Here is a 55,592-nt window from a genome sequence, read left to right on the forward strand (position 1 = left end):
TCGACGTCCAGGCCCGCCGCATCAAGGACTACGGCAAGAAGGTCTTCCTCTCCTTCGACCTGGAGATGGACACCCGCACCCCGGCCAACGGCACCCCGGCCGAGTTCGTGAAGGCGTACCGGCACATCCACGACCGGTTCCGGGAGCTGGGCGTCGACAACGTGGTGTGGACGTGGATCACCACCGGGTACCTCGACCACGCCGACGAGATCAGGAAGATGTATCCCGGCGACGAGTACGTCGACTGGATCGGCTACAACCAGTACAACTACTACCGCTGCCACGACGCGGACTGGCTGACCTTCGCGCAGACCCAGAACGCCACGCACGACTGGATCCGGAAGAACATCTCCGACGACAAGCCGCTGATGCTCTCGGAGTTCGGCACCGCCGCGGACCCGGCCCGCCCGCGGCGGCAGGCCGAGTGGTACGCGCAGGTGCCGGGGGTGCTGAAGGGCCTGGAGGGCGTCAAGGCCGCCCTCCAGTGGAACTACCGCGACCCCGGACCCCACTGCGACCTGGCCCTGGCCAACGACGCGGCCTGGGACAGCCTGCGCGAGGCGGCCGCCGACCCGTATCTCAACCAGCCGCTGAACTAGTGCCCCCTCAGCCCGCGAACTCGGGCCCGTGCACCACCGCACGGGCCCGCCGGTACCACCGCCAGGCGACCGTCCTCGGCCCGTCCCGGTACGGCGCCACCCGCGCCCCCGTCCCCGCCAGCCAGCCCTCGACGTCGGCGACGGTGTGGGTGCGCCGGACGATGAGCCGTGCGATGCGGTACCGCTCGTCGCGGCCGGAGCTGAGCGCATGGCGGACGGCGGTCGCCGTCTCGTAACCCGCCCGGGCCGACATGGCCCGCACCCGGGGGCTGTTGTAGCCGTGCGGATAGGCCAGATGCCGGACCTCGTGCCCGAGGGCGTCCTCCAGCACGGCCTTGGAGGTGCGCAGTTCGTACGCCAGGTCCTTCGCGGACAGCGTGTCGAGCTGGGCGTGGGTGACGGTGTGGCTGCCGATCTCCATGCCGGAACGTTCCAGCTCCGCCGCCCGGTCCAGGGGCATCATCGGGGCCGGCGGCAGCAGGCTGCGGCCGCCGGGGGCGATGGCGCCGGTGGTGAGGTAGGCGGTGGCGGGCAGCGACCGTTCGGCCAGCGCCTCGGCGGTGGGGCCGGGCAGGTCGGCGAAACCGTCGTCGAAGGTGAGCAGCACGGGCCGGGGCGGCAGGGCCGCCCGCCCGGCCAGGTGATCGGCGATCGCACCGATCGTGACGGGCGTACGGCCGCTGCGGACCACGGCATCGAGATGCGCGGCGAACTGCTGCGGCGTGACCGTGAACTCGGCGATCCAGCCGGGCGGATCGTCCATCACGCAGTGGTACAGGAAGACCGGTATGGCCGGGGTGCCGACGGCAGCCGGCGGGGCTATCGGCCCCTCACCGTCCCGCGCCCCGCGCTCCGCCCGGCGGCCTCTGCCGCCCCCCTGCCTCTCGCCCCGCTGCCGCGCCGATGTCCTCATTCCGCCCCCCGAATGGCCGCGCGCAGCGCCCGCCGCGCCCGCAGATAGCCGACAGGCCCGTACACCATCCCCCTGCGCTGCAGCCGCGACAGCCGCCGCGGCCAGGGATGCGTCCGCACGTCGTGATCACCCGGCGTCCCCCCGCCCTCCGTCTCGCGCACGGCCGTCAGCGTGCGGGCACGGGCCAGGCCCCGCGGCAGCCGCGCGAGGAACGCCGGCAGCAGCGCGGGCCGGTTCACCAGCACCGCGGTGAGATACGCGGTGAGCCCGGCGCCGTAGCCGTACGCCTGGGTCTCCAGGTCCCGCCAGGTCTCCCGGTGGTGATGCCACACCAGGGCGTACGGCGTGTAGCGCAGCCGGTGGCCCTGGGCCAGGACGCGGACGAAGCCGTACAGGTCGTCGCCGCCCCGGGCGGCCGTCCCGGCACCCGTGGCCGGGTCAAAGCCGCCGACCTCACGCAGCACCGCCGTACGGAACGCCATGCTGGCGCCGGAGCCGAACCGCCCCGCAGTGAACGGGAACAGCGGTTCGTCGCATGGCGGGTCCGCCGGGTCGTACGTCCTTGGAGTGAAGCCTTTGGCGAAACCGCCGTGGCTCTCCAGCAGCACCTGGGCCGGGGTGGTCAGCCGCGCGGGCAGGATCAGCCCGGTGCTGCAGCCGAGTCCGGCGTCGGTGGCGAACGGCGCGGTCAGCTCGGTCAGCCAGCGCGGATCGGCCACCACGTCGTCGTCGGTGAAGGCCACCACCTCGCCCCGCACGGCCTCCAGTCCCGCGTTGTGCGCGCTTGCGAGCCCCGGAACCGGCTCGCACACGTACCGCACCCGCTCGGCGTACTTCCGCTCGATCAGCTCCCGCGTCTCGTCCGTCACGGGCGCGTTGTCGACCACGACGAGGTCGAACCGCGGATGATCCTGCGCCAGCAGCGAGTCCAGCGCACGGGCCAGCTGCCCGGCACGCTCCCGGGTGGCGACGACGACACTCGTGAACGGCGGCTCCCCGGGACCGCCGGCCACCGCGGGTGCGCACTCCGCCCGCGCCCGCGCCGCCAGCACGGCCTTCGCGTCCACTCCCTCCGGCACTCGCCCGAGCAGTGTGCCCACCGGTCGGCCACCCCATCTGACCAGCACGAACACCTCGCCGGACGTCACCGGTGGACTCCCCGGACCCGGTCTGAGCTTCGCCTCCTCACCGTCGAGGTCCAGCTCGGCGACCTGCACCGCCCCGATGTCCAGGAACCGCCGTATCTCCTCCCGCGCACGCGCCGAACGAGCCATGCGCCCCTCCCCCCACTCGTGTCAGGTACGGCGCAGCCGAGCCGCGCCCTTCAGGGTCCGCGCGGCCAGCGACGCGAGCCGCGGCCGGCCGCGGACGAAACCGTGTGCGCGGCGCGCCGGCTCGCGACTGAGCCAGTGCAGCGCCGCGCCCGGCCCCGGGCGCGTCACCGCGCCCTCGTACACGGGCAGTTCACCCGTCTTCAATGCGTCCTTGTACTCGGCCGCGCCCCGCCCCAGGTCGAGCATGCCGATGCCCTGGGCGGCCGCCGCCTCGGCCATGCGCAGGTGCAGCACCAGACCCGGCGAGAACCTCGCGAACTGCGGGTCGTAGGCCGGGAACCAGCACGCCAGCACCGAGGCCGAGCGCAGTCCGAAGTGTGCGGCGATCGGCCGCTGACCGGCGTACAGCACCGACAGCGTGCCGCCGCACTCCGGTGCCCGGGTCCGGGCCAGTTGCCCGACGAGCCGGGTGATCCACTCCTGGGCGAACCGGTCCCGGCGGCCGGTCCTGCGGTACTGGGCGGACTTCCACGCCATGAGCGTGCGCAGCGCGGCCGCGTCGCGTTCGTCGAACACGAACCGCAGCTCGCCGACCTGCCGGCCCAGCCTGCGCTCCTTGGCCAGCGTGGTCTTGAGGAACTTCGGCGACCGGGCGCGCAGCACCGACTCGTACGTCTCGTAGCCCTTCTCCACGTCGATGACGAACGTGGCGTGCTCCTCGGCCGCGTGGCGGACGAACAGCCGCTGCTCCGCCTCCAGGTTGTCGAAGGCGAACACCGACACCGAGCAGGCCCGCAGCAGTTCGCCGGTGTCGAGGCTCAGGCCGGGGCGCACGATCGCGCCCTGCGCGTCCGAGACGCCGAGCCCGATCGCCCGGCCCTGGCCCAACGGGCCCCGCTCGTAGGGCAGGAAGCCGACCGGCTCCAGCCCTTCGTAGACCACCGCGACCCGGGCCCGCGGCCTCACCCGGCCGACGGCTTCGGTGAACTCCGGCTCCATGAAAGGGTTGCGCGGTGCCCGCGAGGCGGCGCGCAGCGCGCGCCAGCGCTCCCTTTCCGCTTCGCCGAGCTCCCCGGGCCCAGCCACACGTATGCGCCCACTGCTCAACCTGACCCCCCGATCAAGTCCCCCCTGGACACTGGGAAGGTACCGCCCGAGACGCCCCCACGGGTAGGTAGCGGACCATCTTGTTGCCAACTGGTGCAGAGGCCTTCAACCGGGCAATCGGCGTCCACCGCGCGATGAAACGAGAGGGCGCGTTGTCCGTATTCTCTGATCATGGCCGCACCCATCGCATATTCACTCATCGCCACCGACCTGGACGGGACGCTGCTGCGCGGCGACGACACCCTGTCCGACCGGTCCCTCGCCGCGCTCCGGCGGGTGGCGGACGCCGGTGCCCAGCACCTCGTGGTGACGGGCCGGCCGGCACCCAGAGTGCGGCCGCTGCTGGACGACCTCCGGTGCACGGGGCTCGCGGTGTGCGGGCAGGGCGCGCAGGTGTACGACGCCGGTGCGGACCGCCTGCTGTGGTCGATCACCCTGGACCGGGAGCTGGCCGAGACCGCCCTCGGCAAGATCGAGGCCGAGGTGGGGCAGGTGTATGCGGCAGTCGACCAGGACGGCGTCGACGGGCTCACGCTGATCGAGCCGGGCTATCTCATGCCGCACCCGACCCTGCCCGCGGTACGGGTCGACCGGCGCGACGAGCTGTGGGGCGCGCCGATCAGCAAGGTGCTGCTGCGCCACTCCTACCTGACGGACGACGAACTGGCGGCGACGGCCCGCTCGGTGGTCGGCTCCCTGGCGACGGTGACGATGTCGGGGCCCGGCACGGTCGAACTCCAGCCGTGCGGTGTCACCAAGGCGACGGGCCTGGCGCTGGCCGCCGAGCACCTGGGGCTGCGGCCTGCGGACACGATCGCCTTCGGTGACATGCCCAACGACATCCCGATGTTCGACTGGGCCGCGCACGGCGTGGCGATGGCCAACGCCCATCCCGAACTCAAGGCCGTGGCCGACGAGGTCACCTCGTCGAACGAGGACGACGGCATCGCCGTCGTCCTCGAGCGACTGCTGGGCGGGACGGCTCAGTACGGGCCGTTGACGTTGTCGATCGAGCCGTAGCGGTCGGCCGCGTAGTTGCAGGCCGCCGTGATGTTGGCGACCGGGTCGTACGGGTCGTAGGGGGTGCCGGACACGTGGTAGGCGGCGAAGGTCGGGTCGATGACCTGGAGCAGCCCCTTGGACGGGGTGCCCTTGGCGGCGTTCGAGTCCCAGTTGTTGATCGCCAGGGGGTTGCCGGACGACTCGCGCATGATGTTGCGGTGGATGCCCTCGTACGAGCCCGGGATCCCCTTCTGCGCCATGATGTCCAGCGCCTCGCGGATCCAGCCGTCCAGGTTGTTCGCGTAGGTCTTCGCGGAGACCTGGGTGGCCTGGGCGCCGCCGGCGGGCTTCGCGGCCGGCTTGGCGGGGGCGGAGGACTGGGTCGCCTTCTTCTTCACGGCGCCCGCCTTGGCCGTCTTCACCTTCAGCTTCAGACCCGGGTGGATCAGCTTCGGGTCGTCTCCGACAGCGGCGCGGTTGTCCTTGTAGAGCTGCTTCCAGCCGCCCGACACGTCGTACTTGCCGGCGATGCGGTAGAGCGTGTCGCCCTTGGTCACGGTGTACGTGAGGGACTTGAGGGCCTTGGCGGGCTGGGCCGCCTGCGGCACGGACTGGGCGGCGGTGCTCTGGGGTTCGGCGGCGCTCGCCTGCGTGGCGCCGAGGAGCGGAAGGGTCAGTGCCGCTCCGCCGGTGCCGGCGGCCACGACACGACGGGTGATCGGGTTGGTTCTGGGTCGACGGTGCTTACCTCGTCCGGGCATGGCGATGTTCCTCTCCGGCGCCTGCGAGGTGAGCTGTCGGGTTCGGGCCGGGAGGTGCCCGGCCGCGTACGGCGCTGTGCCGTGCGCGGCTTCACCCCGAGCCGTTCCGTCGTGCGGACCGGCGACTTACCTGGGTCCCCCGCTCCTGCCCTGCGTGAGTGAGTCGGTGTCTGTGGGGAGTCCGGGCGGTGGCAGGATTCGGCGTCCGCCGGACTGGGCCGGAACGTATGCGACAGCACATGTCGGGAACAAGCAGTGGAGTCACATATGGCGCTAGTCGACCTTGGTCGGGGGTAATGGGCCACTTGATCCTTTGCGTAAGCCAACGCTCAACTCGCCTGAACGGGACGGACGTACGGGCGCATGCCGGGTGGGACGGTGGAAGCGTGGGCGTGATTCAACTCACTGATCACACGCGCGTGGCGCAATGTCCGCCAAAGGGGATTCGCTTCCTCACCGGGGCAAATAGTGCATAGTTCGCTACCTCTGGGTAAGTCGATAAATATCCCCTCTTATGGGCTGATCGAAAACATAACGGTCGTGATCGGATACCACCCGCCCTGTAACCATGGGCGCTGGCGGTGATCGAAACGTGACCGGATACGCTGACTCGAGTGAGGGCAGCGACCTATCGACAATCCGCGTAAGCACCGGCAGACACCAGCAGACAGGAGACCCCTCGTGACCGACGTCGGGCCGTTCGGGCTGAGCGTGCGGGACCAGGCTCTGGAAGCCGATGTCCAGGCCGGACTGGCGGCTGTCGAGGAAGGCTTGCTCGAGGCCACCAAGAGTGAGGTGCCCTTCATCACGGAGGCCGCCCAGCACCTGGTGCGGGCCGGCGGCAAGCGGTTCCGGCCGCTGCTCGTGATGCTCTCCGCCCAGTTCGGCGACCGGCACGCACCCGGGATCGTGCCCTCGGCCGTCGTCGTGGAGCTGACCCACCTCGCCACGCTGTACCACGACGACGTGATGGACGAGGCCGCCGTGCGCCGGGGCGTCGCGAGCGCGAATACCCGTTGGGGCAACTCCGTCGCGGTCCTCACCGGCGACTTCCTCTTCGCCCGCGCCTCGCACATCCTGGCCGATCTCGGCCCCGAGGCCGTGCGGGTGCAGGCCGAGGCCTTCGAGCGGCTCGTGACCGGGCAGATCCTGGAGACGGCCGGGCCGCAGGACGGCCGCGACCCCGTCGAGCACTACTTGGACGTGCTGGGCGGCAAGACCGGCTCACTGGTCGCGGTGTCGTGCCGCTTCGGCGCGATGATGTCCGGCGCCGACGACACGGTCGTGGACGTGCTGACCCAGTACGGCGAGCGGCTCGGCGTCGCCTTCCAGCTCGCGGACGACGTCCTGGACATCGCCTCCGACTCCCACGAGTCCGGCAAGACCCCCGGCACCGACCTGCGCGAGGGCATTCCCACGCTGCCGGTGCTCCGGCTGCGCGAGCGCGCCGCCCGGCTCGGGCTCGCGGACGACGTCGCCCTGTGCGAGCTGCTGGACTCCGACCTCACCGACGACGCCCGGCACGCCGAGGCCCTGCGTCTGCTGCGGGCCCACCCGGCGCTGGAGCAGGCCCGGCGGGACACCGTCCGCTACGCCCAGGACGCCGGCTCGGCGCTGGCGCCCCTGCCGGAATGTGCCGCGAAGGCAGCGCTGGTGGAACTGAGCGACGCGGTGGTGCACCGGGCCGGCTAGGGCCTCCTGCCCGCCCGACCCCTACGGGTCGGAGGAGAAGCCGCCCTTCCGTGTCATACCCCAGCAGTACGCGGAGTTGAGTCCGGGGTCTGACGTATCTCCCTGGCCGATTTGGTCAGATGGAAACCAGGGAAAACACCACCCCTCACCTGTTCGGGTGAGAATGGCGGCTCTGGGACGAGTGCGTGGACGACACGGACAGCCGCCGCCGACCATGGAGGTAGGGCACACATGGCACCGTACGCATCCGACGACAGCACGACCGGCGGGGAGGTCGACGAGCAGCGCTCCGGGCGGCGCAAAGCCGCGCGATACGTCGTCCCGGTCACGGTGATGGGGGTGGCGGCCGCGACGATCGGGCTGGTCCCCGCACTCGCCGACTCCGGTGACCCCGACCTCCCGAAGATCACCGCCCAGCAACTCATCGAGAAGGTCGCCCAGTCCGACGTCGAGCAGCTGTCCGGCACGGTGAAGATCAGCACCGACCTGGGCCTGCCCAACCTCGGCGGCCTGGAGTCCGCCCTGATGTCCGGTGCCGCGGGCCAGGGCGAGGGCGGCTCCTCCGCCGACCCGAAGGCCAGACTCACCGAACTGGCCTCCGGCACCCACACCTTGCGCGTCGCCGCCGACGGCCCGGACCGGCAGAAGCTGTCGCTGCTGGAGAACGCGGCCGAGTACAGCATCGTCCACAACGGCAAGGACGTCTGGGGCTACGACAGCAAGTCCAACGAGGTCTACCACGGCACCGTCTCGGAGAGCCCGGAGCACCACAAGGGCCACCACAAGGACCACCACAAGGGGCAGCAGCCGCCGGCCACGCCGAAGGACTTCGCCGAGGAGGCCCTCAAGGCCGTCGACGGCACGACCTCCGTGACCGTGGACGGTACCGCCCAGGTCGCCGGCCGCGACGCCTACAAGCTGCTCATCAAGCCGAAGCAGTCCGGCTCGACGGTCGGCGCGGTCACCGTGGCCGTCGACGCGGAGACCGGCATGCCGCTCAAGTTCACCCTGACCCCGGCGAGCGGCGGCGCGGCCGTCGTCGACGCGGGCTTCACCAAGGTGAGCTTCGCCAAGCCGGCCGCCTCGACCTTCGACTTCACCCCGCCCAAGGGGGCGAAGGTCACCGAGGAGAAGGCCTCCCACGAGGCCCCCGGAATGGCCCCCGGCAAGGCAACCGACAAGGCCTTCGGCAAGGGCGAGGCACCCGGGCACGCCCCGAAGGGCGAGGAGGAGCCCGGCAAGGGCCCCGACGGCATGAAGACCATCGGCGAGGGCTGGAACGCCATAGCCACCTTCGACACCGGCGGCGAGGGTGTGCCCTCCGGCAAGGCCGGCGGCGACCTCGGCGGCTTCATGGACTCGCTCGGTGACAAGGTCACCGGCAAGTTCGGCTCGGGCACGGTCTTCTCGACCCGCCTGATCAACGCCCTCGTCACGGACGACGGCAAGGTCTACGTGGGCGCGGTCACCAAGGACGCGCTCGTGAAGGCGGCCGACGCCGGGAACTGACGTGCTCCCTGGCCCGAGGGCCAGGGATTCCGGTCCGGTTCGGCTGGCCCTTCCGGCGGCACGCCGCCCTCTGGTCGCCGATGCATACGTACGGTGCCGCCCGAAGGGCGTCCGGGTCTGTCCTCACACAGACCCGGACGCCCTTCGTCATGGTCGCGACCCGTGCACATCGGACTCGTTCATCTCTGGTCCGTCTCTAGTCCCGCTCGTACGGGTACCGGGCCGGCGGGGCCTCCCGCGCGAAGAAGGTCTTCGCGCGGGTCAGTGCCCCGGTGTCGTTCAGCACGTCACCGGGCTTGCTGCCGTTGCCGAGCAGCACCCCGCCGAAGCGCATCCCCAGGTACGCGGCGGAGTTGTTGAGCGTCCCGATCAGCGGGTCGGCGACGACGTCCTCCGGGTGCGCGAGGGCGGTGACGCCCCACAGTGTGCGCCCGGCCAGGGTCGCCTGGAAGTCGAGGCCCGGGGTGCGCAGCCAGCCCGACCAGTGGTCCAGGTAGCGCTTGGTGTGCGCGGAGACCGAGTACCAGTACAGGGGCGAGACGATCACGATGTCGGTCGCCGCGAGCGTGGCGTCGAGCAACAGGGCCGCGTTGCCCTCGGTCGGGCGGACGTGGTCACTGTCGTGCCGCAGGTCCTCGAAGTCCGGCACGGGATGCGCGGTGAGGTCGATCCACCGCTGTTCGGCGTCCGCCGGCAGTTGCTCGGCGGCCCGGCGGGCCAGCAGCTCGGAGTTGCCCTCGGCGCGGGCACTGCCCAGGACGAAAAGGAAACGGCGGGTCATGGCTTCCCCCTGAAAGTCGGCGCACGTCAATTACGCGCGCTTGCATCATATGCGCGCGCAAGTATATCCGCCAGGGTGTTCCCTCAGCACCCGAGGCGCGCCTCCGCCTCGCGCGCCACGGCCAGCAGCAACGCCTCCCTCCCGTGCGGCGCCACCAGGTGCAGCCCGGCCGGGCAGCCGTCGCCGCCGAAGCCCGCGGTCAGGCTCAGCGCCGGATGCCCGCTGAGGTTGAACGCCCAGGTGAGCGAGGTGGAGTAGCGGTCGCCCGGGCCCTCGTGGCCGTGTGGCGCGGTGGGCGCCGTGGGGGTGAGCAGCAACGCGGCATCGGCGAACAGTTCGGCTAGCCGCCGGTCGTTCTCCGCCCGGACCCGGTGCGCCCCGGCCAGGCCGGCCCCGGGTGCCGAACCGGCTCCTGCCCGGCCGCCACCGTTCGCGCGCAGCGCGACCCAGGCGGGCTCGGGGTCCACGAGCCGCAACGGCACCCGGGGCCGTACGAGCCGTACGGCCCCCGCCGCCACAAGCCGCTCCACCGCCGCCCGGGCCAGTGCGACGGGCTCCGGGTCGGGCCCGGCGAAACCGAGGTCGGGGGACCAGACGGCGGTGACGGGGAGGGGTGTTGCGGCCGGTACCGGTTCCTCGGAGACCACGCGCCACCACAGGGCCGCGTCGGACGCCGAGCGGGCGAGCACGCCGGGGACGGCAAGACCCGTACGGTCGCCGGAGGGAAGCCGTCCGCCCGTGGTCTTCAGCCCGGCCACCCCGCACCAGGCCGCCGGGATCCGCACCGACCCGGCCCCGTCACTGCCCGTGGCCAACGGCACGAGACCGGCCGCCACCGCCACCGCCGCCCCGGCCGAGGAGCCGCCCGGCGTACGGTCGGCCCGCCACGGGTTGACGGTCCGCCCCCGGGCCCCGAGCCCCCAGGTCTGCCAGGGCGTTCCGGGACCGGGCACGGAGGTCGCCCCCACGGCGACACAGCCGGCCGCGAGCAACGGACCCGCGGCGCGCAGCCCGTGCCGCCCCTTCACCGCGATCGGCACACCGGCCAGCGGCAGCGACCCGTCCCCGGCGCGCCGGTCGAGCAGCGCGTCCACCTCCGCCGCCCGCCGCACCGCCTCCTCACCCCACACCTCGAGGAACGCGCACAGCTCCGGGTCGGCCTCCTCGATGCGCTCCAGCGCCGCCGCGGTCACGTCGGCCGCGCGCAGTTCCCGGGACCGGACGCCCGCCGCGATCTCCCCGGCCGACAGGGGCCCGGCCGGCGGGCGCCCGGCTGTCAGCGTGCCGCTCCTGTCAGCCGGGCCAGGGGCGTCGTCTCGCGGGGCGGACGGCCCAGTTCGCCGAGCCGCCAGGACGGCACCCACGGCACGCGGTACACGTCGATGACCGACTCCAGGGACCTGACCCGCTGGGCGAGGGGGCGGGGCAGCCGGCCCGGGGCGTCCGCCACGAGGACGACGGCGTCGAGGTCGAGTCCGGGCGGAGCCTGGCCGCGCCGGAAGATGTCCACCGCGCCGGCGACCGCGTCCAGTCCGGCCGCGTGTGTCCGCGCGACCAGCAGCACCGACGACGGCTCGCCCGGCCCGGGCCAGGCGCGGCCGCTGTCATGACCGCCGTAGACGGCGGCGAGGGTGGAGACGCCCGCGCCGCCGTGGGTACCGACCCAGGAGAAGCGCCGTGCCGCGGCATGGTCGTGCGCGGGCTCCGGCGGACCCGGCTCGCGGGTCACCGGGCCGCGGAGCCAGATCTCCGGTCCCTGTCGGATGCCTGTCTGCATGCCCCTCTCCTCCCTCGTGCTCCCGGTCTTCATGCCCTGCGGAACCACCCGTTCCGGGGAAGGCGGTCCTTGGGACGAGCCTGTGACACCGCGGTGACGTGAGAAACGGCGGCGAGCGGACACACTCGACAGTAGGTGCACGACGCCGAGCGACGCCGAGTGAGGGGACGATGGCTCGACTCAGCCGCGAGAAGAAGCGGGAACAGCAACAGGCCGCGGGTGCGGCGAACCCGGCGGCGCCGATCGACGTCCATGTCCCCGCGGCCAGGACGGACCCCGGATCAGGAACGGGCCCAGGATCAGGAACGGGCCCGGGGTCAGGCCCAGGCAGCCCGTCCGACGGCGCCTCGGTGGGCGGGGTCCCGGTCTTCGCGGCTCCCGGCGAGGAGATCCAGCAGGCCGTCCTGAACCGCCTCCACCACATCGCCCTCGCCACCGGCCACCCCGTTTTCGCCACGATCAAGGACGAGCGCATCGGCTACGTCGTCCCGCTCCAGGTCGACCCGGACGGCTCCAGCCGCTTCACGGCCGAGCCGGTGCGGACGGCACCGGCGGAGCAGGAGATCCCGCGCGGCGACAGCGCCACCCACGTCCTGCGCCCCGGGTCCGAGCCGGAGCGTGGCACCGCCCCGACGTTCCCGCTGCGGGCGGTACCCGGGGCGCAGCCGGCCGACGAGCCCGTACCGACGTTCGAACTGCGAGCCGTACCGGAAGACGCCGTCCCGGGTACGGCCACGCCGCCCGGCACCGTCGCGCCCTCGACCGGGGCCTTCGGCCCGCCCCCTCCCATGGACGCCAGGCCGCTTCCCGTCCCGGAGGCCGGCCCCCGTCGGCATGCCGAACCGGTCCCCGAGGCCGCCCTGCTCGCTGCGGACCCCGACCCCAAGCCCACCCCGCCGCGCGGCTTCGACGCCGTCGCGGAGGCCGTGCTCGGCGACGAAGGCGCACCGGGCGACCCGGCCGTCCCCGCGTTCCTCGCGGAGCCGGCCGCACGGATCAACGAGGCGGTGCGGGAGGGCCGGATCGACGCGGCGGCCGGGCTGGCGGACCAGACCGTCGCGGCGGCGTCGGACACGCTTGGGCCGGAGCACCCCGAGGTGCTCCGGCTGCGCGAACTGAGCGCGTACATCGCCTACTTGGCGGGCGAACCGCTCCGCGCCCTCCAGTTGTCGCTCGACCTGGCGCGCGCCCGCCGCCGGGCCGGCGACGCGGAGGCCGCCTACGGCAACGTACGGAGCGCGGCCACCGCCTGGCGCGCGGTGCGGGACCCGGCGCTGGGACTGGAGCTGGGGGGCGACCTGATCGGCCTGTGGACCGAGCTCGCCGCCGAGGGCGGTCCGGCAGCCGAGGAGATCGAGGAACTGGAGTCGGCCCGCGCCCGCATGGGGCGTCTCACCGAACGCGCCCGCAACCGGTAGCCGGTGGCCGGCAGCCGTGGGTGCTACCGGAATTCATTCAACGCGACAGCTCCCACACCGCGTACGCGAGGGCGTCGCTGTTGCGGTTCAGGGCCGTGTCGTTGATGTTGGCGGTGGTGTCGCAGGAGGAGTGGTAGCAGCGGTCGAAGGACTGCCCCGCCGTACCGCCCCACTTGGCCGCCTGCGCCGCCGTCTTCGTCCGGCCGGCCCCGGTGAACAGGCCGCCCACCGCGACGCCCGCGCTCTTGAAGGGCGCGTGGTCGGAGCGGCCGTCGCCCTCGGTCTCGATCTCGGTCGGGACGCCGATGCCGCCGAAGTAGTCCTTGAAGGTCTTCTCGATCGCCGGGTCGTCGTCGTAGACGAAGTAACCGGGGTTGGGGGAGCCGATCATGTCGAAGTTCAGATAGGCGCTGATCCTCGAACGGTCGCCGGTGGTCAGCCGGTTGACGTAGGTGCGGGAGCCGACCAGGCCGAGCTCCTCCGCGCCCCACCAGGCGAACCGCAGGTGTCTGGCGGGCTTGTACTGTGCCCGGGACACGGCGAGCGCGGTCTCCAGGACGGCGGCCGAGCCGGAGCCGTTGTCGTTGATGCCGGGCCCGGAGGAGACGCTGTCGAGGTGCGAGCCGGCCATCACGACCTGGTTCGCGTCACCGCCGGGCCAGTCGGCGATCAGGTTGTAGCCGGTGCGGCCGGAGGCGGTGAACTGCTGGACGGTGGTGGTGAATCCGGCCGCGTCCAGCTTGGCCTTCAGGTGGTCGAGCGAGGCCTTGTAACCGGCCCGGCCGTGCGCGCGGTTGCCGCCGTTGGCGGTGGCTATGGCCTGCAGCTGGGACAGGTGGGCCTTGACGTTCGCCAGGGGTATGTCCGGCGCGGCGGCCGCTCCGGGGGGAGCGGAGGACGCGGCGTCGGCCACGGCACCACCGGTCAGGAGCATGGCTGTGGCCATGCCGCCTGCGGCGAGGGCGCGCGCGGAAACGGAGAGCTTCATGTGGGGGCTCCGGATTCCGGCGGGTGGCCCGTGGAGGTGTCCACAGGCAGCCCGCAGTGAAGGGGGTGCCTGGATGGTGAAGCTGGTGCTGACTCTCCGTCAAGACTCTGATCCGGCCAGGGCGTTGCGGGCGCCGCCCGGGGTCACTGCACGCAGAACTCGTTCCCCTCCGGGTCCGCCATCACGGCCCATTCGCCGCCCTGCTCCTTCACCCGCCGCAGCACGCCCGCCCCGAGCTCCTCCAGTCGCGCGACCTCCTCCTCGCGCCGGCCCTCGCCCGGGTGCAGATCGAGGTGGAGCCGGTTCTTGACCGTCTTCGCCTCCGGCACCCGCTGGAACAGCAGCCGCCGCCCCAGCCCGGTCCCGCTCTCCTCCTCGACGGGGTCCTCGGGGTGCCGTACGGCGACCAGGTCCCGGAAGGCACGGCGGCCGTGGAACTCGACCGTGGCCGCTTCCGGCAGGGCGCCGAAGCCGAGCAGCTTCTCGATGAGGGCGCTGTTGTCCTCGACCTCGTACCCGAGGGCGGCTGCCCAGAAGTCGGCCTGCGCGTGCGGGTCGTTGGCGTCGATGACGACCTTCCAGTGCACGGGAGCGGCTGATGCCGGTGTCTGCGTCATGTAACCACTTATACTGGTTAGGTGAGTGGACGCGCAGGAGAATCGCCGGAACGGACGCCCGGCCTGACGCTGGTCTCGTCCGGGGGGAAGCCCTACCGCTTCGACCCGGGAGCCCTGTGCCTGGAGCTGACGACGACCGGCGGGCCCGGCGCCTTCACCCGCTGGGAGGTGCTGCACGAGCCCGCAGACCTGGTCGCCTGGGCCGGGCGCAGCCGGCTGCCGGACGGACTGGACCTCACCGTCTCCGCCGGGGAACTGGAGCGCGCCCGCACCCTGCGCGACGCCGTACTCCTGCTCGCCGCCGACCGCGCACGCGGCCGCCCGCTCGACGCCGCCCACCTGGACGTCGTCAACGCCGCCGCGGCCGGACCCCCGCTCGTCGCCCGCATCGCCCCGGACGGCACCCGCGCCTGGGCCCCGGGCGCCACGGGCGCGCACCTGCTCTCCACCGTCGCCCGCGACGCGATCGACCTGTTCACCGGCCCTCACGCCCACCGCGTGCGCGAGTGCGGCGCCCACAACTGCTACCTGCTCTTCGTCGACACCTCCCGCCCGGGCCGCCGCCGCTGGTGCGCGATGGAGCACTGCGGCAACCGCGAGAAGGTCCGGGCGCACCGGGTCCGCCGGGCCCCCGGCACCACTCGGTGAAGCGCGGCCGCCGGTCCTCCAGCAGTCCTGGTCACAGGAGGGACCGACCCTCGCTTGCGTAACCGCCTCTTACCAGAGGAGTGTTGACTCATGGGCACGCGTGCCTGGGCGCTGCTGCTCGTCCTGTGCGGAACGATCTTCCTCGAAGGCATCGACGTCGCGATGATGGCGGTGGCGATCCCGGCCGTCCGCGCCGACCTCGGCCTGACCACCGGTACCGCGGCCTGGGTGCTGAGCGCCTACGTCCTCGGCTACGCCGGGTTCACCCTGCTGGGCGGCCGGGCCGCCGACCTGCTGGGCCGGCGGCGGATGTTCCTGCTCTGGCTGACCGTCTTCCTCGGCTTCTCGGGACTCGGCGGCTTGGCGACGGAGGGCTGGATGCTGGTCGTCGCCCGGTTCGTCACGGGCGTCGCCGCCGCGTTCATGACCCCGGCCGCGCTCTCGCTGATCACCACGTCGTACGAGGAGGGCCCGAAGCGCAACAAGGCCCTGCTGGTCTTCGCCGGAACGGGCGCGGCCGGCTTCTCCCTCGGCCTGGTCATCGGCGGTCTGCTCACGGAGATCGGCTGGCGCTGGGTGTTCTTCGCACCCGTGCTGATGGCCGCCGCCCTGCTGGTCGCGGCCGCACGCCTGATCCCCCGCAGGGACGCCCCGCCGGCCCGTCGGCGCACCTTCGACCTGCCCGGCGCGATCACCGCCGCCGGCGCCATGCTGCTGGCCGCCTACACCGTCGTACGCCTGGAGCACGGGCTCCACCAGTGGCCGCTCACCCTGGCCGCGGGCCTCGCGGCACTGCTCCTGGCCGGTGCCTTCGTCGCGGTCGAACGCCGCTGCCCCGACCCGCTCGTCCGCCTCGCCCTCCTGCGCCGGGGGCCGGTCGTGCGCGCCGACCTGGGGGCGCTGCTCTTCCTCGGCGCCTTCTTCGGCTTCCAGTTCGTCGTCACGCTCTACCTGCAGGAACTGCGCGGCTGGTCGTCCTCCGAGACCGCCGTCGCCCTGCTCGTCATGGGCATCGACGCCGTCCTCGCCCCCACACTCACCCCGAGACTGGTCGCCCGCTTCGGCAACGCCCGCGTGATCGTCGGCGGCTTCGCCCTGGCCGTGGCCGCCTACGCGCTGTTCCTGCCGGTCGGCATGGACTGGTCCTACGTCGCGATGTTCCCGACGCTGTTCCTGGCGGGCCTCGCCTTCGCCCTGGCCTACGGTCCGCTGACCATCGCGGCGACGGACGGGGTCGCCGAGCCGGAGCAGGGCCTGGCCGGCGGGCTGCTGACCACGGCGACGCAGTTCGGCGCCGCGATCGGCATCTCCGCGGTGACCGCGGTCTACGGCCTGGCCTCCACCGGGTCCGGCCCCGAGGCCACGCTGTCGGCGTTCCGTGCGGCGCTGACCGTGCCGGTCGTGCTGGTGGTGCTGGGCGCGCTGCTCTCCCTGGTGAGCGCGCGGGAGGTCCGCCGCGCGGTGCGCAGCGCGTCCCAGGTGAGCAGTGTCAGCGCCAGCCACACCAGCGCGAAGCCGGCCCAGCGCTCCGGCGGCATCTCCTCGTGGAAGTAGAGGATGCCGAGCAGGAACTGGAAGACCGGCGTCAGGTACTGCAGCAGACCGATGGTGGACAGGGGGACACGGATGGCAGCCGCGCCGAAGCAGACGAGCGGCAGCGCGGTGACGATCCCGGCCGAGGCGAGCAGCGCCGCGTGCCCCGCGCCCTCGGCGGCGAAGGTGGAGCCGCCCTGCGCGGTCAGCCACGCCAGGTAGCCGAGGGCGGGCAGGAACTGGATCGCGGTCTCGGCGGCCAGCGACTCCACACCGCCGAGGTTCACCTTCTTCTTCACCAGCCCGTAGGTGGCGAAGGAGAAGGCGAGCGCCAGGGAGATCCACGGCGGCCGGCCGTAGCCGATCGTCAGGACCAGGACCGCGGCGCAGCCGGTCCCGACCGCCGCCCACTGCACCGGGCGCAGCCGCTCCTTCAGCAGCAGCACGCCGATCGCGATGGTGACCAGCGGGTTGATGAAGTACCCGAGCGAGGCCTCGACCACGTGCCCGGAGTTCACGGACCAGATGTAGAGGCCCCAGTTGACGGTGATGACCGCCGCGGCGACCGTGATGAGCGCCAGCTTGCGCGGCTGCCGCAGGAGTTCACCGGCCCAGGCCCAGCGGCGCAGCACGAGCAGGGCGGCGCCCACGAAGACCAGCGACCACACCATCCGGTGGGCCAGGATCTCCACCGCGCCGGCCGGCTTCAGCAGGGGCCAGAACAGGGGGACCAGCCCCCACATCCCGTAGGCCGCGAAGCCGTTCAGCAGTCCTATGTGCCGCTCACCCCTCGGCTTGCCGGTCACCGGCCCCTCCTTCGCGCCTTGCATGTGTCCGCGAGCACGACGGTAACGCCGGACGCCCCCGGCTGTCATGCCCGTATCGGCATACGGTCATGACAGCCGGGGGCTGTGGCGGCGGGGGGAGAGTCAGTCCTTGAGCGCGGTGGCGATGGCGTCGGCGAACGGCGTCGTCGGGCGGCCGGTCAGGCGGGACAGGTCGCCGGTGGAGACGACCAGCTCGCCCTTCTCGATGGCGGCGTCCACGCCAGCGAGGATCTGGGCGAACGGCTCGGGCAGGCCCGCGCCGGTCAGGATGCCGACCAGGGCCTCGGGGGAGACGGTGTTGTAGGTGATCTCCTTGCCGGTCTGCCGGCTCAGCTCGGCCGCGTACTCGGCGAAGCTCCAGGCGGTGTCGCCGCCCAGCTCGTACGTCGCGTTCTCGTGCCCCTCGCCGGTCAGCACGGCGACGGCGGCGGCGGCGTAGTCGGCGCGGGAGGCGGAGGAGACCCTGCCCTCACCGGCGGCGGCGACGACCGCGTCGTGCTCCAGCACCGGGGCGAGGTTCTCGGTGTAGTTCTCGTGGTACCAGCCGTTGCGCAGCAGGGCGTAGGGCACACCGGAGTCCAGCAGGATCTCCTCGGTGCCGCGGTGGTCGTCGGCGAGCGCGGCGGTCAGGCTGCCCGGGGCGCTGGTGTAGGCGAGCAGGGCGACACCGGCCGCCTTGGCGGCGTCGATGACGGCCTTGTGCTGCCGCACCCGGCCCTTGTCGAACTCGTTGCCCGAGATCAGCAGCACCTTGTCGCCGGCGGAGAACAGGCCGTCGAAGGACGCGGGGACGTTGTAGTCGGCGAGTGCGATCTTCACACCGCGGTCCGCGAAGTCGGCGGCCTTCTCCGCGTTGCGCACGACCGCGGTGATCTGCTCGGCGGGAACCTTCTCCAGCAGCTGCTCCACGACGTGACGGCCGAGGTGTCCGGTGGCTCCGGTGACGACGATGCTCATGGTGGGGACTCTCCTTGTGGGGTGCGATGACACTAACCCTAAAGGCGGCGCTAACTCTTGGAAAGTACCCACTTTGAAGTAAGGTACTGGCATGGCGGTAAGTGAAAAGGAAGCCCTCTGCCCGCACCGGCTGGTCCTGGAGCACGTGACCAGCCGCTGGGGCGTCCTCGTGCTGATCGAGCTCCTGGGCCGACCCCACCGGTTCAGCGAGCTGCGCCGGGCGATCGGCGGATCCGGAGGCCGGGGAGTCAGCGAGAAGATGCTCACGCAGACGCTCCAGACCCTGGAGCGGGACGGGCTCGTCCACCGGGACGCCAAGCCGGTCATCCCGCCCCGCGTCGACTACTCCCTCACCGGCCTGGGCCGCGAGGCCGCCGAGCAGGTCCGCGCCCTGGCGCAGTGGACGCACCGGCGCATGGACGACGTGGAGCGGGCCCGCCGGGCGTACGACGAGGCCCGGGCCGCCTCGTAGACAGGCGGTCCCGGGCCTCGGGGGATGCCGAGATGTCTCTCGCTGCTCAGCCGGCGACCGTCGCTCAGCCGACGACCGTCCAGGTGTCGCCGCCCGTCAGCAGTGCGGCCAGGTCGCCCTTGCCGTGCTGCTCGATCGCGTGGTCGAGCTGGTCGCTCATCTGGGTGTCGTAGACCGGGCGGCCGACCGACCGGAAGACGCCGATCGGCGTGTGGTGGAGGGTGTCGGGGTCGGCGAGCCGGGACAGCGCGAACGCCGTGGTCGGGGACGCCGAGTGCGCGTCGTGGACGAGCACCTGGTCCTCGTTGTCCGGCGTCACCGCGACCACCCTCAGGTCACCGGTCAGCTGGTCCCGCACGACGCCCTTCGACAGGTCGCCGCCGAACCGGATCGGCTTGCCGTGCTCAAGGCGGATCACGGCCTCCTCGGCCTGCTGCTTGTCCTTCAGGGCGTCGAAGGCGCCGTCGTTGAAGATGTTGCAGTTCTGGTAGATCTCGACCAGGGCGGTGCCCTGGTGGGCGGAGGCCTGGCGCAGGACCTCGGTGAGGTGCTTGCGGTCGGAGTCGACGGTGCGGGCGACGAAGGACGCCTCGGCGCCGATGGCCAGCGACACCGGGTTGAAGGGGGCGTCGAGGGAGCCCATCGGCGTCGACTTGGTGATCTTCCCGACCTCGGAGGTCGGCGAGTACTGGCCCTTGGTCAGGCCGTAGATCCGGTTGTTGAACAGCAGGATCTTGAGGTTGACGTTGCGGCGCAGGGCGTGGATGAGGTGGTTGCCGCCGATGGACAGCGCGTCGCCGTCACCGGTGACGACCCACACGGACAGGTCGCGGCGGGAGGTGGCCAGGCCGGTGGCGATGGCGGGGGCGCGGCCGTGGATGGAGTGCATCCCGTAGGTGTTCATGTAGTACGGGAAGCGGGAGGAGCAGCCGATACCGGAGACGAAGACGATGTTCTCCTTCGCCAGTCCCAGCTCGGGCATGAAGCCCTGCACCGCGGCGAGGATGGCGTAGTCACCGCAGCCGGGGCACCAGCGCACTTCCTGATCCGACTTGAAGTCCTTCATCGACTGCCTGCCCTCGGCCTTGGGGACGAGGGAGAGCGCCTCGATGGTGCCCGTGCCGTGCGTGGACGTCTCAGCCATCGATGGCCTCCTTCAGAGCCGCGGCGAGCTGCTCCGCCTTGAACGGCATGCCGTTGACCTGGTTGTACGAGTGGGCGTCGACCAGGTATTTCGCCCGGATGAGCGTGGCGAGCTGCCCGAGGTTCATCTCGGGGATCACCACCTTGTCGTAACGCTCCAGCACGGAGCCCAGATTCCGCGGGAAGGGGTTGAGGTGGCGCAGATGCGCCTGCGCGACGGATTCCCCGGCTCTGCGCAGCCGCCGCACCGCCGCCGTGATCGGCCCGTACGTCGATCCCCAGCCCAGGACGAGGGTCCTGGCGCCGTCCGGGTCGTCCACCTCGAGGTCCGGGACGTCGATGCCGTCCACCTTCGCCTGCCGGGTGCGGACCATGAAGTCGTGGTTGGCCGGGGCGTAGGAGATGTTGCCCGAGCCGTCCTCCTTCTCGATGCCGCCGATGCGGTGCTCCAGGCCCGGCGTGCCCGGGATCGCCCAGGGGCGGGCCAGCGTCTGCGGGTCGCGCTTGTACGGCCAGAACACCTCGGTGCCGTCGTCCAGCGTGTGGTTCGGGCCCTGCGCGAACCGCACCCGCAGGTCCGGCAACTCCTCCAGGTCCGGGATGCGCCACGGCTCGGAGCCGTTGGCCAGGTAGCCGTCGGACAGCAGGAACACCGGCGTGCGGTAGGTCAGCGCGATCCGCGCCGCCTCCAGCGCCGCGTCGAAGCAGTCGGCCGGCGTGCGCGGGGCGACCACCGGGACCGGCGCCTCGCCGTTGCGCCCGAACATCGCCTGCAGCAGGTCCGCCTGCTCGGTCTTGGTCGGCAGGCCCGTCGACGGGCCGCCGCGCTGGATGTCCACGATCAGCAGCGGCAGCTCCAGCGAGACCGCCAGCCCGATGGTCTCGGACTTCAGCGCCACACCCGGCCCGGAGGTGGTCGTGACCGCCAGCGAACCGCCGAACGCCGCGCCCAGCGCCGCCCCGATCCCGGCGATCTCGTCCTCCGCCTGGAACGTGCGCACCCCGAAATTCTTGTGCCGGCTCAGCTCGTGCAGGATGTCCGACGCCGGCGTGATCGGATACGACCCCAGATACAGCGGTAGATCCGCCTGCCGGGACGCGGCGACCAGCCCGTAGGACAGCGCGAGGTTGCCGGAGATGTTGCGGTACACCCCCGGCGGGAACGCCGTGGCCGCCGGGGCCACCTCGTAGGAGACCGCGAAGTCCTCCGTCGTCTCCCCGAAGTTCCAGCCCGCCCGGAACGCCGCGATGTTCGCTGCCGCGATGTCCGGCTTTTTGGCGAACTTCGCCTTCAGGAACTTCTCCGTGCCCTCCGTGGGCCGGTGATACATCCAGCTCAGCAGGCCCAGCGCGAACATGTTCTTGCTGCGCTCGGCCTCCTTACGGGTGAGGTCGAACTCCTTCAGCGCCTCCACCGTCAGCGTGGTCAGCGGCACCGGGTGCAGGTGGTAGCCGTCCAGGGAGCCGTCCTCCAGCGGACTGCTCGCGTAGCCGACCTTCTGCATCGCCCGCTTGGTGAACTCGTCCGTGTTGACGATCACCTCCGCGCCGCGCGGCAGGTCGCCGATGTTGGCCTTCAGCGCGGCCGGGTTCATCGCCACCAGCACGTTCGGCGCGTCACCGGGGGTCAGGATGTCGTGATCGGCGAAGTGCAGTTGGAACGACGACACACCCGGCAGGGTCCCGGCGGGCGCCCGGATCTCGGCCGGGAAGTTCGGCAGCGTCGACAGGTCGTTGCCGAACGACGCGGTCTCCGAGGTGAAACGGTCACCGGTGAGCTGCATACCGTCACCCGAGTCCCCCGCGAACCTGATGATCACCCGGTCCAGGCGCCGGACGTCCTTCGCGCCCGCCGCTTTGCGCTGCTCTCCTACGACTGCTCCGTCGGCCTGCTCCGCTGGGCTACTGACCTGGCTGGTCACTGAACTGGACCTCCTTCGAGGCGGCTGTCCGGGAAGGGCCTTCCCGCAGGCCTTCCCAGGATCAACCCTACGACCGCAAGGGTCGCCTTCTTTGGGTCATTCGCATGTTGGACACGACTTTGAGACGATCTTGCGCCCTGACATGTCCGGACTTCCATACACGATTCCGTCGCCGAGGATGCCGGCCGCACACCCTCGGCTCGAACAGGGCTCGAGGTCAGTGACGAGTCAGTGACCGAGTCCGTATCCGAGGTCAGGGATGGTCAGGGATTGAGGTCATGGAGCGAGGTCATGGAGCGATCAGGAAGGGAGGCCGGACACCGAGGTCAGGAATTGAGGTACGTCAGCACCGCCAGCACCCTGCGGTGATCGCCCACGCTCGGGGACAGCCCCAGCTTGAGGAAGATGTTGCTGACGTGCTTCTCGACCGCTCCGTCGCTGACCACGAGCTGCCGGGCGATCGCCGAGTTCGTCCGCCCCTCGGCCATCAGCCCCAGCACCTCCCGCTCCCGCGGCGTGAGTCCCGCCAGCACGTCCTGCTTGCGGCTGCGGCCCAGCAGCTGCGCCACCACCTCCGGGTCCAGGGCCGTACCGCCCTCGGCCACCCGCACCACCGCGTCCACGAACTCCCGCACCTCGGCCACCCGGTCCTTCAGCAGATAGCCGACACCCCGGCTGGACCCCGCGAGCAGCTCCGTGGCGTAGCGCTCCTCCACGTACTGCGACAGCACCAGCACACCCAGCCGGGGATGTGCCTTGCGCAGCTGTACCGCGGCCCGGACGCCCTCGTCGGTGTGCGTCGGCGGCATCCGCACATCCGCCACGACCACGTCGGGCAGTTCGCCCTGCGCGTCCAGCTCCGTGATGGTCTTGATCAGCGCCTCGCCGTCACCCACCCCGGCGACGACCTCGTGCCCGCGGTCGGTCAGCAACCGGGTCAGGCCCTCCCTGAGCAGCACTGAATCCTCGGCGATGACCACGCGCACCCTATCCTCCACGATGTTCGGCCCCCCCAAGCCCGACGTCGCCCGTCCGCGGCCCACAACGGCTCCGCGCCCACCCGTGCGACAGGGCCAGCATTTCAGGGTCGGGGGGTGTATGGGGATGGGACCGGCTTCTTGGCTGACCGGTCTTCTTGGCTGACCGATTCGGGTGGCGGACGGGCACAGTCCGGGGCCGGAGGACTCCGCCCTCCGGCCCCGGGTCACAGGGGGCCGGGCCCCCGCGAGGTCACCGCACGTGCTCCCCCCGCCACGGCAGCTCCGCGGTCACCCGGGTCGGCCCGCCCGCCGGCGAGTCCACCACCAGGATCCCGTCCACCGCGTCGAGCCGCTCCGCCAGCCCGGCCAGCCCCGACCACTGGGACGTGCCCGCCCCTCCCACGCCGTTGTCCACGACCTGCAGCATCAGCCGGTTTTCCGTCCGCCACACCTCCACGCCCGCCCAGGTCGCCCGCGCGTGCTTGCTGACGTTCTGCAACAGCTCCGACACCGTGAAGTAGGCGATCCCCTCGATCGCCGGCGCCGGCCGCTCCGCCAGGTCGACCTCGACCCGCACCGGCACCGCGCACCGCGACGCCACCGCCGACAGCGCCGCGTCCAGCCCCCGGTCCGTCAGCACCGCCGGGTGGATGCCCCGGGCCAGATCCCGCAGCTCCTGCAGTGCCGTCTTCACCTCGCCGTGCGCCTCGTCCACCATCCGCGCGGCCGCCTCCGGGTCATCCTGGAGCTTCTCCTTCGCCAGCCCCAGATCCATGGCCAGCGCCACCAGCCGGGCCTGCGCCCCGTCGTGCAGATCCCGCTCGATGCGCCGCAGGTCCGCCGCGGCCGTGTCGACCACGACGCCCCGGTCCGACTCCAGCTCCACCACCCGTGACACCAGCCGTGACGGCCCGAGCAGCCCGTGCACCATCAGCCGGTCCACCATCGTCAGCGCCCGCACGATCCACGGCGTGGCGATCGTGAACAGCAGACCCACCAGCGCGGTCACCGTGATCTCGAACGGGTTGTCCAGGTACACCCGGTGCGTCTCGTCGCCGTACAACTGCATCCCGTCCTGCCCGCCGTACATCGGGAACGTCCAGAACCACAGCGGGTACGTCAGCAGCGCCCAGCCCAGCACCCACACGTTCACCGCGACGACGAACGAGAACACCGCCCAGGGCAGCTGCAGCACCGCGTACAGCAGCGCCCGCCACGAGGCGCCGCTCTTGAGCACGGCCCCCATCCAGGCCATGGCGCCCGGCTTCCTCATCCGCAGCGGCTCCGGCTCGGCCACGTCCAGGCCCAGCAGCGCCCGCGCCCGCGTCCGCTCCAGCGCCCCGAAGCCCCGGCAGCCGGCGAGCGCCGCCGCCAGCACCGGTACGCCGAGGAAGGTCACCAGCAGACCCGCCCCCAGCGACACCATCGTGACGGCGTAGGTGAACAGCAGGATGCTGATCGGCAGGCTGAGCAGCACATGGCCGAACTCGCGCCAGGTGCGGCCCTCGACCGGCGCCCGCAGCGCGGCCGGCAGCCGGTGCCGGCGTTCGGTGCTCCCGGGGAACCCGGGCTCGCCGCCGAGCCCGTATCCCTGTCCGTACTCCGTGGCCATCGGCGTCGTCCTTCTCCTCGTCCTGCGGCTGTTCCCCCGTGCCTCCACCCTGCTCCGCCGCGGGCCGGTGGACCATGGAGTCCGTCGGCGTCCTGGCCGGGGGTTTTCCCCACCTCCGGCCCCGGGGCCGCCTCCCGTCCCGGACAGGACTTCCCGCTAGCCCGTGCCGTCCGTGCCGGCGGCGTGGCTGCGCTCGCGCCACGGCAGTTCCGCCGTGACCGTCGTCGGGCCGCCCTCCGGCGACTCCAGGACGAACAGGCCGTCGACCGCGTCCAGCCGGTCCGCCAGGCCCTTCATCCCCGTACCGCCGTCCAGGCGCGCGCCCCCGCGGCCGTCGTCCCACACCCGTATGAGCAGCCGGTCGTCCGTCCGCCACACCTCCACCGACGCGGACCGGGCCCGGCTGTGCTTGCTGACGTTCTGCAGCAGCTCCGAGACGGTGAAGTAGGCGATGCCCTCGATGGCCGCGGCCGGCCGCTCCGCCAGGTCCACCGTCACCTTCACCGGGACCGTGCATCGTGAGGACACCGAGGACAGGGCCGCGTCCAGCCCGCGGTCGGTCAGCACCGCCGGGTGGATGCCGCGGGCCAGGTCCCGCAGCTCCTGGAGCGCCAGTTTCACCTCGCCGTGCGCCTCCTCGACCATCGCCGCCGCCGCGTCCGGATCCTCCAGCACCTTCTCCTTGGCCAGACCCAGCCCCATGGCCAGCGCCACCAGCCGGGCCTGCGCCCCGTCGTGCAGGTCCCGTTCGATACGCCGCAGGTCGGCCGCCGCCGTGTCGACGACCACCCCCCGGTCCGACTCCAGCTCGGCGATGCGCCGCTCCAGCTCGTCGGAGGGTGACAGCAGCCCGCGCACCATGGCCCGGTCGGCGTTGGCCAGACCTCGCGCGATGAACGGCAGCACCGGCCACAGCACGAACAGCGAGGCCAGCGTGACGGCGAAGGTCATCACGCCCCACGGCAGCCGGATGAACTCGTACAGGACCGTGCGCCAGCCCACCGGGTCCTTCAGCTGCATCCACAACCGCGGGAAGAAGCCGCCCCCGCCGAGCAGCCGCAGCCGGCTCGGCTCGTCCACCCGCACCCCGAGCAGCGCCCTGGCCCTCGCCCGCTCCATCCGGCCCAGCTGCCGCACACCCACCAGCCCGGCCGCGAGCAGCGGGAACCCGATCACCGTGACGGTCAGCCCGAAACCGGTGGACAGCACCGTCACGACGTAGGTGAAGCCGAGCAGCGCGACCGGCAGGTTGGCCAGCAGGTGCGCGATCTCTTTCCAGGTGTGCCGGTCGTAGGCGAGCCGTGCCGGGGGCGGACGGTCGTCCAGCCGGGCGGCCGCCTGCGGGCCCGGGGACGGGAAGCGTTGGGTCATGTGCGTCAGCGTGCCCGGCGGCGGGCGACGACGCCATGAGGTGGACCGCCAGGATCAACTGCGGAAAACCCCACCCCTGTATGCCGGGGGCGTGACGGGCTGCTTACCCTGCCTTTATCAGGGCCTAGACTCCCGTGCGTACAGATCGTCGAACAGCGGCGTCCGGATGAGCCGCGGGATCGGCGCAGGATCCAGGTCCGAGTATTCAGGGAGCGAGGGACGGACGTGCCGGAACCGACCGTCGTCACCACGACCGTCGTCGCGGCGGACTACTTCCAGTCCTACTCGGTCGTCGGGCTGCTCGCCGTCATCGGCGTGCTGTTCGTCGCCGTCGCCTTCGGGGCCGGCCGCCTGCTGCGGCCCGTGGTCCCCACACCCGAGAAGCTCCTGACCTACGAGTGCGGCGTCGACCCCGTGGGCGAGGGCTGGGCCCACACCCAGGTCCGCTACTACGTCTACGCCTTCCTCTACGTGATCTTCGCCGTCGACTCGATCTTCCTGTTCCCCTGGGCGACCGTCTTCGCCGCCCCCGGCTACGGCGCGACCACCCTGGTGGAGATGTTCATCTTCCTCGGCTTCCTGGCCGTGGGCCTGCTCTACGCATACAAGAAGGGCGTCCTGGCATGGACGTGAACCCCTCGGTGTCCGAGCCTGTTCTGCTGCCCGAGCCCAAGCGGCTGGGCGCCCTCGCGCGCCTCGCGCCCGAGCCGATGAAGGTGATCCTCAACTGGGGCCGCCGCTACTCGCTCTGGGTCTTCAACTTCGGCCTCGCCTGCTGCGCGATCGAGTTCATCGCCGCGTCCATGGCCCGCCACGACTTCATCCGGCTCGGCGTCATCCCGTTCGCACCGGGCCCGCGCCAGGCCGACCTGATGGTCGTCTCCGGCACGGTCACGGACAAGATGGCCCCGGCCGTGAAGCGCCTCTACGAGCAGATGCCCGAGCCGAAGTACGTCATCTCCTTCGGCGCGTGCAGCAACTGCGGCGGCCCGTACTGGGACTCGTACTCCGTCACCAAGGGCGTCGACCAGATCATCCCCGTCGACGTCTACGTCCCCGGCTGCCCGCCCCGTCCCGAGGCGCTGCTCCAGGGCATCCTCAAGCTCCAGGAGAAGATCGCCCGCGAGTCACTGGCGGAGCGGTACGGCAGCAGCGCCGCCCGTCCTTCGGCAGCGGCGCTGCAGAGCGGACTGGTGCAGCCGCCGGCCTCCGCCCCGGGCTCCGGCCCGATGCCGGGAGTGACGTCGGGGAAGACGCCGGGGCAGACACCGGGGGAGGGGCGATGACCGCGATCGGCTGGCTCCCCGCCGAGGTCGAGGAACTCTTCGGCACGGACGCCACGGCCGAGGAGTCCTACGAGGTCCTGACGGTCGACGTCCCGCCGGCTGTCTGGATCGCCGCCCTGGAGACCGCCCGCGACCGGCTGGGCTGCACCTACTTCGACTGGCTGAGCGCGGTCGACGAGCCGGGCACGGGCTTCCGCGTCACGGCACACGTCGCGGCGCTCTCTCCCGTACGACGTCTCCTGCTGCGCACGACCGTCCCGCGCGAGGCCCCCGCCCTGCCCTCGGCGGTCGGTGTCTACGCGGGCGCCGCCTGGCACGAACGCGAGACGCACGAGATGTTCGGCGTCACCTTCGAGGGCCACCCGGGGCTGGACCACCTGCTGCTCCCCGAGAACTTCGAAGGCCACCCGCTGCGCAAGGACTTCGTCCTGGCCGCCCGTGTCGCCAAGGCCTGGCCCGGCGCGAAGGAGCCGGGGGAGTCCGAGCACGGCGGCCCCAAGCGCCGCCAGATGCTCCCGCCCGGCGTCCCCGACCCCAACGAATGGGGTCCCCTCAAGGGACAACTCCCTCCAGCCCCCGCCCGTCCGGCCCGGGGCGCGGGGCGCGCGGCGGGCGACCGGCCGACCCGCGCGGCACGCCCCGCGGGCGAACGCCCGGTGCGGCGGACGCGATCCGCGGCGGAGGGGTCGGCGAGCCAGGGTGCTGCGGGCGCCGCGGGCGCCGCGGGCGCCGCGGGTGCTGCGGGCGCCGTGGGTGCTGCGGGTGACACAGCTGATACGAGTGCGCCGCCTGCGGCTGCGCCGCGTCGGGCGCGTACCGCGGCCGAGGGGTCGGCCAGCCAGGCTCCTGCGGGGATTACTGGGGCGGAGGCGCCGGCTGCTGGGCCGGACGCGGCGACTACCGGGCAGGACGCGACGGCCGGTGGGCCGGAGGCGGCGACCACCGGGCCGAAGGCGCCGTCGGGGGGAGCTGACGCCTCGGCCGGTGGGGCTGGGACGCCGGCTGCTGGGGCTGAGTCTTCGACTGCTGGGGCCTCGGCCGTTGAGGCTGGGGCACCGACCCCTGGGGCTGGGACACCGAATGCTGGGCCTGAGACCTCAACTGCTGAGGCCGGATCCACGGCTCCGTCGGCCCGCCCGCGCCGCGGGCGGAGCGCGGGCGAAGGCTCGGCGTCGCAGCGGACGCAGCCGGGCCCCCCCGCTGGTCCCCGCCGGGCGCGCAGCGCAAGCGGAGGCAGCGCGAGCCAACGTGCCGCGTCCGACCGCGGTGACAGCGACAGTGCCGGCGACAGCCGCCCGGGCGACTCTTCGCGCACTCCGCGCGGCTCGGACGCCCCCTGGCACCACGCCCGCCCGGCCTTCGACGAACCGGCGCCCGAACCGTCGCCCGAGGTAGCGCAACTGCCGGCGCCCGAACCGTCGCCCGAGGTAGCGCAACTGCGGGCTCCCGGGCCGTCGGGTGGCTCGGAGACCCCCGAGCCTGAGGAAACCGGGGAGTCTGCGGAAACCGCAGAGCGCTCGAAAACCGCAGAGCGCTCGGAGACTGCGGAGCGCTCGGAGACTGCGGAGCGCTCGGAAACCGCAGACCCCTCGGGTACCGCAGCGCCTCCGGAGACCCCCGAGGCCCCGGGCACCCCGGGCTCGGCGAGTGGCCCGAAGCCCAAGGACAACCCCGAAGACCCCCCAGCTCCCACAGAGCCCACAGAGCCCACAGACCCCACAGGAGGCCCGCAGTGAACGACGTGCTCGACGTCGCCCTGCGACTCCTGATCGTCTTCGTCGTCTTCCTCACCTTCCCCCTGATCATCGGCCAGACCGAACACAAGGTGATGGCCCACATGCAGGGCCGCCTCGGCCCCATGTACGCCGGCGGCTTCCACGGCTGGGCCCAGCTCATCGCCGACGGTGTGAAGTTCGCGCAGAAGGAGGACGTCGTCCCCGCGGGCGCCGACCGCCGCATCTTCCAACTGGCCCCCGCCGTCGCTCTCCTGCCCTACCTCCTCGTCCTGCTCGCCATTCCCATCGGCCCGGGCGAGGGAGCCGTCGGCCAGGTCATCGACGCGGGCGTGTTCTTCGTCCTGGCCGTCATGGGCGTCGGCGTCCTCGGCTCGCTCATGGCCGGCTGGGCGTCCGCGAACAAGTTCTCCCTCCTCGGCGGCCTGCGCACCGCCGCCCAGCTCCTCTCCTACGAACTGCCGATGCTGCTCACCGCCGCCTCGGTGGCGATGGCGGCCGGCACCGTCTCGCTCCCCGGCATCCTCGACGCCTTCGAGTGGTGGTGGCTGCCCTGGCAGATCGTCGGCGCGATCGTGTTCTTCGTCGCCGGTCTCGCGGAACTCCAGCGCCCGCCCTTCGACATGCCGGTCGCCGACTCGGAGATCATCTTCGGCGCGTACACCGAGTACACCGGCCTCCGCTTCGCTCTCTTCCTCCTCGCCGAGTACGCCGGAATCGTCATCCTGTGCGGCCTGACCACCGTCCTGTTCCTGGGCGGCTGGCACGGCCCCTGGGGCGGCGACGGCCTCGGCTGGGTCTGGACCCTGCTGAAGACCGCCGTCCTCGCCTTCCTCGTCATCTGGCTGCGCGTCACCTACCCCCGGCTGCGCGAGGACCAGCTCCAGAAGCTCGCCTGGACCCTCCTCGTCCCCCTCTCCCTCGCCCAGATCGCCCTCACCGGCGTCGTCAAGGTGGTGATCCGGTAACCATGGCCCCGATCCCAGGAAGTGGCTTGGCCAAGGGCCTGGCCGTCACCCTCCGCACGATGACCAAGAAGTCCGTCACCGCGCAGTACCCGGACGCCCAGCCCGACCTCCCGCCCCGCACCCGCGGAGTGATCGGCCTGTTCGAGGAGAACTGCACGGTCTGCATGCTGTGCGCCCGTGAGTGCCCTGACTGGTGCATCTACATCGATTCCCACAAGGAGACGGTCCCGGCGGCGACCCCCGGCGGCCGCGAACGCAGTCGCAACGTCCTCGACCGCTTCGCCATCGACTTCTCCCTGTGCATGTACTGCGGCATCTGCATCGAGGTCTGTCCTTTCGACGCCCTGTTCTGGTCCCCGGAGTTCGAGTACGCCGAGACCGACATCCGCGACCTCACCCACGAGCGCGACAAGCTCCGCGAGTGGATGTGGACCGTCCCGGCGCCGCCGGCCCTCGACCCCGGCGCGGAGGAACCGAAGGAACTCGCCACCGCCCGCAAGACCGCCGAGAAGCTGGCCGCCCAGCAGGCCCCGTCCGCCACGGAACCGCACGCCGACGAGCAGGCCCGCGCCGCCGAGCAGCCCACCCGTCCCCAGGGCGACTCCAAGCAGCAGACCGACCAGCCGAGGCCGGGGCAGGTGACACCGGGCCACCCGACGCCGGACCAACCTCAGCCGGACCAACCTCAGCCGGGCCACCCGACGCCGGACCACTCGACGCCGGACCAGCCGCGCCCGGACCGCCCGGCGCCGGGGCAGGCGAAGCCGGACCGCCCGCAGCCGGACCGCCCGCAGCCGGGCCACCCGACGCCGGGCCAGGAGGGACGGGAATGACTCTCGCCGCAACCGCCGGTTTCCTCGCGACGGGACCGGCCACCAACGCCGCCGCCGAGACCCACGGATTCCTCTCCCCGACCGGCGTCGAGATCGCCTTCCTCCTCGTCGGCCTGGTCACCTTCGGCGCCGCGCTCGTCACCGTCACCACCCGGCAACTCGTGCACGCCGCCCTCTGGCTCGTCGTAACCCTCGGTGGGCTGGCCGTCGAGTACCTGCTGCTCACCGCCGAGTTCATCGCCTGGGTGCAGGTCCTCATCTACGTCGGTTCCGTCGTCGTCCTCCTCCTGTTCGGACTGATGCTCACCAGGGCCCCCATCGGCCGTTCCCCGGACGCCGACTCCGGCAACCGGTGGGCCGCGCTCACCGTGGCGGTCGCCGCGGCCGCCGCCCTGGTCTGGGTCGTCGTGGACGCCTTCCGCACGACCTGGATCGACCTGGACGGCCCCGCCGCCGGCTCCACCGAGGCAACTGGCGCGAGCCTCTTCCAGAACTGGGTCCTGCCCTTCGAGGCCCTCTCGGTCCTCCTCCTCGCCGCCCTGGTCGGCGCGATCGTCCTCTCCCGCAAGGCGAAGGCCGACACCACTTCCCCGGGCGGTCAGGACACCCGGCGCGACACGGAAGGGGCCCGCTGATGCACCTCGCCTATCCCGCCGTGCTCTCCGCCCTCCTCTTCTGCACGGGTCTGTACGGCGTCCTCGCCCGCCGCAACGCGATCCTGGTCCTGATGTCGGTCGAGCTGATGCTCAACGCCGTCAACCTCAACCTGGTCGCCTTCGACGTCTGGCTCAGCAAGACCGCCGAGGAGACCCTGCACTCCGGCCAGGCCCTCACCCTGTTCACCATCGCCATCGCCGCCGCCGAGATCGGCATCGGCCTGGCGATCGTCCTCGCCGTGCACCGCAACCGCGGCACCGCGGACATCGACAAGCTCCGCGACACCGCCGAACGGCACGACCCCGACGGCCCCGACAGCGACGCCCTCACGGCCGAGCAGTCCGGCGAGGCCCAGAAGGCTGAGGCCACCGCGTGACCACGACCACCTTCGCCGTCCTCGTCCCCCTCCTGCCGTTCCTCGGCGCCGTCGCGGGCCTGCTCCTGGGCCGCACGGCCCCCGGCTTCGTCCGCCCGCTCGCCGTCCTGCCGACACTCACCGCCCTGGTGCTCGCCGTGCTGGTCGCCGTACGCCAAGGCGGTGACGCGGCCGTCAACGCGGCCACGGAACTCACCCCCACCGGCTCGGTCCCGATCGAACTGGCCCTGCACATCGACGGCTTCGCCGCCCTCGTCGCCGTCCTGGTCGGTCTGGTCGCCTCCTGTGTGCAGATCTACTCGACGGGCTACCTGCGCGATGACCCGCGCTACCCCTCCTATGCCGCCCTGGTCTCTCTGTTCACCTCCGCGATGCTCCTGGTCGTCTACTCCGGCGATCTGATCGTGCTGCTGGTCGGCTGGGAAGTCATGGGCATCTGCTCCTACTTCCTGGTCGGCCACTACTGGGAGACCCCCGAGGCCCGCGCCGCCTCCCTCAAGGCCTTCCTGGTCACCAAGCTCGGCGACGTCCCCTTCCTCATCGGCCTGTTCGCCCTGGCCACGGACGCCGGTTCGTTCCGCATCACCCGGGTCCTCGGTGCCGTCGCGAGCGGCTCGCTCGACCACCCGACGCTGATCGCCCTGCTCCTCCTCGCGGGCGTGGCGGGCAAGTCCGCGCAGTTCCCGCTGCACACCTGGCTTCCCGACGCGATGGCGGGCCCGACCCCCGTCTCCGCGCTGATCCACGCCGCGACGATGGTCGCCGCCGGTATCTACTTCATCGCCCGTCTCCTCCCGGTCTTCGAGGCCTCCCAGGCCGCGATGGTCGTCCTCGCCGTCATGGCCGCCGTCACCATGGCCGGCTCGGCGCTCGCCGCGCTCGCCCAGGACGACATCAAGCGTGTCCTCGCCTATTCGACGATCGGCCAGCTCGGCTACATGTCCGGCGCCCTCGCCGTCGGCGACCGCGGGGCCGCCGTCTTCCACCTCCTGGCCCACGGCGCCTTCAAGGCGCTGCTGTTCCTCGCGGCCGGCGTGATGATCCACGCCGCCGGCACCAACTCACTGGCCGCCATGTCCCGGATGCGGAACCTGCGCGACCGTGTCCCCGACGCCTACTGGACGATGACCGTGGCGCTCCTCGCACTCGCCGCGATCCCGCCGTTCAGCGGCTTCTTCTCCAAGGAGGCCGTCCTCGGCGTCGCCGAGCACGTCGTCACCGGGCACACCGAGCACGCCCCCGCCGCCGCGGGCTGGATCGTCCTCGTCGCCGGCTTGCTCACGGCCGTCCTCACCGCCGCCTACGCGATGCGCCTGTGGCTGCTCGCCTTCCGCGGCCGGGGCGCCGAAGCCCCCGACCACGGCAGGCAGCCGCTGACGATGACCGTGGTGCTGTGGGTGCTGGCCGTTCCGTCCCTGGCACTCGGCGGGTTCGCCTTCCGCCTGCTGCCCGACTGGTTCGACGGCCGTGACCTCAGCCCGACCCTGACCACCTCGGTGCTCGGCACCGGCGTCGCGCTGGTCGGCGGCATCGTCACCTACGCCGCATGGCGGCACACCACCGCGATCACCGCACGCGTACCGCTGGGCGCGGTCGCCGCCCACCCCCAAGGCAACGCCGCCCAGGTCGAGGCGGAAGCCATCGCCTCGCACAAGCCGGCCTACGGCGACATCGCCTACGCACCCGACCCAGCCGACCCCGGACAGCTCCTGCTCGGCCCCCTGCACCGGCCCGCGGCCGCCGGCTTCCACCTGGACACCGCGTACGCGGCCCTCTTCGTCCGCCCGGTCCAGGCCGGAGCGAACCTCGTCCGGTTCCTCGACCGTGAGGTCGTAGAGACCTACGTACACGGTGCGGGTGCGCTGCCCCGCTGGCTGGGCGCCGCAGTGCGACGCGCCCAGACCGGCAACGTCCAGACCTATGTGAGCGCGCTGCTCGCCGGCACCGTCGTCCTCGTCGTCGCCGTCGTCCTCGTCGCCACGGGAGCGTGAGCAGGCGTGATCGATATCAGCGAGTCCGTGATGCAGTTCCTTCTGGCATTCGTCGTCGTCGGCCCGCTCCTCGGGGCCGTCGCGGCTCTCCTGCCGGCCCCGCCCGGGCTGAAGGGGAAGTCGCCCGAGCAGGCCGTGCTCCGGCACGGCGTCACCGTCACCGGCGCCGTCCTCCTCGCGGCGATCGCCCTCGCGCTCGGCTTCGACCACGACCAGCCGTCGAAGATGCAGGCCAGCACCGACATCAGCTGGATCCCCGCACTCGACGTACGCATCCACCTCGGCATCGACGGCATCTCCCTCCCCTTGCTGGTCCTGACCGCGCTGCTGACCTTCCTGTGCGCGCTCTACTCGTACTTCAAGATGCCCGAAGGCCCGACCCCGAAGGCCTTCGTCGCCCTGCTGCTCGTCCTCGAGTCCGGCACCCTGGCGACCTTCGCCGTCCTCGACCTGCTGCTGTTCTTCCTCGCCTTCGAGATGGTCCTCATCCCGATGTACTTCCTCATCGCCCGCTGGGGCGGCGAGGGCCGCGGCCAGGCAGCGTGGCGGTTCATCCTCTACACGCTGCTCGGCTCCGTGGTCATGCTGCTCGGCCTGCTCCTGATCGGGATCAAGGCGGGCACGTTCGACATGATGGCACTCGCCACTGACAACGGCCGGTCACTGACCGCATCAGTGCAGGTCATCGCCGTTCTGGCGATCGGGATCGGGCTCGCGGTCAAGACACCGATGTGGCCGCTGCACAGCTGGCTGCCCGACGCCCACACCGCCGCGCCGACCATTGGCTCGGTCCTGCTGGCCGGCGTCCTGCTGAAGATGGGTACGTACGGATTCGTCCGGATCCTGCTCCCCATCGCACCGGACGGCTTCCGATCCTTCGCGCCCTACCTCGCTGCCCTGGCCGTCGTCGGCATCATCTACGGATCCCTGGCCTGCCTGGCCCTCGCCAAGCAGGGCGCGAAGGGCGACCTCAAGCGCCTCATCGCCTACTCATCCGTCGGCCACATGGGCTTCGTCCTGCTCGGCATCGCGACGATGACCCCGACCGGCGTGAACGGCGCCCTCTTCGCCAACATCGCCCACGGCCTCATCACCGGCCTGCTGTTCTTCCTGGTCGGCGCGCTGAAGGACCGTACCGGCACCACCGACCTCGACACCCTCGCCGCGGAGACCGGCGCCGCGCTCTACGGCAGGGCCCCCCGCCTCGGCGGCTTGCTCGCCTTCGCCGCGGTCGCCTCGCTCGGCCTGCCGGGCCTGGCTGGCTTCTGGGGCGAGATGCTGGCACTGTTCGGCGCGTTCCAGCCCGCGGAGGGCCTCAGCCGCCCCGCCTTCCTCACCTTCATGGCGTTCGGCGCGTTCGGCACGCTGCTGACGGCCGCGTACCTGCTGGTCGTGGTCCGCCGCGTCTGCATGGGCGCCCTGCCCCAGGACGCCCCCAAGCTCACCGACATCCGCTCGTACGAGTTCGCCGCTTGGACCCCGCTCGTCGTCCTCACCGTCGTCGGGGGCCTGTGGCCCAAGGTTCTCCTCGGCCTGAGCGACCCGGCCGTCCAGCAGCTCCTCGCAGGAGGCACCCGATGAGCTCCCCGGCCCAGCCTCTGGCCGCGTCGCTGGTCCAGTCCGTCGACTGGCTCGCGATCGCCCCGCCCACCATCGCGGCGGTCGTCGCACTCGCCGTCCTGGTCGCCGACCTGTTCGTCGCCGAGCACCGGAAGGCGCTGCTCGGCTGGACATCGGTGGCGGGCCTGGCCGCCGCCACACTGATGCTGCTGCCCCTCCTGGACGGCGACCGCGGCACCTTCTGCCTGACCGGCGACGCCACCGTGTGCAGCTACACGGCCGACCGCTTCACCCTGGTCATCCAGTTCCTCGTCCTCGGGGGCGCCCTGCTCTCCGCCCTCCTGTCGGTCACCGCACTGAAGGACGCCCGCAAGGATCTCCCCGAAGGCGAGTACTGGTTCCTGCTGCTGTCCTCCGCTGCCGGCGCCGCCCTGCTGCCCGCCTCCCGCGACCTCGCCACCCTGATCGTCGCCCTGGAGGTCGCCTCCCTGCCCGCCTTCGCGCTGGTCGGCCTCAAGTACGGCGACCGGAAGTCCTCCGAAGCGGCCCTGAAGTTCTTCCTGTCCTCGGTCACCGCCACCGCGGTCAGCCTCATGGGCGTCAGCTTCCTGTACGCCTCCACCGGAACCCTCTACCTCACCCAGATCGCCGACCGCATCCAGAGCGTCGACGGGCAGCTCCACACGCTCGTCCAGACCGGTGTCGTCCTCACCCTGGTCGGCTTCGCCTTCAAGACCGCCGCCGTGCCCTTCCACTTCTGGGTGCCCGACACCTACGTGGGCGCGCCCCTTCCGATCGCCGCCTACCTGTCGGTCATCGGCAAGGCGGTCGGCTTCAGCGGCCTGATCCTCGTCACAGTCGTCGCCCTCCCCTCGCACGCCTACGTCTGGGGCCCGGCCCTGGCGGTCCTGGCCGCGCTCACCATGACCGTGGGCAACGTCGGAGCCCTCCGCCAGCAGGCCACGCGCGCGTACAGCGCCGTACGCCTGCTGGCCTGGTCCTCCGTTGGCCAGGCCGGCTACCTCCTGGTCCCGATCGCCGCGGCCGCGTACTCCGGCGACGCCGAGAAGTCGATCGGCTCCACCGTCGCCTACGCGCTGATGTACGGCGCGGTGAACCTGGGCGCCTTCGCCGTGGCCGCACTCGTCGGCCGGACGAAGACCTACAACCGCGTCGCCGACTACCGCGGCCTGTACGCGTCGAACCCGCTGTCCGCGCTGCTCCTGGCGTTCTTCCTGCTCTGCCTCGCCGGGCTGCCGCCGGGGATCATCGGCCTCTTCGCCAAGGTCACCGTCTTCTCGGCGGCCGTCGACGCCGGCCTCGGCTGGCTGGCCGTGATCATGGCCGTCAACGTCGTCATCGCACTCTTCTATTACCTCCAGTGGACGACCCTGCTCTTCCGTGCCCCCGAGGGCGAACCCGAGAAGCACCGCGTCCCCGCTCCGCTCACCGCAGCGATCGCCCTGACCGGAGTCCTCGGCATCGCCCTGTCCGGGGCACCCCAACTGGTCCTGCGCTTCACCGACACCGCCCTCTTCTGAACAACTGCCGCATGCCCCACGCGCGCGTGGGGCACCCGGCCCTCCACGCGCGCGTGCCGCGTCCGGGAGCCGTTCACCCGGACGGTCCACACCCGCCGCCGCGCGCACAAGGGAACTAGTGCCTCCCGCCTCGCGTTGACCAGTACGGGAAGGTCCACTGGACGTGACACCACGCCACCAGTGGCACCGCAGAACGACAAGCAAGGGTCCCCCTGCCGCACCACTTGGAGGGCGTACCGTGCACCGCTGGCACAACGGGCTCAGGACCGCAGTCCTCCTCGGGGGACTGTCCGCCATCATCATCGTCATCGGCAGCTTCTTCGGCCGCATGGGGCTCGTCATCGCCGTCCTGGTAGCGCTGGCCACCAACGCGTACGCGTACTGGAACAGCGACAAGCTGGCACTCCGCGCGATGCGCGCCCGCCCGGTGAGCGAGTTCGAGGCCCCCGGGCTCTACCGCATGGTCCGCGAGCTCTCCACCCAGGCCCGCCAGCCCATGCCGCGCCTGTACATCTCCCCGACGGAGGCGCCCAACGCCTTCGCCACCGGCCGCAACCCGCGCAACGCCGCCGTGTGCTGCACCGAAGGCATCCTGCGCCTGCTGGACGAGCGCGAGCTGCGCGGCGTCATCGGCCATGAGCTCAGCCACGTCTACAACCGCGACATCCTCATCTCGTCGGTCGCCGGCGCCCTCGCCTCCGTGGTCATGTTTCTGGTCAACTTCGCCTGGCTGATCCCGATCGGGCGCTCCGACGACGACGACGGCCCGGGCCTGCTCGGCATGCTCCTGATCATGCTTCTGGGCCCGCTCGCCGCCTCGCTCATCCAACTGGCCGTAAGCCGCTCCCGGGAGTACCAGGCGGACGCCTCCGGCGCCCAGCTCACCGGCGACCCACTCGCCCTGGCCAGCGCCCTGCGCAAGCTCGAACTGGGCACGAAGCAGCTCCCGCTGCCACCCGAGCCTCGCATCGAGACCGCCAGCCACATGATGATCGCGAACCCGTTCCGCCCCGGCCAGGGCCTTTCGAAGATGTTCTCCACACACCCGCCGATGGCGGATCGCATCGCCCGACTCGAGAAGATGGCAGGTGGGAATCAGTGAAGACCGTTCTCAACGTCATATGGCTCGTCCTGAGCGGCTTCTGGCTGTTCCTCGCCTATATGGCCGCGGGCCTGCTGCTCTGCATCACCATCATCGGCATCCCGTTCGGCGTCGCGGCATTCCGCATCGGCGTCTACGCGCTGTGGCCCTTCGGGTACATGACGGTCGAGCGCCGTGACGCGGGCGCGCCGTCCTGCGTGGGCAACGTGCTGTGGCTGGTCCTCGCGGGCTGGTGGCTCGCCCTCGGCCACATCGTCACGGGCATCGCCCTGTGCGTCACGATCATCGGCATCCCGCTCGGCATCGCCAACTTCAAGCTCATCCCGGTCTCGCTGCTTCCGCTGGGCCGCGACATCGTGCGGACGAACGAGCCGTTCGCGGTGCGCTGACCGGTGGGGTGACGCCCCCTCGTTTTCCATAGCCAACGGGTTGTCCACAGGGCCGCCCGGCTTCCCGCGATGGCCCGCATGATGAACCCATGAACACGATCGGGCAGTTGCCGCACCGAGTGACGACCACACCCCGTAACGCCCGCCCGACAGGCGTGACTTCACATACCGAGTCGGAGGCACCGGCGAAAGGCCCCGACAAGCCACCCGAGCCGAGACACCCCTGACCGGCCCGCAGCCGAGCATCTCCACCACCCGGAGCCGATAGGGCCTGCCCGCCGCAACAGCGCAGCACAACGGCTCCCTGCCCCGGTCCGAAGAACGCAGCCCTACGCCTTCCCCGCCCCGTCCCGCACCCACCGCCGCCGCACCTCATACGCGACCGCCCCCGCCACCAGCACCCCCGCGCCCACAACGACCGACACCCTGGGCAGCGAGAACGCCAGCACCACGCACCCGACCAGCCCCACCACCGGCACCATCCGCGCCGCCGGCCTCGAATCCAGCGTCCAGGCAGACGCGTTGGCCACGGCGTAGTACGCCAGCACACCGAAGGAGGAGAACCCGATCGCGCCCCGGACATCCACCGTGGCGGCCAGAACCGCGACCACCGCACCCACGGCCAGCTCTGACCGGTGCGGCACCTGGAACCGCGGATGCACGGCGGCCAGCGCGCCCGGCAGATGCCGGTCCCGGGCCATGGCCAGAGTTGTCCGGGAGACCCCCAGGATCAGGGCGAGCAGCGAACCCAGCGCGGCCACGGCCGCACCGATGCGCACCACCGGCACGAGCCCGGGTACCCCGGCTGCCCGCACCGCGTCGGCCAGCGGCGCCGTCGCGGCACCGAGACCCTGCGCCCCCAGTACCGAAAGGACAGCCACCGCCACACACGCGTACACCACCAGCGTGATGCCCAGCGCCAGCGGGATCGCGCGGGGGATGGTGCGCGCCGGATCCCGCACCTCCTCACCCAGGGTGGCGATCCGGGCGTACCCGGCGAACGCGAAGAACAGCAGACCTGCTGCCTGCAGCATCCCGTCCGCACCGCCCGAGGCCCCGATGTCGAGCCGCCCGGCATCGGCCTCCCCGGAGGTGAGACACACGACGACCACGGAAGCGAGGACGGCCAGGACCAGTGCCACGATCACCCGCGTCAGCCACGCGGACTTCTGGACACCGCCGTAGTTCACCGCGGTCAGCGCCACCACGGCCGCGACCGCCACCGCGTGCGCCTGCCCCGGCCAGACGTACGTGCCCACCGTGAGCGCCATCGCCGCACAGGAGGCCGTCTTCCCGACCACGAACGACCAGCCAGCGAGATACCCCCAGAACTCCCCGAGCCGCTCACGCCCGTACACGTACGTGCCGCCCGAAGCCGGATACCGGGCGGCGAGTCGAGCCGACGACATGGCGTTGCAGTACGCGACGACCGCGGCGACGGCGAGCCCGATGAGGAGCCCGGACCCGGCCGCATGGGCGGCCGGCGTGAGGGCGGCGAAGATCCCGGCCCCCACCATGGAGCCGAGTCCGATGACGACGGCGTCCCCCACACCCAGGGTGCGGCGCAGTCCGGAACCGGAGGTTGTCATGCGCCGCACCCTACTGATCAGTGCAACCGGCGGGTGCGACCGGGGCGTCCTCCTCACCAGGACGGCATGAAGGCGCGGGGCAAAGACGCCGCACGCGGGATGCCGGATGTACGACGCACGGGCTCGGCCTGCGGGGAGCAAGATCACAGGGCTGGGACAGTGCGGGCACAGCAAGAAAGGGCAGGTTCACGGCATGACCATCATCAGCTGGATCATCCTGGGACTGTTGGCCGGAGCCATCGCAAAGTTCCTGCTGCCGGGGCGCGACCCGGGCGGCCTCATCGGCACGACTCTGATCGGCATCGCGGGCGCGTTCATCGGCGGGTGGATATCGGCCCGCTGGATGGACCACCCCATCACCAAGGACTTCTACGACGGCACGACCTGGGCCGCGGCGATCGGCGGATCGCTCGTCCTCCTGGTCGCCTACCGCCTTCTGTTCGGCAACTCGCGCGACTGACCGCGCCCGTCGGTTGCTGCCGGAAGGCGAGAAGGGCGGGCACCCTGAGGTGCCCACCCTTCCTCTTTGCCGCGCAGGCCGTGGAGCCCGGGGATCCGACCGGACCTACCGGTAGTTCACGAACTGCAGGGCGAAGTCGAAGTCCTTGCCCTTGAGCAGGGTGATGACGGCCTGCAGATCGTCACGGCTCTTGGAGGTGACGCGCAGCTCCTCACCCTGCACCTGCGCCTTCACGCCCTTGGGGCCCTCGTCGCGGATGGTCTTCGCCACCTTCTTCGCGTTCTCCTGGGAGATGCCCTCCTTGATCGACGCGAAGATCTTGTACTCCTTGCCGGAGAGCTGGGGCTCGCCCGCGTCCAGAGCCTTCAGCGAGATGCCCCGCTTGATCAGCTTGGACTGGAAGACGTCGAGGATGGCCTTCACCCGGTCCTCGGAGTTCGCCTCCATGAGGATCTGCTCACCGGACCACGAGATCGAGGCACCCACGCCCTTGAAGTCGTAGCGCTGAGAGATCTCCTTGGCGGCCTGGTTGAGTGCGTTGTCGACCTCCTGCCGCTCGACCTTCGAGACGATGTCGAAACTGGAGTCGGCCATGTCCTGTGGCTCCTTGTATCGGGGTTCGTGTCGTGCGTACCGGCGTATGGGGGCGGCCGCAGGGCCCGTTCAGGTCCCGGGCCGCATCCGGACAAGCCTAGCCACCCCCCGCCCTCCGAGCGCCGATCAATCGGGTGGCGAAGCACCCCTCCACATCAGGTATTGTTTACGTCGTTGCCACGGAGCGCCGCGGGAAGCGGCTCGACGGGCAGCAAACCCCGGCGGTGTGCCCGAGCGGCCAAAGGGAGCAGACTGTAAATCTGCCGGCTCAGCCTTCCCAGGTTCGAATCCTGGCGCCGCCACACTGGGGAAGACCCCCTCTGAACAGGTTCTTATGCCTGGCCAGAGGGGGTTTTTCGTTGCCCCTGGGTGTTCGATCAACAGTGGACGGGGCGTGGACGTGTCTCACCTCGTACCGCCCATATCCCACCGTTGATCAGTGCGTGTCCCCCAGGTGTCCCCCGGGGGGTGAGCATGATCACTCCGGCTCGCTCCACTCCCGCAGGGCCGCATCGATCCGGCTGTTCGCCTGCTCCCGCGTCTCGTCGAGCACCTTGGCGTACACCTTGTGCAGCACGGCGATGCTGTGGCCGGCACGGCGGGCGCACTCCATCGCGTCGACCCCGGAGCTAAGCCAGAACGAGACGCCGGCGTGCCGGAGGTCGTAGGGGCGGCGGGCGAGCAACGAGGACGTTTCCGCCGCGGTCAGCACGTCCTTCCGGGCCTTCGCCCACACCTCCCCGTAGCCGGTTTCCTGTAACAGGCCGTCACGGTTCGTCCGGAAGAGCCGACCATCGGGGGCTGTGCCGTGCGTGGCGATGTGCTGCCGCAGCAGGCGCACGAAATGCGGTGGGATCGGCACCGGACGGGAGTCGTTCTTGGCACGGGCCTTGAGGTGGCGCGTCTCGTGCGCGGTCCCATCGTCAGTCCAGCTCCGACCGGCCCGGACGACCCCTTGCCGCAGGGTCAGCATTCCCCACCCCGTCTCCGGAAGGTGGCACTGGCTCACCCGCAGTCCGGCAGCCTCAGCGGGACGCATGGCCGCGTAGTACAGGCACCCGAAGAACGCTTCCAGATGCTGCCCGCGCGGGCCCTGCTCACGCACGCCGGCCAGCAGAGCGCGGACCTGGCGAGGGTTGGCAACGCTTTCCGGGTCCACTGCTTCCACCGACTTCGGGGCGGTCCACTTCACGGCCGTGATCGGGTTGACCGGCACCGTGAAGTACTGCTCTTCCACGGCGAGCCCGAGAACGTCACTCAGGCAGGCCCGCTTACGTTTCGCGGTACGCGGCGATGCTTCCTTCCCGTCCAACCGGAGGGACAGCGCGTCCAGGGCCAGACGTACGGTCACCGGGTCCTCCAGGGAGGAGACCGGCAGGGAGTGCTTGGAGATCCAGGCGAGCGCGCGAGCCACATCGTCCGGCGGGGTCTCCTCCCAGCGGTTCCGGTTGTACGCCCACCCGTACAGCGCGCGCCGCATCAGCGCGGGGTCGGGCATCCCTGTCTTCGTCTTCACGAGGGCAGGGGTGATGGTCGCCAGAGCATCGGCGTAGTTCTTCCGCGACTTCGCAGGGGCCAGGGCCCACTTGCGGTTCACGTACGCGCGGCTGTGCTCGTACCACGTGATGGAGCCCTGCTTGGCGCGCAGCTCGGATACGGGCAGACCGGTCTCTTCGTCGAACTGGTCGCCGCGCCGTACAGCGGACATGAGTTCAGAGCGGCGTCCCTCGGCCTGCACCTTGAGTGTGTAGCTCTTGGAGTGCTTACGTTCCCCGACAAGCCAGCGCAGACGGTAGGGCTTCGGGCGGTCCTTGCGGACCTCGATGGAGTAGAGGCGAACGTCGTAGGTCAGTGCCATGTGAACTCCAGAGGGGCCCGCCGGAAGCGGGCCCCTCGTGTCTGGTGTGCGGGAGGTGATCAGGCGGCGTCTTCCAGCGACGACCACCACGCGTCGAGGTCGGCGCGGCGGCAGCGGAGTTGACCGTTGGGGAGCTTGATGAGCTTGGGGGCCTTGCCGCGAGCGCGCAGGCGGTAGAACGCGGCGCGGCTCATCTCGATCTCTTCGAGGACTTCGCGGAGCTTCAGCTTCTCGGTGCCAGCCAAGGCGATGACTCCTTCTCGGGTGAGACGTCCAGGGGACCTTCTGAGGGCCGCTACTTCCGCTACCGCCGCTACCGCGCAGGTCAGGGGCCTGTGCGGGGTAGCGGGAAGGGGTAGCGGTAGCGGATGGGTAGCGGCGCGGTAGCGGCAACCATGGCCGGTTGCCGCTACCGCGTTAGTGCTGGTCAGGCAGCGTTTTCGGTGCCCGGTAGCGGAGGTAGCGGACTTTCCGAGGGTGGGGGGCAGTAGCGGGCCCACGCGTCCCGCAGATCGGCGGCGTAGTAGCCCTTCAACACGCTCCCGGCGGCCTTGATGTTGCGGGACGTGATGGGCTCGTTGTCGGCCGTCATGTACTCCGCGAGCATCCGCGACAGCCGCCGGTTGTCGAGCGGCTTGCCGTTCAAGTCGGCCCACGGGGCGTCGTCGAGGGCGTTGAGCCGGTCGAGGATGGCGACGGTGGGCAGGCGGTCGATGCCGACCATGACGTGGTCGCGCAGGTCGGTCAGCAGCCGCACGCCCAAGCTGCCCTTGTCGTTGGCCTTGGACGCGGTCACCAGCGTCACGCAGGCCGCACGTGCCCGCTCGGGCCAGTCCCCTCCGGCCGCGTCGGCGACGGCGAGCAGGGGTTCCCACACGTCCGCCGGGCGGTCGCTCACTCCGTCCGGCATGTCCGGCCAGGCTCCCATGACGAATCCGCGTGCCTGCTCTCCCCATTCGGCGAGCCGGTCACGGAGCTTGTGCCCCTCCGCCTCGTGGATGCGGGCTCGGAAGGGCTCCACCTTTTCGTTCCTCGCGCGGCGCCGCATGCGGATGATGACGGAGCGGCTCAGGATCGTGTCGGGCAGGGAGCCGAGTCCGGCGACCGCGACCGCGCAGTACGAGGGGAAGGCCTGCACGGTCTGCTGTCCGCCGTCGCCGATGCACCGGTAGGTGACCCCGGTACGGCGGTGTCCGGCGTTGAGGAACCCGCGCAGTTCCTCGTTGTCCCCGGCTTTGGGACCGAAGACGGTGTCGATCTCGTCGAACAGGATGGTCGGTTTGCCGTTGCCTGCGGAGACGGACCGGAAAAGGGCGGCGGCGGAGGCATTGACGGCCGTCATGGGCTGCGGCACGAGCGTTTCGACGATCTCCAGTGCCCGGGTCTTGCCCGACCCCGGTTCTGGGGACAGGAAGGCGATGCGGGGGGTGGAGTCGAAGCAGTCGAGCAGGTGAGCGTGCGCGTCCCACAGGGTGACCGCGACGAACGCGGCTTCGGTGGGGAAGACGTTGAAGCGGCGGTGGAAGGCTTCCACCTCGTCGAGCAGTGCGGCGCCGTCGATGGGGTTGGTCATGCGGCGGCCCTCCCTTCGGGGGTTGTGGCGGGAGCTCCCGTGCAGACGGATCGGTGGGCGCCGTGCTCGGCGACCAGCGCGGCCACGGCCTCCGGGCCCGTCGCTGTGCCGGTCTGCCCGCAGGAGCAGGCGTAGGCGGCGGTGGGCAGGGCGCCGGGCCGGGTGGACCAGCGAGCGCCGTCGTAGTGATTCCGGTAGACGGGCGGGGCGAAGACTCGAATACCGGGGGCGTTCGCCGTCGGATCGGCGCCCGGCCGGGCCGGGGAGCGGTTCGAGCGGGGAAGAGCAGTGACGACGCCCTTACGGGCGGCGCCTTTCGGCTCGCCCACGGCCGCACGGTCCACAGGCTGTGGAGCGGCGTGCGGCCGATCGGTGGGACCGGTGGGGCAATCCAGGCGGGGGGAGTCGGGGGCGGTCATGAGGCGGCCTGCCGTGGGGTGGCGTGCGCGATGACCCAGTCCATGGCGCTGCGGATGGTCGTGCGGCACTCGGCCGGCGGCAGGCCCGTGGACTCCCCCGCCCCCTGGATTGCCTGCTCCGCCACATCCCGGGGGAGGCCGCCCCACGCGACGAACCGGGCGACCTTGCAGGCGCTCTTGTGCAGGGTGTTGTTGCGGCCGTCCGGCCCGCCCTCCGTTGCCCCCGCCACGATCGCGCATTCGCGTTCCAGCGCCACGCGTGCGGCCCGGGTGCCGTCCCGCACCGGGGTGAGGGTGACGACGGCGGGTCGGTCCGACTCGGTGAGCCGTTCGGCCAGCCATCCGGGCAGCGGCGCCACGGGGGCGTCGTCGGTCACCTCGTAAGCGCCGTCCGGGGTGGTGCTGCCGGGGGCGACGACGTAGCCGCCCCATGCGCGGGTGTCGATGTGCGGTCCGAGACGGTTCGCGCTGCACTTCAGCCGCACCCCGGGCGGGGCGGTGAAGTACAGGTGCTCCCCGCCGCGCGCGGTCCGCACCCGGTAGGTGACAGGGATGGCCTGTCCGGCGCGCTCGCAGAGCGCTTGCAACGAAGTGGCGCCGTCAGGCGCTCCTTTCGGTTCTTCGGGCTTGCACACGTCCAGGTCGACCACGAGCAGACCGGCCGGGCCGGTCGCGATCCCGACGTTGTACGGGCGGGTGGCCCAGGTGGCGTGGATGAGGTCAGGGTTGGTGGTGGCGCGCTGTTCGGGCTTGCGGTGCCCGCCCGCGCACCGGCCCGAGCGTGGGCAGTCCCGTTCGGCGTGCCCGGCCGGCCGCTTGGCCCGCGGGTGTAGCGGGATGACGGGCCAATCGCGCTCCGCCGCGGTGAGGGCGGAGGCGAGGAGGGGCAGGCAGGCCAGATCGGCGGTCAGGATGGGGTTCATGCCGCCACCTCCGCGCTCCTGTCAGTGAGCAGCGTCTGCCGGTGGGTGGGGATGGCTGCCAGGACGCGGGTACGCCAGCGCAGGGCGTAGTCGATGCAGTTGGCGCAGTTCTTGTGCGGGTGGCCGGGCAGCGGGGGCCGCTTGCGGGCGTGGTAGCTCCAGGCCGCGGAGTCCGCGGAGGCGAGCAGGTGCCCGACACGTTCCAGGCCGAGGATCTTGAAGCCGAAGCCGTGCAGGCGGTAGCCGCGGGCGGCCATCGCGGTGACGATTGCCGCCCCTTGCTTGGTGGACTGCAACCGGCACACGGAGCCGAGCCCGACGGTGGGCTCTCGGCGCAGGTCGACGCCGTAGCTCTCGTACAGGTCCGCGCACGCGTGGTACTCCGCCACGGTGCGGCCCTGAAGGGTGGGGATGATCCGCAGGGTCGGGGCGAGGGAGCGCAGATCGAGGAAGTTGTGCACGGTGCGCCGCTGGTGTTCCGGCACGCTCAGGTGAGTCCCGACGAACGTGAGCGTGCCGGCCGTGCCGCCGTTGATGATGAGGTCCTCACACATCCAGTCCTGACCGGCAGCCCAGTCGTAGGGGCCGACGTGTTCCCAGATGCGCTGGAGGTCGTCGACGTACTGGCGAGGGCTGCGGGTCCAGCGTCCGTGGCGCTGGAGTTCCGAGAAGCCGCCGGAGTCGACCGCGTACCGGCCGCGTGCCGGGTACAGCGTGGCTGCGGCGGCGAAGTGCTCGGACTTCAGGAACAGCGGCACGTCGGTGAGCTTGACCCAGTGCCGCTTGTGGGTGGTCAGGTAGAACCGCATCCCGCCCGCGGCGGGAGCTCCCGCCGGTAAGGCTCGCGGCAGGGTCGTGGGTTGCGTCATGCTGGAAGACCTCCACAGGTCTGTCGAAGGGCAGGTGGAAGGCGGCGGCCCCGGTTCTTGGCGGAAGGGGGGCCGCCGTCGTCGTGTGGTGGATCAGGCGGCGGCGGACTCGTCGCCGCGCGTGGCGGTCAGGTGCCCGTCCGGGGTTCGGACGACGGCGCCGCCAGTGGTGAGGGTCTTGACGGCCTTGGACACAGCGCCCTTGGACAGACCCGTGAGCGTGACCAAGTCCTTCTGTCGGACCGGGTCATCGGCGGTTTCGATGGCCTTCAGCACCCGGGCGGCGGCGCCGTCCGGGGCCGGTGCCGCCTCGGTCGCGGTGTCCTTGACGAGGGTGAGTGTCGGTCCGCCCGCGGCTTCCACGGTGGGAGCCGCGGTTCGGGACCAGGGCTCACGGTCGGGCAGGGCGATGACGACGGCCTTGTCCATGTAGCGGACCTTGACGGGGTCGGGCTTGCGCTTGCCATCGCGGATTAGCGCCACGCCAGGGACGGGGAGTTCGTCAGCGTTCCAGCCCTTGGCCTGTGCGTCCTCCCCGAGCACCACGCGGGCTTCGGCCGGCGTGCGCACGGCAAGGCAGATGGAGACGCCGATCTGCGGGGCGATCTGCTTGGGGATGCCGTCGCCGATGGTGGGCTTCTGGGTCATCCACCACAGGTCGATGCACGCTGCGCGGCCCATGCGAGCGATGGACTCCAGGGCCGGAAGTGCGGAGCGAGTGGTCGTGCGGGTCTTGCCGTCGCCGGTCTCGGTCTCGTAGGGGACTTTGTCGGCGGCCGTCATGACTTCGGCGCCCTCGTCGACGACGACCGTGATGCGTGGCCGGTCGGCGGTGGGGGTCCAGGTGTCCTGTCCCTTGGGCAGGATGCTGAGCCGCTCCAGCATCTCCGTCTCCAGCTCGTCGGTCACGTCGATGACCTCGTGCGGGGTGGAGGCGACGCGGGCTCGGTGGTCCCACAGGCGGCCTTCCACGCGCTTGAGGTCGATGATGACGAGCGCGTTCGCCTCGCCCTCGGACGCGTCGAACAGCAGCGGCCGGGACGCCACCGACTTGCCCGCGCCGGATCGTCCGGCGATGAGCAGCCGTTCCCCGAGTGGCACGGTGACCTGCTCGCCGGTGACGGTGTCGATGCCGAGGGAGCGCCGCTCGGGCGTCCACGTGAGGTCGTCACCGTCGGCCGCGCTGCGGGTGCGCAAGGTGAGTTCGGCCCAGCCGCCTTGCTTGCCCGCCTTGATCTGCATGCGCAGGCTCGTACGGGCCCCGAGCAGGGCGCGAATGTGATCCTCGGCGGCCCGGAGCTTGGTCGCCGTCCACGTGCCGTCGAGGCGGACGGCGCACACGATCCCGGCTTCGGTCAGCTTCGGCCGGCCGGTCAGGGTTCCGGTGAGGCCGCGCTGTTCGGCGTGCTCCTTCCAGTGCTGCGGCTGAAGACGCTTCAGCAGCGCCGACTCTTCAACGGTGGGCTTGAGGCCGCTGGTGTCGCGCTCGCGGACCGCGATCCACACCGTCAGGGCGGTGACGGCCGCGACGACGGCGACGGCCGACCATACCCAGGCGCGGGTGGAGACGTGCGGCAGCCACACGTATCCGGCGACGCCGAGCGCGGTGGCGGTCTTGGTGGCGAACAGCCACATCGGGTCCGGCACGCGCCGCTTGGCGGTGCGCAACTCGCGCTCCGCGCGGTGGCGGATAGGGGTGACGCCCTCGGGGTCGATGGCGCGCGCGGTGGCGAGCGCTCGGCGGGCGTCGCGTACGAGGGGCTTGCGGTCGGCGCGCAGGGCGCGGCGGCGCTCGGATTCCTTGCGCCAGTGATCGGCCGTCCAGCGGGCGGCGGTGGCGGCGTACTGGCGGTGGGTACGCCAGACTTGTCCGTGACTCACGAGTGATCCTCTTCTCAGGGGTGGTGGGTCGGTGGTGACGGGCCCTGCGACGGCCCGTCACCACACGCGCGTGTTACGCGGAGTGAGCAGGTTTCCGGTTTCCTGGTTTCCGAGGCGGCCCCTACGCGCGTGCGCGCGAGGACGGAAACTTCCGTCACCCTGCGTCGCTACGGGGGTTGTGGCGGCCGAACGGCCTTCCGGGGGTCAAACCCCACCCGGAAGGCCCCTCGGGCGCCCTGCGGGCCACCTACGGCCTTGGGGTGTTCAGTGGCCCTTCCGGCTGCGTCGGCCGTTGCCCTTGCCGCTGTCGCCGACGGCGCGGACGACGGTGACGACGGCCCAGCCGAGGACGAGCGCGATGAAGGCGAGCATTGCGAGGTTCGCGGCGATGGCCGTGAGGGCGCCGACGAGCAGGGGGCCGAAGTAGACGCCGGCCGCGACCGCACCGGCACCGACACCGGAGCCGAGCGCGACGCGCTGCACCGTGCGGTCCGGCGGCGCCTGGTGGATGTGCACCACCTGCGGCCCCGCAGGCTGCTGTGCGGGCAAGGCGGCGGGGTCGGCGTAGACGTGGCTGCCGTCCGGGAGCTGCACGACCGTCAACGGTCGCTTGTCGGGGAGCTGTTCCATGACGCACCCTCCGGGGCGTTGTCGTGGGGAAAGGCGCAGGTCGTGCACATGCCGAGCGATGTCGGGATGACGTATCCCGCATCCCGGCGGCACTCGGGGCAGATCTGCCGGGCGAGGTTGGCCCGGGCGAGCGCGGCCCACCGTCCGGGCGTCATCGGCCGGACGGGCTTGGCTGCGTCGATGCGGTAGAGGTAGGCGACCAGCGGGCCCCGCCGTCGGCGGGGACGCTGGAGTTCGGCGGCCACGTCCTGGCCACCCGGGCGCAGCCCCATCGCGCGGAGCTGTCGCCGGGTGGCCAGACCGTCAGGGGCGAGCCGCCACCGGTACACAGGCAGCGAACCCGCGGCCGGTGCGGTGGTCATCAGCGGCCCATGCCAGTGAAGTCAACCGGCACGCCGTTGACGGGCCCACGCAGTTCGGCGTAGCGGGTCGAGACCCAGCCCACCGACCAGCCGCACAGCTCCGCTGCCTGACGCACGGACAGTCCCTCGGCGTGCGCGGCGGCCACGATGGCGCGCGCGTCGTCCTCGGGCAGCTTGTCCGTGGCAGGGCCAGCGGACAGCAGCGCGGCGCGTTCACGCGCGGCCCGCTCCTCCCGCTCCGCCTGCTCACGACGCTCGCGCTCAGCACGCTCTTGCCGCTCGCGTTCGGCGCGTTCGGCGGCCTGGCGTTCACGGCGTTCACGCTCCTGCTCGCGCTGTTCATGCTCGCGTTCCTGGCGTTCACGCTGCTCGCGCTCGGCCCGCTCCCGGGCCTGCTCGCGCTCGCGTTCCTCGCGCCGGGCACGCTCTTCCCGCTCGGCCTGTTCACGGGCCATGCGGGCTTCGTGCTCACGCTGTTCACGGGCCAGAGCCGCCGTGTGCTCGCGTTCCTCGCGGGCCCTACGCGCGGCCTCCTCACGCCGCGCGGCGGCGGCCCGCTCACGGGCTTCCCGCTCGGCCTGCTGCTTGGCCTCCAGCGCCACCACGGCGGCGGCGATCGCACGCCGGTAGGCCAGTCCGGTCTCGGCCGTGACGATCAGCAGCAGCGGCGCGACCGCGTGCACAGCCACGCCTACCAGGTCGTTCTTCAACGCGGAGTCAGCCACGTTCAGGGCGAGCGTCATGCCGCCGGTCATCCACCGCAGAGCGATGGGCCACCGTCCGCCGTGGCCCCCGAGCCGGGCGAGCACCGCGTCCAGGCGGACCACGATGACCACGGCGGCATCGACGACGAGAGGAAGGATGGGTGCGGTCCAGTCCCATTTGTCGGGCGTGTGCGCGGCGGCGAGCGGGGTGACGGTGAGGATCGAATAGAGCATCGCGCCCGCCACGATCAGCCACGTGCCGACCGACAGCGCGCGCTCGGCCGAACGGATATGAACGGCGTTCACGCGCTCACCCCCGACCATGAACGGACCCGGATCGCGGCAATCAGCACGACCGGTGAAGCAGGGTCGTCGGGGTTCTCGCTGTCCTCGGTCCACGTCCACTCAGCGCCCGGTACCGGCTCGAACCCGAGCACGCTGAGCGCGTTCGTACGGTCCGTGAACGTCGGCACCGTGCGCCCGAACCGGTGCTCGGGCCACCGCTCGGTGGTGTTCATCAGCACCACGTACAGACGCCAGCGGCCCTCACGAACGGACATCTGCGCGGTGAACTCCCGCGCGCTCTCCTGGCCCCTCACGCCGCGCCACCCCGGTGCGCGGTCTCGGCCTGGTTCGCCAGAGCGGTCAGCAGCCGACGGCGGGCCCGGCGGATACGCCGCACGTCCAGCTCCGTGGGCGTGCGGTCCATGGCGATGATCTGCGCGTCCAGCAAGTCGACGTCCGCGAGGATCGCGGGCATCTCCAGCTCGATCGCGTCCAGTTCCGCATTCGTCGGCTCCATGAAGTCGGCGAACGCGGTAACAGCGTCCTGAACAGTAACGATGTGGTCCATTGGGTCTGGTTCCTCTCAGACAGGAACGGCCCGAACAGCGGCTCCCGGGTGGCACCCCGGGAGCCGCGCGCCGTTGGAGTCGGTTCCGGCTCCCCTCAGCGCTGCTCGTACGAGACGAGCAGCGGAGGCAACCGGCCGCAGCGCAGCGCTGCGGAGGTTGGTTCGTGCTGGTGCGTACGGGCGTAATCCGTACGCATCCGTCCTCTTGCTGGCAGGGGAGGGACGGCCTCCCAGGCACGCTGTTGAGTTCTCAAGCCGCAAGCGCTCACTTCGTACTCACCCCGCCTGAGCTGGGCTTTCCTCCGGGCGCCATGCATGTACGGCAGAACCGTACGTGACACCCCGTCCGCCTTGTCTGGAGGAGTGCCTGGCAAGAGACTGCACGAGTTGCGCTTGGAGAGTCAAGCCCCCTGGTCTAACTTGTACGGAGGAGATAGAGCAGAGGGGTTGCCTTGGCAGTACGACGCGGTATGACGAAGGCGCAGGAAATCGCCTATGACCTGCGCGAACAGATCCAGTCCGGCAGGCTGACGGCCGGTGAGGCCCTGCCCAGCGAATCCAAGATGATGAGTCAGTACGGCTACAGCCGCGAGACCATCCGCGCCGGCGTGCGCCTCTTGATTGAGGAAGGCCTGGTCGTCACCGGCCAGGGTCAGGGCAAGTACGTCCGCGAGGACTACCCCCCAGTCGTCTGGAACTGGACGACGCTGGAGAGTCGGAGTCGCCACGCGAACGCCGTTGAAGGGCGGACGGCCGGCGACCAGTGGGCAAGTGTGATCGCGGAGAACGGCAACGCTCCACGCCAGGACATCACGGTGTCCATCGTGGAGCCCCCGCCGCACGTTCGTGAACGTCTGCAACTCCCGGACGACGGCCTTGCCGTTGCCCGCAAGCGTGTCCGGTACATAGACAACCGGCCCTACGCCCTCGCCGATTCGTACTTTCCTCAGGAACTCGTGGTCGGTACGCCCCTGATGGAGCCCCGAGACGTCTCCGCACCCGGCGGCATTCTCGCCTCTGTGGGACTCGTGCAGGCCAAGTACGTGGACGAAATCTCAGTCCGTATGCCGACTCACCAGGAAGCAGAGCAACTTGGCCTTCCCGCAGCTACTCCAGTCGCAGAACACACCCGAACGGGCTACGACGCGGACGATCGCCCCCTACGCTGCATGGTCACCATCCTCCCCGGAGACAGGCACAAGATCCTCTATGAAGTCAGCACGGACTGAGTACCTCCGCCCTGCGGCGGCGGAGGACGTACCCGCCCTCTTGGCTCTCCGGACAGAGGCAGAGGAGTGGCTACGCACCAAAGGCACGGACCAGTGGAGCGACCCTGAGACCGGCGAAAAGGCCATCACGAAATGGCGCGCCAGCATAGACGAGGGGCGCGCATGGGTCGTGGTCGACGAGCGTGACGAGGTGCTCGCGACGGTCAGTCGTGGGCCCGTGGACCGTGACTTTTGGACGGACACCGACCGCCCGGAGTCGGCCCTGTACCTCTACAAGCTGATCGTCGCTCGCGAAGCATCCGGGCGGCACCTCGGCACACGGGTGGTTGATTGGATGTGCCGCCTCGCAGCGCTGGAGGGGCGCACCTGGGTGCGCATCGATACGTGGCGTACCAACACGGAGTTGCACACCTACTACGAGCGTCTCGGCTTCCGGCACGTGCGAACTGAGGCGCCGGCACACAGGCGCTCGGGGTGGCTTGCCCAACGGCCGGTGGACAAGCTCGTCATGCCAGACGATCCGTTGTTGGTCCTTCCCGGCGAGGGTGCGCACGGCGACGCGGCCTCGCCGGTCGAGGTGCCGGTTCAAAGGCGAGAGACGCAGCCTGAGCGCCCTTGATCCCCCATGTGTCCCCCGAGAGCGGCCCCAGAGAAGGAAACCGCAGCTCAAAGCCCCCGAACCCGGCCCGCTGTAAATCTGCCGGCTCAGCCTTCCCAGGTTCGAATCCTGGCGCCGCCACACGGGAAACGAAGGGCCCGTGACCTGCGATTTCGCAGGTCACGGGCCCTTCGTCATGCCGTCGCGAGATCAGCCCCACGGCGCCCGTGTTCGGCTGCCCTTCTCGGGCTGCGTGGACGGAGCGTGGGCGGTGGTCCACGTCGTTCAGCTGTGCCCGTTCCAGCGCGTTGCGATCTTGTCGCTGGTTGGCCGGCTGGGTGATGGGTCGTCTCCGTCCTCCTGGGAAGTGGCGTACGACGGGAACACACGGACACGTCGTGGTCGGCTCCGCCCGGCAACGAGACGAGGCTCGACGCGGGGCTCAGTCATGTGGACACCGCAGCATGACGAAGATCACTAGAGTGCAGGGTCGGTGTGAGCCGCTCTCGGCGGGAGGCGAGGCTCATGCACGAGCTTCGCACCAGACCTCGCTGTGCCTGGTCCTCCTTGGAGCCGCCCCGCATCGTCTGGCACGTCCGGCCGTCGGGTGCCATGCCGGCGTGCCGAAAGCCGGCAGCGCGGCAGAACGGCCAGCCCGAGAGGGATCGGAGCGCGTCGCACTGCCGTGCCGGGGTGCTCTGGTCTCGTACGGCGGGAAGAAGTGCGGCTACTCGCGTGCGACTTGCCAGGGCCTACGTGGATTTCGTGAGGCGAGTGGACCATCTCGGTCATGGGCGCTCTCAATCCTCTTCCGCAATGTCGCTCGAGGGCTCGAGGGCTCGAAAGCCGAACGAACTCGTCTTCGGTCGCGTCCGCGGAGCAGGAGCAGGTGTAGCAGCGGCGGCACCGCGCCACCCGAAAGACACACAGGTGGCCGACATGACAGGAGGAAAGCAAAACGAAAGGCAAGGAGTCACCTACTCCTCGCCACTCTCAACTTATAGCGCATGGGGGGCCTTGCGGCAAGGCCACTGTCGTGCCGCAGAATCCTCGGCCGGAGCCCGAAGCGGGCGAAAAAATGGGGGTTGCCTTGTTTGATGTGATCATCGTCGGCGGTGGTCCGACCGGAATGATGCTGGCCGGGGAGCTGCGGCTGCAGGGCTTGAACGTCGTCGTGCTGGAGAGGCTGGCGGAGCCGACCGGGCAGACCCGTGCGCTCGGCCTGCATGTGCGCAGCATCGAGGTGCTGGACCAGCGCGGTCTGCTGGAGCGGTTCCTTCCGCTCGGCACGAAGTACGAGAGCGGCGGGTTCTTCGCCGCCATGATGAAGCCGTGGCCCGACCGGATGGACACCGCCCACTCGTATGTCCTCGGCATCCCGCAGACGGTCACCGAGCGTCTGCTGACCGAGCACGCCGCCGACGCGGGTGCCGAGATCCGGCGCGGCTGCGAGCTGGCCGGGCTGCGCCAGGACGAGGACGGCGTGAGCGCCGAACTGTCCGACGGCACGCGGCTGCGCTCGCGCTACCTCGTTGGCTGCGACGGTGGCCGCAGCACGGTGCGCAAGCTGCTCGGCGTCGGCTTCCCCGGTGAGCCCAGCAGGACCGAGACGCTGCTCGGCGAGATGGAGCTGACCGCGTCGCCGGAGGAACTGACGGCCGTCGTGACCGAGGTCCGCAAGACGCACTTCCGGTTCGGCACCATGCCCACGGGGAACGGGGCGTACCGCGTCATCGTGCCCGCCGAGGGCGTGGCCGAGGACCGCACGGCCCCGCCGGCCTTCGAGGAGTTCAAGCAGCAGCTGCGGAAGTACGCCGGCACCGACTTCGGTGTGCACTCACCGCGTTGGCTCTCCCGCTTCGGCGACGCCACGCGACTGGCCGAGCGCTACCGCTCCGGCCGGGTCCTGCTGGCCGGCGACGCCGCGCACATCCACCCGCCGACCGGCGGGCAGGGGCTCAACCTCGGTCTGCAGGACGCCTTCAACCTCGGCTGGAAACTGGCCGCCGAAGTGCGCGGCTGGGCCCCGGCGGGGCTGCTGGACAGCTACCACGCCGAACGCCGTCCGGTGGCCGCCGCCGTGCTGGACAACACCCGTGCGCAGATGCAGCTGCTGGCGCCCGAACCGGGGCCCCAGGCCGTGCGCCGGCTGGTGGCGGAACTGATGGACTTCGAGGAGGTGAACCGGTACCTCATCGAGAAGATCACCGCGATCTCCGTCCGCTACGACTTCGGCGAGGGCCACGAGCTTCTCGGCCGGCGGCTGCGGGACGTACGGCTGAAGCGGGGACGCCTCTACGAGCTGATGCGCGCCGGCCGCGGGCTCCTGTTCGACCAGACCGGCGGTCACCTGTCGGTGGCGGGTTGGGCCGACCGGGTCGACCACGTCGCCGACGTCAGTGAGGAACTGGACGCCCCCGCGGTACTGCTGCGCCCGGACGGCCATGTGGCGTGGGCCGGCGACAGCCAGCGGGAACTGCTCGACCGACTGCCGCGGTGGTTCGGAGCGGCGACCGGCTGAGCGAGCCGTGCGGAACCTGCGGCGAGGGCCCGGGCCGCCCGCGCGGCACACTGGCCCCATGTCCTCCCGCCGCAGAAACTGCCCCGAGTGCCGCCGCGACATCGCCGTCGTCGCCGGGCGGTACGCGCGCCACGACCCGCCCGGCGCCCGCGAGCACGGCGAACTCACCTCGTGCCCGGGCTCCCGCCGC

The 55,592-nt window shown here is 71.3% G+C and carries 54 protein-coding genes, 1 tRNA gene, 1 pseudogene and 1 riboswitch (2 of these 57 cut by a window edge); of the genes and pseudogenes, 26 read left to right on the plus strand and 30 right to left on the minus strand.

Annotated elements, in window-relative coordinates; genetic code table 11:
• Positions 1-599 carry the 3' portion of a glycosyl hydrolase gene (locus ACZ5TL_RS31775; RefSeq protein ID WP_468594157.1) on the plus strand. It extends 547 nt beyond the left edge of the window, so only the last 599 of its 1,146 coding nucleotides appear in the window; its start codon lies off the left edge, out of view; its stop codon occupies positions 597-599.
• A 7-nt stretch (positions 600-606) separates the two neighbouring features.
• On the opposite strand, the gene ACZ5TL_RS31780 is transcribed toward ACZ5TL_RS31775, so the two are convergent.
• The 3 genes from ACZ5TL_RS31780 to ACZ5TL_RS31790 form a co-directional block, all read right to left on the minus strand.
• Positions 607-1,362: a polysaccharide deacetylase family protein gene (locus ACZ5TL_RS31780; RefSeq protein WP_468594158.1), complete on the minus strand. Its 756-nt coding sequence runs from the start codon at positions 1,360-1,362 to the stop codon at positions 607-609.
• A 146-nt stretch (positions 1,363-1,508) separates the two neighbouring features.
• Positions 1,509-2,786, minus strand: a complete 1,278-nt coding sequence (locus tag ACZ5TL_RS31785; RefSeq protein ID WP_468594159.1) for a glycosyltransferase family 2 protein — start codon at positions 2,784-2,786, stop codon at positions 1,509-1,511.
• 21 nt (positions 2,787-2,807) lie between these two features.
• Positions 2,808-3,878: a GNAT family N-acetyltransferase gene (locus tag ACZ5TL_RS31790; protein WP_468594250.1), complete on the minus strand. Its 1,071-nt coding sequence runs from the start codon at positions 3,876-3,878 to the stop codon at positions 2,808-2,810.
• A 186-nt stretch (positions 3,879-4,064) separates the two neighbouring features.
• Here ACZ5TL_RS31790 and ACZ5TL_RS31795 point away from each other — a divergent pair, with 186 nt between their 5' ends.
• The gene (locus ACZ5TL_RS31795; RefSeq protein WP_468594160.1) at positions 4,065-4,913 is read left to right on the plus strand and encodes an HAD family hydrolase; all 849 of its coding nucleotides are present in this window, start codon (positions 4,065-4,067) and stop codon (positions 4,911-4,913) included.
• On the opposite strand, the gene ACZ5TL_RS31800 is transcribed toward ACZ5TL_RS31795, so the two are convergent.
• Positions 4,877-5,656 (minus strand): transglycosylase SLT domain-containing protein, encoded by a 780-nt coding sequence (locus ACZ5TL_RS31800; RefSeq protein WP_468594161.1) that lies wholly within the window; start codon positions 5,654-5,656, stop codon positions 4,877-4,879. The genes ACZ5TL_RS31795 and ACZ5TL_RS31800 overlap by 37 nt on opposite strands.
• A 3-nt stretch (positions 5,657-5,659) precedes the next feature.
• Positions 5,660-5,835: riboswitch (cyclic di-AMP (ydaO/yuaA leader) on the minus strand.
• Between the two features lie 502 nt (positions 5,836-6,337).
• On the opposite strand from ACZ5TL_RS31800, the gene ACZ5TL_RS31805 reads away from it, so the two are divergent.
• Both ACZ5TL_RS31805 and ACZ5TL_RS31810 read left to right on the plus strand, forming a co-directional pair.
• A complete protein-coding gene (locus ACZ5TL_RS31805; protein ID WP_468594162.1) occupies positions 6,338-7,348 on the plus strand; it encodes a polyprenyl synthetase family protein in 1,011 nt (336 codons plus the stop codon).
• A gap of 231 nt (positions 7,349-7,579) precedes the next feature.
• Entirely contained in the window at positions 7,580-8,857 is a 1,278-nt protein-coding gene (locus ACZ5TL_RS31810; RefSeq protein WP_468594163.1) for a LolA family protein, read from the plus strand.
• Between the two features lie 196 nt (positions 8,858-9,053).
• On the opposite strand, the gene ACZ5TL_RS31815 is transcribed toward ACZ5TL_RS31810, so the two are convergent.
• The 3 genes from ACZ5TL_RS31815 to ACZ5TL_RS31825 all read right to left on the minus strand — a co-directional run bounded on the left by ACZ5TL_RS31815 (position 9,054) and on the right by ACZ5TL_RS31825 (position 11,415).
• On the minus strand, positions 9,054-9,638 hold the full coding sequence (locus tag ACZ5TL_RS31815; protein ID WP_468594164.1) for a flavodoxin family protein: 585 nt from the start codon (positions 9,636-9,638) through the stop codon (positions 9,054-9,056).
• Between the two features lie 83 nt (positions 9,639-9,721).
• The gene (locus tag ACZ5TL_RS31820) at positions 9,722-10,831 is read right to left on the minus strand and encodes an amidase family protein (protein WP_468594165.1); all 1,110 of its coding nucleotides are present in this window, start codon (positions 10,829-10,831) and stop codon (positions 9,722-9,724) included.
• Positions 10,832-10,914: 83 nt separating this feature from the next.
• Positions 10,915-11,415, minus strand: coding sequence for a DUF6668 family protein (locus ACZ5TL_RS31825; protein WP_468594166.1), 501 nt, complete (start codon positions 11,413-11,415; stop codon positions 10,915-10,917).
• 170 nt (positions 11,416-11,585) lie between these two features.
• On the opposite strand from ACZ5TL_RS31825, the gene ACZ5TL_RS31830 reads away from it, so the two are divergent.
• The gene (locus ACZ5TL_RS31830; RefSeq protein ID WP_468594167.1) at positions 11,586-12,833 is read left to right on the plus strand and encodes a tetratricopeptide repeat protein; all 1,248 of its coding nucleotides are present in this window, start codon (positions 11,586-11,588) and stop codon (positions 12,831-12,833) included.
• A 37-nt stretch (positions 12,834-12,870) separates the two neighbouring features.
• On the opposite strand, the gene ACZ5TL_RS31835 is transcribed toward ACZ5TL_RS31830, so the two are convergent.
• Together ACZ5TL_RS31835 and ACZ5TL_RS31840 are read right to left on the minus strand one after the other, a co-directional pair.
• Entirely contained in the window at positions 12,871-13,821 is a 951-nt protein-coding gene (locus tag ACZ5TL_RS31835) for a M28 family metallopeptidase (protein ID WP_468594169.1), read from the minus strand.
• A gap of 143 nt (positions 13,822-13,964) precedes the next feature.
• On the minus strand, positions 13,965-14,438 hold the full coding sequence (locus tag ACZ5TL_RS31840) for a VOC family protein (RefSeq protein ID WP_468594170.1): 474 nt from the start codon (positions 14,436-14,438) through the stop codon (positions 13,965-13,967).
• 69 nt (positions 14,439-14,507) lie between these two features.
• Here ACZ5TL_RS31840 and ACZ5TL_RS31845 point away from each other — a divergent pair, with 69 nt between their 5' ends.
• Both ACZ5TL_RS31845 and ACZ5TL_RS31850 read left to right on the plus strand, forming a co-directional pair.
• Positions 14,508-15,086, plus strand: a complete 579-nt coding sequence (locus ACZ5TL_RS31845; protein ID WP_468594252.1) for a CGNR zinc finger domain-containing protein — start codon at positions 14,508-14,510, stop codon at positions 15,084-15,086.
• A gap of 90 nt (positions 15,087-15,176) precedes the next feature.
• Positions 15,177-16,640, plus strand: coding sequence for an MFS transporter (locus ACZ5TL_RS31850; RefSeq protein WP_468594171.1), 1,464 nt, complete (start codon positions 15,177-15,179; stop codon positions 16,638-16,640).
• Here ACZ5TL_RS31850 and rarD read toward each other — a convergent pair.
• Positions 16,625-17,494, minus strand: a pseudogene (rarD, locus tag ACZ5TL_RS31855) (EamA family transporter RarD); the annotation flags it as partial. The gene ACZ5TL_RS31850 and the pseudogene rarD overlap by 16 nt on opposite strands.
• Before the next feature lie 54 nt (positions 17,495-17,548).
• Complete coding sequence (locus ACZ5TL_RS31860; protein ID WP_468594173.1) at positions 17,549-18,403, minus strand: SDR family oxidoreductase; 855 nt, start codon at positions 18,401-18,403, stop codon at positions 17,549-17,551.
• Between the two features lie 91 nt (positions 18,404-18,494).
• Between ACZ5TL_RS31860 and ACZ5TL_RS31865 the strand changes: the two genes are divergently transcribed.
• Positions 18,495-18,875, plus strand: coding sequence for a winged helix-turn-helix transcriptional regulator (locus ACZ5TL_RS31865; protein ID WP_468594175.1), 381 nt, complete (start codon positions 18,495-18,497; stop codon positions 18,873-18,875).
• Between the two features lie 64 nt (positions 18,876-18,939).
• Here ACZ5TL_RS31865 and ACZ5TL_RS31870 read toward each other — a convergent pair whose 3' ends face one another.
• From ACZ5TL_RS31870 to ACZ5TL_RS31890, 5 genes are all read right to left on the minus strand, one after another.
• The gene (locus ACZ5TL_RS31870; RefSeq protein ID WP_468594177.1) at positions 18,940-20,019 is read right to left on the minus strand and encodes a 2-oxoacid:ferredoxin oxidoreductase subunit beta; all 1,080 of its coding nucleotides are present in this window, start codon (positions 20,017-20,019) and stop codon (positions 18,940-18,942) included.
• Positions 20,012-21,940, minus strand: a complete 1,929-nt coding sequence (locus tag ACZ5TL_RS31875; protein WP_468594179.1) for a 2-oxoacid:acceptor oxidoreductase subunit alpha — start codon at positions 21,938-21,940, stop codon at positions 20,012-20,014. Before ACZ5TL_RS31875 ends, ACZ5TL_RS31870 begins: the two co-directional genes overlap by 8 nt.
• Before the next feature lie 326 nt (positions 21,941-22,266).
• Complete coding sequence (locus tag ACZ5TL_RS31880; RefSeq protein ID WP_468594181.1) at positions 22,267-22,926, minus strand: LuxR C-terminal-related transcriptional regulator; 660 nt, start codon at positions 22,924-22,926, stop codon at positions 22,267-22,269.
• 244 nt (positions 22,927-23,170) lie between these two features.
• Positions 23,171-24,532, minus strand: a complete 1,362-nt coding sequence (locus ACZ5TL_RS31885; protein WP_468594182.1) for a sensor histidine kinase — start codon at positions 24,530-24,532, stop codon at positions 23,171-23,173.
• 156 nt (positions 24,533-24,688) lie between these two features.
• A complete protein-coding gene (locus tag ACZ5TL_RS31890) occupies positions 24,689-25,903 on the minus strand; it encodes a sensor histidine kinase (protein ID WP_468594183.1) in 1,215 nt (404 codons plus the stop codon).
• 225 nt (positions 25,904-26,128) lie between these two features.
• Between ACZ5TL_RS31890 and ACZ5TL_RS31895 the strand changes: the two genes are divergently transcribed.
• The 12 genes from ACZ5TL_RS31895 to ACZ5TL_RS31950 all read left to right on the plus strand — a co-directional run bounded on the left by ACZ5TL_RS31895 (position 26,129) and on the right by ACZ5TL_RS31950 (position 38,339).
• Complete coding sequence (locus ACZ5TL_RS31895) at positions 26,129-26,536, plus strand: NADH-quinone oxidoreductase subunit A (RefSeq protein WP_356013050.1); 408 nt, start codon at positions 26,129-26,131, stop codon at positions 26,534-26,536.
• A complete protein-coding gene (locus tag ACZ5TL_RS31900; RefSeq protein ID WP_468594184.1) occupies positions 26,527-27,189 on the plus strand; it encodes an NADH-quinone oxidoreductase subunit B in 663 nt (220 codons plus the stop codon). The genes ACZ5TL_RS31895 and ACZ5TL_RS31900 overlap by 10 nt, the downstream gene beginning before the upstream one ends.
• On the plus strand, positions 27,186-28,925 hold the full coding sequence (locus tag ACZ5TL_RS31905; protein WP_468594185.1) for an NADH-quinone oxidoreductase subunit C: 1,740 nt from the start codon (positions 27,186-27,188) through the stop codon (positions 28,923-28,925). The genes ACZ5TL_RS31900 and ACZ5TL_RS31905 overlap by 4 nt, the downstream gene beginning before the upstream one ends.
• On the plus strand, positions 28,922-29,890 hold the full coding sequence (locus ACZ5TL_RS31910; RefSeq protein WP_468594186.1) for a complex I subunit 1/NuoH family protein: 969 nt from the start codon (positions 28,922-28,924) through the stop codon (positions 29,888-29,890). The genes ACZ5TL_RS31905 and ACZ5TL_RS31910 overlap by 4 nt, the downstream gene beginning before the upstream one ends.
• Positions 29,891-29,916: 26 nt before the next feature.
• Entirely contained in the window at positions 29,917-30,723 is an 807-nt protein-coding gene (locus ACZ5TL_RS31915) for a NuoI/complex I 23 kDa subunit family protein (RefSeq protein ID WP_468594188.1), read from the plus strand.
• Positions 30,720-31,358 (plus strand): NADH-quinone oxidoreductase subunit J family protein, encoded by a 639-nt coding sequence (locus ACZ5TL_RS31920; RefSeq protein ID WP_468594189.1) that lies wholly within the window; start codon positions 30,720-30,722, stop codon positions 31,356-31,358. The genes ACZ5TL_RS31915 and ACZ5TL_RS31920 overlap by 4 nt, the downstream gene beginning before the upstream one ends.
• Positions 31,358-31,756 carry an NADH-quinone oxidoreductase subunit NuoK gene (gene nuoK / locus ACZ5TL_RS31925; protein WP_468594190.1) on the plus strand — a complete coding sequence of 133 codons (399 nt, stop codon included), beginning with the start codon at positions 31,358-31,360 and terminating at the stop codon, positions 31,754-31,756. The genes ACZ5TL_RS31920 and nuoK overlap by 1 nt, the downstream gene beginning before the upstream one ends.
• The gene (locus ACZ5TL_RS31930; protein WP_468594191.1) at positions 31,753-33,747 is read left to right on the plus strand and encodes an NADH-quinone oxidoreductase subunit 5 family protein; all 1,995 of its coding nucleotides are present in this window, start codon (positions 31,753-31,755) and stop codon (positions 33,745-33,747) included. Before nuoK ends, ACZ5TL_RS31930 begins: the two co-directional genes overlap by 4 nt.
• Before the next feature lie 6 nt (positions 33,748-33,753).
• Positions 33,754-35,328 carry a complex I subunit 4 family protein gene (locus ACZ5TL_RS31935; protein ID WP_468594192.1) on the plus strand — a complete coding sequence of 525 codons (1,575 nt, stop codon included), beginning with the start codon at positions 33,754-33,756 and terminating at the stop codon, positions 35,326-35,328.
• Positions 35,325-36,848: an NADH-quinone oxidoreductase subunit N gene (locus ACZ5TL_RS31940; RefSeq protein WP_468594193.1), complete on the plus strand. Its 1,524-nt coding sequence runs from the start codon at positions 35,325-35,327 to the stop codon at positions 36,846-36,848. The genes ACZ5TL_RS31935 and ACZ5TL_RS31940 overlap by 4 nt, the downstream gene beginning before the upstream one ends.
• A 238-nt stretch (positions 36,849-37,086) precedes the next feature.
• Entirely contained in the window at positions 37,087-37,950 is an 864-nt protein-coding gene (gene htpX / locus ACZ5TL_RS31945) for a zinc metalloprotease HtpX (RefSeq protein WP_468594194.1), read from the plus strand.
• Positions 37,947-38,339, plus strand: coding sequence for a YccF domain-containing protein (locus tag ACZ5TL_RS31950; RefSeq protein ID WP_468594195.1), 393 nt, complete (start codon positions 37,947-37,949; stop codon positions 38,337-38,339). Before htpX ends, ACZ5TL_RS31950 begins: the two co-directional genes overlap by 4 nt.
• Positions 38,340-38,668: 329 nt before the next feature.
• On the opposite strand, the gene ACZ5TL_RS31955 is transcribed toward ACZ5TL_RS31950, so the two are convergent.
• Positions 38,669-39,928 carry an APC family permease gene (locus tag ACZ5TL_RS31955; RefSeq protein ID WP_468594196.1) on the minus strand — a complete coding sequence of 420 codons (1,260 nt, stop codon included), beginning with the start codon at positions 39,926-39,928 and terminating at the stop codon, positions 38,669-38,671.
• 193 nt (positions 39,929-40,121) lie between these two features.
• Between ACZ5TL_RS31955 and ACZ5TL_RS31960 the strand changes: the two genes are divergently transcribed.
• The gene (locus ACZ5TL_RS31960) at positions 40,122-40,388 is read left to right on the plus strand and encodes a GlsB/YeaQ/YmgE family stress response membrane protein (protein ID WP_468594197.1); all 267 of its coding nucleotides are present in this window, start codon (positions 40,122-40,124) and stop codon (positions 40,386-40,388) included.
• A gap of 105 nt (positions 40,389-40,493) precedes the next feature.
• Here the strand turns inward: ACZ5TL_RS31960 and ACZ5TL_RS31965 are convergent, their stop codons facing one another.
• Positions 40,494-40,982, minus strand: a complete 489-nt coding sequence (locus tag ACZ5TL_RS31965; protein WP_468594198.1) for a YajQ family cyclic di-GMP-binding protein — start codon at positions 40,980-40,982, stop codon at positions 40,494-40,496.
• Positions 40,983-41,202: 220 nt separating this feature from the next.
• Between ACZ5TL_RS31965 and ACZ5TL_RS31970 the strand changes: the two genes are divergently transcribed.
• Positions 41,203-41,284, plus strand: a tRNA-Tyr gene (locus tag ACZ5TL_RS31970).
• A 176-nt stretch (positions 41,285-41,460) separates the two neighbouring features.
• Here ACZ5TL_RS31970 and ACZ5TL_RS31975 read toward each other — a convergent pair.
• The 12 genes from ACZ5TL_RS31975 to ACZ5TL_RS32030 form a co-directional block, all read right to left on the minus strand.
• The gene (locus ACZ5TL_RS31975; RefSeq protein ID WP_468594200.1) at positions 41,461-42,840 is read right to left on the minus strand and encodes a tyrosine-type recombinase/integrase; all 1,380 of its coding nucleotides are present in this window, start codon (positions 42,838-42,840) and stop codon (positions 41,461-41,463) included.
• Between the two features lie 59 nt (positions 42,841-42,899).
• Entirely contained in the window at positions 42,900-43,085 is a 186-nt protein-coding gene (locus ACZ5TL_RS31980; protein ID WP_468594201.1) for a helix-turn-helix transcriptional regulator, read from the minus strand.
• 182 nt (positions 43,086-43,267) lie between these two features.
• Positions 43,268-44,413 (minus strand): DUF3631 domain-containing protein, encoded by a 1,146-nt coding sequence (locus ACZ5TL_RS31985; RefSeq protein ID WP_468594202.1) that lies wholly within the window; start codon positions 44,411-44,413, stop codon positions 43,268-43,270.
• Entirely contained in the window at positions 44,410-44,742 is a 333-nt protein-coding gene (locus ACZ5TL_RS31990) for a hypothetical protein (protein WP_468594203.1), read from the minus strand. Before ACZ5TL_RS31990 ends, ACZ5TL_RS31985 begins: the two co-directional genes overlap by 4 nt.
• An 86-nt stretch (positions 44,743-44,828) precedes the next feature.
• Positions 44,829-45,755 carry a bifunctional DNA primase/polymerase gene (locus ACZ5TL_RS31995; RefSeq protein WP_468594204.1) on the minus strand — a complete coding sequence of 309 codons (927 nt, stop codon included), beginning with the start codon at positions 45,753-45,755 and terminating at the stop codon, positions 44,829-44,831.
• Positions 45,752-46,624 carry a deazapurine DNA modification protein DpdA family protein gene (locus ACZ5TL_RS32000; RefSeq protein WP_468594206.1) on the minus strand — a complete coding sequence of 291 codons (873 nt, stop codon included), beginning with the start codon at positions 46,622-46,624 and terminating at the stop codon, positions 45,752-45,754. Before ACZ5TL_RS32000 ends, ACZ5TL_RS31995 begins: the two co-directional genes overlap by 4 nt.
• A gap of 93 nt (positions 46,625-46,717) precedes the next feature.
• Complete coding sequence (locus tag ACZ5TL_RS32005) at positions 46,718-48,505, minus strand: MarR family transcriptional regulator (RefSeq protein WP_468594207.1); 1,788 nt, start codon at positions 48,503-48,505, stop codon at positions 46,718-46,720.
• A 264-nt stretch (positions 48,506-48,769) separates the two neighbouring features.
• Positions 48,770-49,135, minus strand: a complete 366-nt coding sequence (locus ACZ5TL_RS32010; RefSeq protein WP_468594209.1) for a DUF6251 family protein — start codon at positions 49,133-49,135, stop codon at positions 48,770-48,772.
• Complete coding sequence (locus tag ACZ5TL_RS32015; RefSeq protein ID WP_468594210.1) at positions 49,105-49,497, minus strand: RRQRL motif-containing zinc-binding protein; 393 nt, start codon at positions 49,495-49,497, stop codon at positions 49,105-49,107. The genes ACZ5TL_RS32010 and ACZ5TL_RS32015 overlap by 31 nt, the downstream gene beginning before the upstream one ends.
• Entirely contained in the window at positions 49,497-50,507 is a 1,011-nt protein-coding gene (locus ACZ5TL_RS32020) for a DUF2637 domain-containing protein (protein ID WP_468594211.1), read from the minus strand. Before ACZ5TL_RS32020 ends, ACZ5TL_RS32015 begins: the two co-directional genes overlap by 1 nt.
• Positions 50,504-50,800 (minus strand): DUF6303 family protein, encoded by a 297-nt coding sequence (locus ACZ5TL_RS32025; protein WP_468594212.1) that lies wholly within the window; start codon positions 50,798-50,800, stop codon positions 50,504-50,506. Before ACZ5TL_RS32025 ends, ACZ5TL_RS32020 begins: the two co-directional genes overlap by 4 nt.
• On the minus strand, positions 50,797-51,054 hold the full coding sequence (locus ACZ5TL_RS32030; protein WP_468594214.1) for a DUF6284 family protein: 258 nt from the start codon (positions 51,052-51,054) through the stop codon (positions 50,797-50,799). Before ACZ5TL_RS32030 ends, ACZ5TL_RS32025 begins: the two co-directional genes overlap by 4 nt.
• Positions 51,055-51,524: 470 nt before the next feature.
• On the opposite strand from ACZ5TL_RS32030, the gene ACZ5TL_RS32035 reads away from it, so the two are divergent.
• The 4 genes from ACZ5TL_RS32035 to ACZ5TL_RS32050 all read left to right on the plus strand — a co-directional run.
• Positions 51,525-52,283 carry a GntR family transcriptional regulator gene (locus tag ACZ5TL_RS32035; RefSeq protein WP_468594215.1) on the plus strand — a complete coding sequence of 253 codons (759 nt, stop codon included), beginning with the start codon at positions 51,525-51,527 and terminating at the stop codon, positions 52,281-52,283.
• Positions 52,264-52,902 carry a GNAT family N-acetyltransferase gene (locus ACZ5TL_RS32040; protein ID WP_468594217.1) on the plus strand — a complete coding sequence of 213 codons (639 nt, stop codon included), beginning with the start codon at positions 52,264-52,266 and terminating at the stop codon, positions 52,900-52,902. The genes ACZ5TL_RS32035 and ACZ5TL_RS32040 overlap by 20 nt, the downstream gene beginning before the upstream one ends.
• Positions 52,903-53,971: 1,069 nt before the next feature.
• Positions 53,972-55,402 carry a rifampin monooxygenase gene (gene rox, locus ACZ5TL_RS32045; protein WP_468594218.1) on the plus strand — a complete coding sequence of 477 codons (1,431 nt, stop codon included), beginning with the start codon at positions 53,972-53,974 and terminating at the stop codon, positions 55,400-55,402.
• A gap of 58 nt (positions 55,403-55,460) precedes the next feature.
• Positions 55,461-55,592, plus strand: the 5' portion of a protein-coding gene (locus ACZ5TL_RS32050; protein ID WP_468594220.1) for a hypothetical protein. 81 nt of this gene lie beyond the right edge of the window; only the first 132 of its 213 coding nucleotides appear in the window; its start codon is at positions 55,461-55,463; its stop codon lies beyond the right edge, outside the window.

This window comes from Streptomyces sp. NPDC033136 (assembly GCF_055578235.1).

Bases quoted from the DNA above. Each gene is read 5' to 3' on its own strand.
- ACZ5TL_RS31780 (WP_468594158.1), bottom strand. From the start codon at position 1,362: ATGGACGATCCGCCCGGCTGGATCGCCGAGTTCACGGTCACGCCGCAG.
- ACZ5TL_RS31785 (WP_468594159.1), bottom strand. From the start codon at position 2,786: ATGGCTCGTTCGGCGCGTGCGCGGGAGGAGATACGGCGGTTCCTGGAC.
- ACZ5TL_RS31795 (WP_468594160.1), top strand. From the start codon at position 4,065: ATGGCCGCACCCATCGCATATTCACTCATCGCCACCGACCTGGACGGG.
- ACZ5TL_RS31800 (WP_468594161.1), bottom strand. From the start codon at position 5,656: ATGCCCGGACGAGGTAAGCACCGTCGACCCAGAACCAACCCGATCACC.
- ACZ5TL_RS31810 (WP_468594163.1), top strand. From the start codon at position 7,580: ATGGCACCGTACGCATCCGACGACAGCACGACCGGCGGGGAGGTCGAC.
- ACZ5TL_RS31815 (WP_468594164.1), bottom strand. From the start codon at position 9,638: ATGACCCGCCGTTTCCTTTTCGTCCTGGGCAGTGCCCGCGCCGAGGGC.
- ACZ5TL_RS31825 (WP_468594166.1), bottom strand. From the start codon at position 11,415: ATGCAGACAGGCATCCGACAGGGACCGGAGATCTGGCTCCGCGGCCCG.
- ACZ5TL_RS31830 (WP_468594167.1), top strand. From the start codon at position 11,586: ATGGCTCGACTCAGCCGCGAGAAGAAGCGGGAACAGCAACAGGCCGCG.
- ACZ5TL_RS31835 (WP_468594169.1), bottom strand. From the start codon at position 13,821: ATGAAGCTCTCCGTTTCCGCGCGCGCCCTCGCCGCAGGCGGCATGGCC.
- ACZ5TL_RS31840 (WP_468594170.1), bottom strand. From the start codon at position 14,438: ATGACGCAGACACCGGCATCAGCCGCTCCCGTGCACTGGAAGGTCGTC.
- ACZ5TL_RS31850 (WP_468594171.1), top strand. From the start codon at position 15,177: ATGGGCACGCGTGCCTGGGCGCTGCTGCTCGTCCTGTGCGGAACGATC.
- ACZ5TL_RS31860 (WP_468594173.1), bottom strand. From the start codon at position 18,403: ATGAGCATCGTCGTCACCGGAGCCACCGGACACCTCGGCCGTCACGTC.
- ACZ5TL_RS31865 (WP_468594175.1), top strand. From the start codon at position 18,495: ATGGCGGTAAGTGAAAAGGAAGCCCTCTGCCCGCACCGGCTGGTCCTG.
- ACZ5TL_RS31870 (WP_468594177.1), bottom strand. From the start codon at position 20,019: ATGGCTGAGACGTCCACGCACGGCACGGGCACCATCGAGGCGCTCTCC.
- ACZ5TL_RS31885 (WP_468594182.1), bottom strand. From the start codon at position 24,532: ATGGCCACGGAGTACGGACAGGGATACGGGCTCGGCGGCGAGCCCGGG.
- ACZ5TL_RS31890 (WP_468594183.1), bottom strand. From the start codon at position 25,903: ATGACCCAACGCTTCCCGTCCCCGGGCCCGCAGGCGGCCGCCCGGCTG.
- ACZ5TL_RS31900 (WP_468594184.1), top strand. From the start codon at position 26,527: ATGGACGTGAACCCCTCGGTGTCCGAGCCTGTTCTGCTGCCCGAGCCC.
- ACZ5TL_RS31905 (WP_468594185.1), top strand. From the start codon at position 27,186: ATGACCGCGATCGGCTGGCTCCCCGCCGAGGTCGAGGAACTCTTCGGC.
- ACZ5TL_RS31920 (WP_468594189.1), top strand. From the start codon at position 30,720: ATGACTCTCGCCGCAACCGCCGGTTTCCTCGCGACGGGACCGGCCACC.
- nuoK (WP_468594190.1), top strand. From the start codon at position 31,358: ATGCACCTCGCCTATCCCGCCGTGCTCTCCGCCCTCCTCTTCTGCACG.
- ACZ5TL_RS31940 (WP_468594193.1), top strand. From the start codon at position 35,325: ATGAGCTCCCCGGCCCAGCCTCTGGCCGCGTCGCTGGTCCAGTCCGTC.
- ACZ5TL_RS31955 (WP_468594196.1), bottom strand. From the start codon at position 39,928: ATGACAACCTCCGGTTCCGGACTGCGCCGCACCCTGGGTGTGGGGGAC.
- ACZ5TL_RS31960 (WP_468594197.1), top strand. From the start codon at position 40,122: ATGACCATCATCAGCTGGATCATCCTGGGACTGTTGGCCGGAGCCATC.
- ACZ5TL_RS31965 (WP_468594198.1), bottom strand. From the start codon at position 40,982: ATGGCCGACTCCAGTTTCGACATCGTCTCGAAGGTCGAGCGGCAGGAG.
- ACZ5TL_RS31975 (WP_468594200.1), bottom strand. From the start codon at position 42,840: ATGGCACTGACCTACGACGTTCGCCTCTACTCCATCGAGGTCCGCAAG.
- ACZ5TL_RS31985 (WP_468594202.1), bottom strand. From the start codon at position 44,413: ATGACCAACCCCATCGACGGCGCCGCACTGCTCGACGAGGTGGAAGCC.
- ACZ5TL_RS31995 (WP_468594204.1), bottom strand. From the start codon at position 45,755: ATGAACCCCATCCTGACCGCCGATCTGGCCTGCCTGCCCCTCCTCGCC.
- ACZ5TL_RS32000 (WP_468594206.1), bottom strand. From the start codon at position 46,624: ATGACGCAACCCACGACCCTGCCGCGAGCCTTACCGGCGGGAGCTCCC.
- ACZ5TL_RS32010 (WP_468594209.1), bottom strand. From the start codon at position 49,135: ATGGAACAGCTCCCCGACAAGCGACCGTTGACGGTCGTGCAGCTCCCG.
- ACZ5TL_RS32015 (WP_468594210.1), bottom strand. From the start codon at position 49,497: ATGACCACCGCACCGGCCGCGGGTTCGCTGCCTGTGTACCGGTGGCGG.
- ACZ5TL_RS32030 (WP_468594214.1), bottom strand. From the start codon at position 51,054: ATGGACCACATCGTTACTGTTCAGGACGCTGTTACCGCGTTCGCCGAC.
- ACZ5TL_RS32035 (WP_468594215.1), top strand. From the start codon at position 51,525: ATGACGAAGGCGCAGGAAATCGCCTATGACCTGCGCGAACAGATCCAG.
- ACZ5TL_RS32040 (WP_468594217.1), top strand. From the start codon at position 52,264: ATGAAGTCAGCACGGACTGAGTACCTCCGCCCTGCGGCGGCGGAGGAC.